This is a genomic window from Mucilaginibacter sp. A3364, assembly GCF_059690715.1.
Map to the genome: position 1 here is coordinate 2,420,436 of NZ_JCAWED010000001.1, position 57,671 is coordinate 2,478,106.

A 57,671-nucleotide genomic window follows, 5' to 3' on the forward strand; every position below is an offset into this window, starting at 1 on the left:
GCTGTCATTTCGACGAGGTACGAGGAGAAATCTTATACAAGCGCATGACTACGAGCATGATGTATAAGATTTCTCGCTAGCGCTCGAAATGACATCGTGGTGAAAGATGTAAACTACAAATTTAATTTCCCCTGGTAATAATCCAGGATCTTTGTCCTCACCATATAATCATACTTAGCGTTAATGAGGTTAACATTGGCGCGGTCCAGGTTACCTTTTACTACCAAAAATTCTACAGAATTTAGCGCGCCTGCGTTAAAACGGGTTTCGGCAATGCGGAAGGATTCGGTAAAGGCCGCCGACTGTTGTTGTAGTACCTGGTAACGCTCAAAAGCGGAGGTCATGTTAGCGTATGCCTGGTCGACATTTACTTTTAGTTGTACCTGGTTTGCCTGCTCGGCAAAACGTTGGGTTTGGAGGTTAATTTTAGCCAGAGTTATTTTGTTACGATTCTGGAAGTAGTTCAATATCGGGATACTCAAACCTATGCTGACATTGGTACGATAGTTATTACGGAACTGGTCGCTGTAGCTGATGTTTTGGTTGGCATAGTTAGCCTGCATCTCGTAAACGGTTTGCCGGCCACCCGGCGTTTGTATAAACTGATTCGTAGCTACCGCGCTCGAATCGCGAAAGATTGACCGCTGTGCCACGCTTGAATAGTTTGTGTTCAATCCGCCGGATAAAACCAGTGATGGATATAACGAGCCTTTAGCCGCGGCTACGCCCTTTTCGGCACTTTCGCGGCGTAGGGCACCCGCCTTGATAAGCGCGAAGTTTTCCATAGCGGTATTGTAAATTTGGTCGGCGCTTTGATTGTAGGCCTGCGTGCCGTCGGTTAACTGCCGCTGAAATTTGATATTGCTTTTATAGGTAACGTTCATCAGTTGCAACAGGTTAAGTTTGGCCAGTTGCAGCGTGTTGCGGGCATTGATCACGTTTAACTGGTCGGTAGCCAGCTGACCTTTCAGATCAAACATTTGGGCAGGTGATACCGCACCTTCCTTATCCAGCACTTCGGTACGTTCGGTTTGCTTTTGCGATACCTGGGCCTGCGTATTGGCCTGCGAAAGCTGATCTTCGGCACTTAATACCTGCAGGTAGCCCACGATTAAATTAAGCGTAAGGTTATTTTTTGCCTGCTCAAAATCCATTTCGCCGGCCTGGAATGCCAGTTTGGTTTGCTTGATGCTATTTTGCAGCTGCAAACCGCTTGACAGTATTAAACTGCTATTTAAGCCATAATTGGCAGAGGTAACGGGCTGGTTTACGTAACTATTGGTAAAGGGGTTAATGCTCCTACCCTCGCTAATGCTGTGGTCAACCGAACCATTTAGCGTTGGCAGCAAATTTTCGCGCGCCTGTTGCCAGTAAATGCGACTGGCTTCCATCTGGGCCTCGGTTTGTTTGATTACCAGGTTATTTTTAACGCCGATATCAATACATTGCTGCAGAGTTAAAACGGTATCGGTTATTTGCTGCGCGAAGGTAGTTTTTCCTGACATCAGCAACATTAGCACTAAAACAGCTACCCTGTTTATCTTTCTAAACATCTTAAACATTTTTTGATGATTCAACAGCACCATCCAACAGGTTAATAATGCGCGTACCGTATTCGGCGTTCTTCTCTGAGTGGGTAACCTGTATAATGGTCATGCCCTCTTCCTTATTCAGTTTCCTGAAAAGCTCCATGATCTCTTCTCCTTGCTTGGAGTTTAAGTTACCCGTAGGCTCATCCGCCAGTAACAACTTTGGCTTTACAATTAAAGCACGGGCTATGCCTACCAATTGCTGTTGCCCGCCGGATAACTGCGATGGGAACAGATCTTTTTTTCCTACTATCTGGAAACGATCCAACATATCGCCCACCAAAGCTTTACGCTCAGACGATTTGATATCGTGATATAAAAGCGGCGTTTCAATATTCTCATACACATTCAGCTCATCAATTAAATGATAAGCCTGGAAAACGAAACCAATGTTTTGCTTATACAATGCTGAGCGTTGTTTTTCTTTAAGTTGATGCACGGCCTGGTTCAAGAAATAGTGGTAACCATCCGAAGGTTCATCCAGCATACCGATGATATTTAACAGCGTTGATTTGCCCGAGCCCGATGGGCCCATGATGGATACAAATTCGCCTTCGTCAATATCCAGGCTGATGTTGTTAAGCACCGTAACCTTGTTGCCGCCGGTGTGATAGTATTTAGATATATTTTTGAGTGATAACATGTGGTATATGTAAATATGTTGTTTACGTATTGTTATACAGCAATACCATACCAAACAAATAAAGCATTGATTATAAGAATTTTAAGTTAAAAACAAGGCTAAAAACCTGTTCGCTAACGCAACAGCAAGTGTTCGGTTTTGATACAGTTTTTAAAGTCAATAGTCCATGGACATAGTCGATGGTTTTAACAACCTACCCTACTATGAACCATGGACTATGGTCTATCGACTATGGGCTCTCCTTATTCGCTCCGTAAACTTTTTATAGGATTGGCCATAGCCGCTTTGAAAGACTGAAAGCTGATGGTTACAAAAGCTATTACCAACGCTACCATAGCCGCAAGCGCAAATACCCACCAGTTTAAATCTATGCGGTAGGCAAATTTTTGCAGCCATATATTCATGCAGTAATAACCAATAGGTATCGCTATCAGCGCCGCTATAACAACCGGTTTCAGCATGTCTTTTGATAGCAGCAGCAATATGCTATTTACCGATGAACCCAAAACCTTGCGCACGCCTATCTCTTTGGTGCGTTTAGCGGCCGTGAACGATGCCAGGCCGAATAGCCCCAAACAAGCTATAAATATAGCCAAACCCGAAAATATGCTAAGTATGGTTTGCTGGCGCATATCGGCTCGGTATGCGGTGTCAAACTTATCATCCAAAAACTGGTATTCGAAAGGATATACCGGGGCCACTTTCTTGTATTCGGTTTGTATGGCGGCCAGTGTTGCCGGTATATTGCCTGCCTTTATTTTAACCATAATAACCCTTCTATCCGTGCCCGGTGATATCACAAGGCCATCCATGCTTTCTTTAAGCGACATGAAGTTAAAATCCTCAATCACACCCACAATTTTACGTTGCAGCGAGTCGCGCACCGGGTTTTTAACCCATTTACCTATGGCTTGCTGAGGCGTGAAGCCAAACTTCTGAGCAGCCGAACGGTTGATGATCACGGACTGGGCCGTATCTGTACCAAACTGTGCCGAAAAATCGCGACCGGCAATGATCTTCAAGCCAAGCGTTTTTACAAACTCAAAATCGGCAAATTCGGTGCGGGTTTTAATAATATCACGCTGCCCCTCAACTTCATGGCCTTGCACATCAAAAAAGCCGCCCGGCTCGCCTGATGCTGCTACTACAGATAGTACATTGCTATTATATTTCAGATCATCTCTAAACACTTTGCGCTGCCTGAAAATATCATTGTTATCTATTTTAATTACTACTATCTGCTCTTTATTATAGCCAAGCTGCTTGCTTTTTACGTAGTTCATTTGCTTCATGATAACGATGGTACCGATGATAAGTATCACCGATATGCCAAACTGTACCACTACTAACGATTGCCTTAAAAACACGCCACCCTTACCTAAGCGCAACTTTCCTTTTAACGATTGGATCGGCGAGAAAGCTGAAAGGAAAAACGCGGGATAACTGCCGGCCAAAAAGCCTACGACAAGCACCACACCTACTAAAAACAAATAAATAGGCCAGCTATTCCATGATACGGTCAGACTATAGCCCAAAAGCTCGTTGTAATAAGGCATCAGCAACAGCAGCAAACCCACAGAAAGCACGCATGATATCAGCGCCAGCAATACAGATTCGCCGATGAACTGCACTATTAAATGATCGCGCAAGGCGCCAAGCACTTTACGCAGGCCTACTTCTTTTGAACGCTCAACCGCGATGATGGTTGAGAGGTTCATGAAGTTAATACAGGCTATCAGCATTATTAATACGGCTATGGAAAGGAAGATGAATACCACTGATTTATCACCATGCCTAACATTGTCAAATGCCGACGAGCGTTCAAAATAAATATCGTTTAAAGGAGTTAGTGAGAGGTCAAAATGGGCACCCATGCGGGCCATATCCCTGCCCATATATTTTTGCATAAAGGCGGGGAATTGCTTTTCTAGCCTGGCCTTATCGGTATGTTCGTTTAACAAAACATAGGTAAACAGGCCGTTGTTTATCCAAACATTGAAACCGGGATTACTGGAGAAATTAGCTATCGGCATCACCATATCAAAATTCAGGTGCGAATTTGAGGGTACATTTTTAGCTATTCCAGTAACTTTTAGCTGCAGCTCTTTATCCATGGTAATTACCTTACCAATTGCGTTATCCACGCTACCAAAGTATTTTTCGGCGGTGTTAACGGTTAGCACTACGCTATTGGGTTTGGTTAATACATCGGCCGCATTACCCTTTACCAGTGGGAAGGTAAACAGGCTAAAAAAACCGGGATCGGTAGCGTAAATATCTTTCTCATTAAATGCTTTATCGCCAAAAGTTACCAGGGCATTCATGGGCGATACGCGTACGGCTTCCTTAATATCTGCAGGATAATCATTTAATAAAGCCGGCCCGTACGGGCCTGATAGGTAAGGCACCAACGGCTTTGTAGGATCATACCCACGCATAACACGGTAAATATTTTTGCCTTTAGTTTGAAACTTATCCACGCTAAACTCATTCATGATATACAGGAAAATCATGAGGCACACGGTAATGCCGATGGTTAAACCCAGGATATGAATAAGCGAGAAAGCTTTACGCTTGTAAAGGTTTCGCCAGGCTATTTTGATATAATTCTTAAGCATGATGTTGGTGATTTATGGAGATGAATTATTCGCTTCGTAAACTTTTAACGGGATTGGCCAGGGCTGCTTTAATGGCCTGGAAACTTATAGTGAGTAATGTAATGGCAACCGCGCCAAAAGCAGCCGCGATAAACACTGCCGGACCAATGGTTGTACGGTACTGGTATTTAACCAGCCAACCCTGCAACAGGTAATAAGCCACCGGCGAGGCGATGAGGCAGCTAATGAGCACCAGCATCACAAAATCGGTTGATAGTAATACCCAAACCTGCGTTATTGATGCACCGAGCACTTTGCGTATACCAATCTCTTTGGTGCGTTGCTCGGCTACATAAGCTGCCAACCCGAACAAGCCTAAGCATGATATAAATATGGCTAATGAGGCAAATACGCCCGCCAGTTTACCTACCAGTAACTCCAGGGCAAACTTATCGTTATAGGCATCATCCGCGAAGCGATAGCTAAACGGATAAGCCGGGTTATACTTATCAAATATTTGCTGTATGTGCTTAAGTGATGCCTGCACGTTAACGCCGGCTTTTAACTGATAGATGGTGTAGTTGCCACGATAATGGTGACTGAATATAGCTGCCTCTACCGGTGTATAAGGTGATTCCATCAGCGCGTTCTTTACCACGCCAATAATTTCGACACCGCTATCGGGGCCACCGTTCCACGCTAACTTTTGGCCTATAGGGTTTTTAAGTCCCATGCGTTGCACTGCTGCTTCGTTTACCAGTACTTTGTTGCTATCCTGCTCCCAGGTGCCGGTAAAGTCGTGCCCTTGCAAAATGTCCATGCCTACGGTTTTAAAATAGCCTTCGGATACGCGGACGGTAGCTATGTTTATACTTTCTTCATCAGCCGGTTTATTGGGCCAGTTTTTAACGGTGGTATGCTGATAAATATCGGTAACCGGGCCATGGGCGCGGGCCACGCTGTTCATTAAACCGGTTTGCAACAGATCGTTCTTTAGAGCATCATAATTTTTGTTCAGATCCTCGCTCATGTCTGTCATCACCACACGGTTAACATTATAACCTATGGGGCGTTCTTTAACATGCTGTATTTGCTGGTAGATAATAGCTGTGCTGATGATCAATGCCACCGAACAGCTAAATTGTGCCACCACCAAAACCTTGCGCGGCAAAGTAGCCGCCCGGCCAACCTGTATAGTGCTTTTTAAAACCTTAACCGGGTTAAATGATGACAGATAAAAAGCCGGCCTGCTACCCGCCAATAAACCGGTAAACAAAACATACCCAAGCATAATAGCCCAAAACACAGGGTTAGTGAAAGGTATGCTCACCAAACTGCCCGTAAGCGTGTTAAATGATGGCAGGGCCAACTGCACCATAATAACAGCCAATACAAACGACAGGAAAGCCATCAGTATAGATTCGGTTAAAAACTGAAGTACCAGGTCGCTTTTTAGCGAGCCCATGGCTTTGCGTACACCAACCTCGCGGGCACGTTTTTCTGAGCGGGCGGTACTCAGGTTCATAAAATTAATGCAGGCTATCAGCAATACCAAAGCGCCAATAATGCTGAACATGCGCACATAATCTATAAAACCACCTACTACAACGCCGTTTTCATAGGTGCCATACAGGTGCCATTGTGTTAGCGGCTGCATGATCACTTCGGGTTGCGAAGGGCGCATAATTTCGCCGTTGTTCAAAATGATAGGTTTTATTTTGGCTGAGATCTTGGCGTAGTCGACACCCGGTTTCAGCATTGCAAAGGTTTGGAAAGAATTATTCCCCCAGTTGGTGCGCGCCTTTTTTACCCAATCCTGCGTTTGATCATAAAAACTGAAAGGGATCAGATACTTAAATGTAAAGGATGAGTTTGAGGGAAGATCCTTAAGCACAGCAGTCACCTTTACGTTATGCACGTTATCTATCTTAACTATTTTCCCTATCGGATCAGCATCGTTAAAAAGTGCTTTAGCTGTTGATGCGGTTAACACAATAGAAAAAGGATCCTTTAAAGCCGAAGCAGCGTTACCGCCCAGCATCGGGAACTGAAACATCTTCAAAAAATCTGAACCAACAGCCGGGCCCTCCATAAATAACTTCTTATCGCCTACTACCAGGCCGTGAGAATCATCCCATCCGGCTTCGGCTATATATTCAAATTCGGGATAGTCTTTTTTCAGCACATCCGATATGGGAAGCGACAGGGAGTTTTGCGTATGCTTGCCCGCGTGCTTGCTGGTAAAATTAACTTTCACCTGGTACAGGCGGTCGGCATCGGGCAGGAAACGATCATACGAGTATTCGTTAAAAACCCATAAGCCTATCAACAAAGCAACCGCCATACCAACGGCAAGGCCAATAATATTCAATGCACTGTAGGCTTTGCTTTTAACTAAGTTTCGCCAGGCTATTTTTAAATAATTTTTTATCATAACAGGTAGATCTTGATGTACGATGTTATTCGCTTCGTAAACTTTTAACCGGGTTGGCTATTGCCGCTTTAATACTTTGAAAGCTGATGGTAAACAGCGCTATACAAACAGATAGCACCGCAACTAATACAAACACCCCGGCGCTAATATCAATACGGAAGGCGAAACCCTGCAGCCATTTGTTCATAGCGTACCAGGCCAATGGCCAGGCAAGCAGGTTGGCTATTACTACCAATTTTAAAAAATGTCCTGATAGCAGCAATACTATGTTTTGTACCGTTGCACCTAAAACTTTGCGCACGCCAATTTCTTTTATCCGCTTCTCGGCCGAATATGATGCCAGGCCAAATAAGCCGAGACACGATATCACGATAGCTAAACCGGCCAGCACGCTTACAATTTTGCTTACCTGGCTATCAGCTTTATAAACCTCGTTGAAATGGTCGTCCAGGAACTGGTACTCAAACGGGCGGTCGGGAAAGTTTTTTGTCCAGGTAGCTTTGATAAAGGCAAGTGCCTCGGTGGATTTATTACCATTTATCTTGACAGATAAGTTGCTGAAACCCCATTCATCCTGGTTAACCATAAACATGGTTTCAATTTTATGATGCAAGGAGTTAAAGTTGAAATTGTGCGATATGCCGGTAATGTAACCCAGCGAGTCGTTACCAAATTGTTGCCCGATTAATGAGGATAGCGGCGTGTTTTTTGGCTGATCTTTTAACAACTCATGCGCCAGTTCTTCGTTGATAATATATTCTCGGCCATTGGCTGATTTTTCGGAAGAAAAATCCTTCCCTTCCAACATTTTAATATTGAAAAGCTTGAGGTAATTATCATCAACAACTAACTGCGTTAGGGCAAGCTCCTTCTGTGGGCCGTTTTTAGGTTTATAAATTACCCCTGTTTGATCAAGGTGACTACCCAAAATATCCTGCGCAGCAGTAACACCTGTAATAAGCGAGTTGCTTAATAACTCATCGCGCAATACTTTGTATTTATCGCTGGTGTTGCCATCAAGCGGTACGGTAACCACCTGTTCACGCGTAAAACCGGGATCTTGCTTTTGCATAAAGCGTAGTTGTTTAACCACAAACACGGTAGCTATCATTAAAAACACCGCGCTGGTAAATTGGCCAACAACTAACACATTGCGGAAAGTGCCTTTGCTTTCGCCGCCATCCCGGCCGCCTTTAAGTACTTTTATAGGGTTGAACGAGGAAAGATAAATAGCCGGGTAGATACCCGATACCACACCCACCAACACTGTAAAACCAACCAATACCAAGGCCAGTAACGGGCTGTTCAGAAAGTTTAGCTGCAATTGCCTGCCACTTAAATTATTTACAAAAGGCAAAGCTGCCCAAACCAGTAACACAGCAAAACCGAGCGCAATAAGCGACAGCAATATCGTTTCGCCTAAAAACTGCACAGCCAATTCAGACTTACCCGCACCTATTGATTTACGCACACCAACCTCTTTAGCCCTTTCGGCCGATCGGGCGGTGGATAGGTTCATGAAATTAATGCAGGCTATGGTTAATACAATAAATGCGATGATAGCAAACAGGTTGGTTGATTTTTCGTCGAACTTCTGATAGTTAATATAGTCAAGCCCTATATCTGTGGCTTTGGCATGTACATCTTTCAAAGGCAGAAAAAACAACTCGTAAAACTTCGTGATATCTTTTCTTCCCGAATATTTTAGCATGTAGGCGGGTAGCTTACTTTCCAGGCTGCGGGCATCTACCCCATCAATCATTTCAACGTAAGTATCCAGCCAGTTACCGCCCCAACGGTTCATCCATGGTTTGTAAGTGCTGCTAAATGAGAAAGCAGCATCAAATTGCATTTGCGAGTTTTGGGGCACATCGGCCATTATACCGGTAACAGCAAAAGTTAAAGTATCATTACCATAGTGGGTAATAGTTTTACCCATCGGGTCGGCATCGCCAAATATTTTTTTGGCTGACGATTGGGTGAGGATGATGCTGTTGGGTTTCTCGAGCGCGGTTTTGCGGTCGCCTGCCAGCAATTTAAAATCAAATATTTGCAGAAAGGTTGAGTCGACCGCGTAGGCCTGGGGCAAAAACATTCTTTTATCGCCGTTTGTAACCTGGTATTTAGGGTTCCATTTTACACGGGTAAAGTTCTTTATCTGCGGAAACTCATTCTTCAACGTTGGCCCCATCGGGAACATAGACAGCCCCACCTTTTGCGATGATACCATGCCCGGGAAGGTTTGCACCTCGTTTAACCGGTAAATATTTTTAGTATGAAAATCATCAAAGCTCTTTTCATAAAAAACGAACAGCATAATAACAATGCAAGCGGCCATGCCTACGGCGAGCCCCGAAATGTTAAGCGCAGAAAAAACCTTGTTTTTCCAAATGTTGCGCCAGGCAGTTTTTAAATAATTTTTTATCATGCTGAGGTTGAGTTATTCGCTTTTTAAACTTTTAACAGGGTTTGCCAACGCGGCGCGGATGGTTTGAAAACTCAGGGTCACCAATGCTATTAAAACCATTAGCACGCCGCTGACCGCAAACACCCACCAACTGATGCTGGTTTTATAGGCATAGTTCTGCAGCCATTTATTCATGGCATACCAGGCTATCGGTAAGGCAATAACGAAGGCTATGAGTACCAGTTTCAACAGGTCTTTTGATAAAATGGAAACGATATTGGCTACCGATGCACCAAGCACTTTACGTATACCTATCTCTTTAACCCGCTGCCCTGTAGTATATATAACCAGGCCCAACAAGCCCAGGCAGCTTATAAATATGGCAAGCCCGGTAGCCCACTTCAGCAGGCTGGATGTTTGTTGCTCCTTTTCGTAAAATCCGGCTATTTGTTGATCAAAAAAATTAACTTCAAAATCTCTGTTTGGGTAAACGCTTTTGTAAGCAGTTTCAATTTTTGCGATGATTGCTTTCCAGGTAGTGCCGCCCGGTACCTGCGGTGCCAGCGCCATGTGCACCTCATAGCTATCATTGGTTGAGCCTGTAAACATTAAAGGTTTTATAGCCTGCCGTAACGATTGCTGGTGAAAATCGGCCATTACGCCTACAATAGGTATTTGGTTACGGCTCCATTCCAGATTCTTGCCAACGGCGTCGCGGGCATTTTTGAAGCCTAAAATATGGGCGTAGGTTTCGTTAATGATAGCTTCGCGGGGGGTGTCGCTTTGCATAACGTTGCGCCCGGCTGTTAACTTGATGTGATATAATTTAAGGTAAGCTGTATCGCCCATTTTAAACTGCACATCGGTTTGCACCTCTTTTTTACCGTCTTTGAAATTAACCTGGCCAGATGAGGTGCCGCCACTGGCCGGGGTATTGCTGGCTATGCTCATCATATCAATACCCGGTATTTTCTTTAGCTCGTTTATCAGTACGGGGCGTTTATCGCCGGTGCGATGAAACCATGGGGTACTAAAGTTAATAATGGCTTCTTTTTTAAAACCGAGGTCTTTATTAAGCGTGTAATACATTTGTTTGGCCACTATAAAAGTGCCCATTATAAATACTTGCGCTATCATAAACTGAAACACGGTTAACGATCTGCGCAGCCATGCCTTACGTGTTAAAGCGCTGTTAGCGTAGGCCTGGTCTTTAAGTACTTTTACAGGGTTATACCTTGACAATACCCAGGCCGGGTAAAAGCCTGATAACAGGCTCACCACAACAATCAATATCGCCAAAAACAATAGTACATGGGGCTGGTGCAGCAGGTCGAGTTTAAGTTCTTTAGGCACAAAATCAGCAAACGATTTTAGTATAACCGGGGCCAATAGTACCGATGCAAGTGTAGCCAGCAGGGTAACCAAAAAAGTTTCGGCCAAAAACTGACCTATCAATTGTTTTACCGAACTACCCAGCGTTTTACGAATACCAATCTCTTTAGCGCGCTGCGATGCCTGTGCGGTTGATAGGTTGATAAAATTAATACAGCCTAACAGCAATAAAAACGCGGCTATAACCAGTAAACCGTAAAGCGTGGCCCTGTTACCCATTTTGTAGGTGTAATTGCCATAGCGTTCATCAAAATGCAATTCGCTTAAAGGTTGCAGCACCCAGCTTGACTTAAAGCCACTGCGCTTTTCTATGTTCTTATCGTTTATTTTAGCCAGCTGCGCGTTAATTGATTGCGCGGTTGTGCCGGGCGTAAGCTTTACATATAGTTGGCACGAGCCGTTGGTCATTCCCCATATATCCCAACTGGTGGTTACGGCAAGGTTGCTGTGCGGTATGGTTGTAAGGGAGACGAAGTCCTGGAAAACGAAGTCGGTGTTTTGGGTAAGGTTGGCAACCACGCCGCTTACTATAGTGCGTACGCTGTCGTCATAAATAACCTGTTTGCCTATAACCTGGTTAGGTGTAAGGCCCGGGAAGTAAAGCTGTGCCCTTTTTTGGGTAAGCACAACCTGGTTCGGGTCCCTAAAGGATGTTTTCGGCGATCCGGCCAGCCACTGGTAGTCGATGAGTTTGAAGTAATTTTCATCGGCAAAAGTAACATCGATTTGTTTCTTCAACACCATTGGCTGCGCGCCATTATCACGCGGAACAGTGATTTTGGTATTGTAACCCATTACCTGGAAGGGGGCTACAATGCTAATACCTGTACCATTTTTGGCCAGTGCCGGGCCAACCGGTTGTGGCACGCCCGCGTTGTGATAAGGTTCGCCCGAATAGCTTAACACAGAAACTACACGATAAATGCGGTCGCCATCCTTCTCAAACTTATCAAAAGTAAAATCATGCTGAACGATGAGGTAGATCACCAAAGCTGCCGCGATGCCTACTGAAAGGCCTGCGATATTGATCAGCGAGAACACTTTATATCGCGTTAAGCTGCGCCAGGCGGTTTTAAAATAGTTTTTAAACATAGGGTGCCATTGTTTATGATTGATGATCTATTCGCTGCGTAAACTTTTTACCGGGTTTATCCACGCGGCTTTAATGGCTTGCCAGCTTACTGTTATTAAACATATGCCTACGCTAATAAGCATGGTAACTACAAATACCCATATGCTTAATGATGTATGATAAGTATATTTTGACAGCCATTGATCAAGATAATGCCAGCTTATTGCCGAGCCGATAATAAATGATATCAACACCAGCTTGATAAACTCCTGCGATAGCCTGAACCATAGGTTGCCTGTACTGGCCCCGAGTATTTTGCGTATGCCAATCTCTTTTTTGCGCTGCTCGGCCGAGAATGATGCCAGGCCAAATAAACCGAGGCATGATATCACAATGGCTAAGCATGTAAATGCTGCCGCCATGGTGCCCAATAGCTTTTCGGTTCTAAACTTCTGGGCAAATTTCTCGTCGATAAATTTATAACCGAACGGATATTCGGGATTATATTTTTTGTAGACGCCGGTTAAACGGGCCAGGCTGGTTGATGCCGATTGGTTAGGGTTAAGTTTTAAGCTTATGGCGCCTGTCCAGTCTTTCATAAAACCGATAATAGCAGGTTTTACAGGTTCGTACGGCGACCCCCATACAAAGTTTTTCACCACGCCAACTACGGTGCGGTGTGCGCCCTGCCACCTTACCTGCGCGCCAACGGGTTGTTTTAAACGCATCATGGCAACAGCGGCTTCGTTTAATATAATGGATGTAGAATCGGCCGGGCGATCAGTTGCAAAATCGCGCCCTTGCGCAAGCACCAGGCCATAAGTACTCAGAAAGTGATAGCCGGTTGCTATTTGGTCGATGGGTATTTTTTCTTCGCCGGGGCGTTGGCCGGGCCAGGTTACGCCCCAGGTGCTGCTTCCGTAATCCGTAATAGCGCCTGATGACATCACGCCATCGGCAATAGCGCCGGCGTTAATCGCATCTAAACGGAAGGCATCAAACTTGCTCATATCCGCCAGGCTGCCGTCAACCTCTAAGGCGATTACGCCTTTACTGTCATACCCTACCGGGCGATCTTTAATATAGTTAAGCTGCTTATAAATAAACAGGCTTGAAAGTATCAAACAAATGGCAAATGTAAACTGCACTACTACCAGCACCTGGCGTGGCCTTACGGTGGTTTTGGTGGTAATAAGCTGTCCCTTTAACACTTTAACCGGGTTAAACGACGACAGGAACAAAGCCGGGTAACTACCGGATACTAAACCCGTAAATACCGTTACGCCAATTGCGGCACCCCAGGCCCACAAGTTGTTTAACGGCAACTGCAGCTTGAGGTTAATAATGTCGTTAAACACCGGCAGTAACATGGCCATTAAAACAATTGACAAGGCAAAAGCCAGGAAAGCCATCAACAACGATTCGCCCATAAACTGCTGAATAATAGCAAACCTGCGTGCACCTATTGCTTTACGCACACCTACCTCGCGGGCGCGGCGTTCTGAACGGGCCGTGCTTAGGTTCATAAAGTTGATGCAGGCAATGATCAAAATGCCTATTGCGAGGCCTAAAAACAGGCGCACGTATTCAATTGGGCCGCCCACCAGTTTACCCAGTTTAAAATTGTTATACAAATGCAGGCTCGAAAATTTATAGAGAAACATTTGGTTCTCTTTATTGGTCGGATCGTACTTAGCTACAATGTGTTTTAGCTTGGCATTTACCTTATCCAGCGAAGCATCGGGTTTCAACATTACAAATGTGCCAAAAGAATAGTTACCCCATGATGAGGTTTTTAGCCAGGGTTGCATAGCCTCGAAGGTGTTCCACGAGATAAGCATTTTAAATTTGAATGATGAATTTAGCGGATGATCTTTTATTATAGCCGCTACTTTAACAGGGGTTTTATTATCATACTTAATTACTTTACCTATTGCATCTTCGTTACCAAACAAGGCTTTGGCACCCGATTCGGTTAGCACTACTGATGATAACTCTGATAAAGCGCTGCGCTTATCACCCTTCACAAAATCAAAACTAAATATATTGAGGATGCCTTCGTCAGCAGCCATCATAGGCAGTTTGACAGCGTTATTGTTGTAATTTACCAAAACATCATAACCACCATTATTACGTGCAACTTCTTCAATTTCGGGGTAATCTTTTTTAAGGGCCGGGGCCAGTGGTACAGGAGTTGATGAACTTGTAAATACCTCACCCTCGCTTGGCTGATTGCGCAGTACTTTATAAATGCGCTCGTCATTAGCATGATATTTATCAAAACTAAACTCATTGTAAACGTACAGCAGCAATAAAAAGCTAATGGCCATACCTATGGCCAGGCCGCCAATATTTATTAAGCTGTAAAGCTTTGCTCTTAACAGGTTTCGCCACGCGGTTTTGAGGTAATTCTTGATCATGTAAGGCTATTTTGTTACAGCGTATAACAACAATATCATACCAAACATTAATACATTGATTTTCAATGCATTAAAAAATAAAAACCGAACACCGGTGTTCGCCATTGGAACAGCAGGTGTTCGGTTTTGATACAGTTGCTTTAACGTCCATAGTCCATGGACATAAAAGTCAATAGTCCATGGACCATAGTCGATAGATAACAAACCTACCCTACTATGAACCATGGACTATCGTCTATTGTCTATCGACTATTACTAATTAAAAGCCAGCATAATGCTACCGCTTCCGGCGCGGGCCTCTACGGGTACGCCACCTCCGTTAAGAGTGCCATCCATATCACGTTCTGTTTTGCTGCCGCTAAAGTTTTGCAGCCCTGTAGAGCTAATGCGATTTGAGTGCAGTTTAAGGTTAAGGCCTTGTCCGGCAGGCAAGGTTAAACCAATGCCGCCGCCCGAGTTGCCTAATTTAACATACTTGCCTAATTTGGTTATTTTAGCCGTTATGCTACCACCACTGGTTGAAGCATCAAGGCTGCCTGCTATGTTTTGTAAATTAATGCTGCCACCGCTGGTGTGTACAATAGTTTCGGCGGTGATGTTGTTACCCATGATAGAGCCGCCGCTGGTTGAAGCATTAACCGTACCCTGCAAATTGTTTAAAGCCAATGAACCGCCCGAAGTGCGCAATTGCAAATTGCCTTTACAACCTTCGGCATGTATGCTGCCGCCGCTGGTGCTTAGGTTTAGCTGATCACTTGAATTAGTTACGCGTATGCTGCCGCCTGAAGTTTTGCCTTGTATATCGCCGCTTAGCTGGTCGAGATTCAGGCTGCCGCCACTGGTTGAAAAATCCTGCTTGCCTTTTAAATTACGCAGGGCAATACTACCGCCGCTGGTGTGCAGATCGGTAGTAATGTTAGGACTAACAAATATCCTGAATGATATGCTCAAGCCTTTTTTCCAGTTCATAGAATTGCTTTTCTGCTTCGCGACAGCATTTATCACGCCGCCTTCAACGCCTACGTTTAACTCATAATCGGCATCTAAACGCTTTTGTATTTCTTCTTTAGAAATGTTGTCATTCCCGTTTGACGACCTGATATATACCTCCACCCGGTTCTCGCCGCTGGTTTGGCCGGTAACCGTAAGACTGCCTCCTGAAGTGCGGGCAACCAGTTTCTGTACATTCGTACCGCTCAACGACTTGGTCATGTACGGCGTTTCGTTTTGCGCTTTTACAGCTGTAAAAGCAACAGATAACATGAATAAGGCTACTAATTTTTTCATGGTAATATTGTTTAGTGTATTTATTGGTTCAAATTATTATTCGCTGCGCAGGCTTTTTACCGGGTTGGTTAAGGCTGCTACACTTGCCCTATAGCCTACCGTTACGGCGGCTATAATAAAGGTAGCTAAAATAGCCATTACAAATATGCCCGGACCAATAGGTATCCGGTATTCAAAATCTTTAAGGTAATTGTGCATGGCCCACCAGGCCAGCGGCGCGGCTATTAAAAACGCGATGATGAGCAAGCGGCAAAACTCTTTACCAAACAGCCACAACACATTAAATATGCCTGCACCTAATACTTTACGTACACCGATTTCCTTGGTCTTACGCACCGCCATGAACGATACCAGGCCATACAAACCTAAACAGCCTATAAAAATGGCTATCATGGCAAAGCCTTGTATCAGCGTTGAGGTGATCTTGTCCATTTCGTAAAACTTGGCTACGTTATCATCCATAAACTGGTATGAGTACAACTCCTCCGGAAAGTTTTCGTTCCATATCTTTTCAATAGACGTCATTGTTGCCTTCGCGTTGCGCATATTTATTTTTATGCCGATGTTATCGTACTGGTTTACGTCTGGCATCATCAATATTGGCGAAATTTCTGAGTGGAAAGAGTAGTTATAAAAATCCTTAGCAACACCTACAATTACACCCTTTACACCGCGACCATTTGCTGCCACAGTTTTACCGATCAGGTCTTGTGGTTTAAGGTTTAGTTTCTTGGCAAAGGTTTCGTTCACCACAAACTCACTTACACTATCTGCCGGGAAGAAATTTCTGCCGGCAACCAGTTTCAGGTTAAAGGTCGACAGGTAATTGGCATCGGCATATTTCATGTTCACGCTCCAGTGCTCATCCTCTGCGCGGTTATCAAATTGCAAGCCGGTGCTATTGTTTGAGTTTGCCGCAGGTGGGCGCCAGCAAAAAGTAAGCTTCTCCACACCCGGGAGCTCTTTAATGCGTGTGCCCAGGGTTTGCATTTTCATTTTATCGGCCGGAGGGATGGGCACTATTACAGTTCCATCCTTATCAAAACCCAGATCTGTACTTTGCGAATATTTTAACTGTGCCACCACGATGATGGTACCAATGATGAGCACCTGCGATATAGAAAACTGCACCACAACCAATACCCTGCGCAGTGAAAAACCACCCACATGCTTTTGCGACAGTTTGCTTTTAATAGCCTCAATAGGCTGAAACCTGGCCAGCACCAACCCAGGGTATGATCCCGAAAGGAAAACAACTATTACGGTAATTGCAACTATAAATGCACTTAACACCAACCAATTGAAACTCATTTGCGATTGGAACAGATTGTTCAACGCCGGCAAACCAATTTCGGCTACGCCAACTGCTAACAATACAGATATCAGCGTGATGATAGCTGTCTCAGCAATAAACTGCCAAAACAGCTGGCGCGGTAAACTGCCCAGCACTTTGCGTATGCCCACTTCTTTAGCGCGGTTAAGCGCCTGCGCGGTTGCCAGGTTAACAAAGTTTACACAAGCGGTAATGATGAGAAACAGGCCGATAAAGAACAGTGCCCACAGATATTTGGTATCGGTATAACCGCCCAGCTCGGGGTTAAAGTGAATGTCATTAAGTGGCTGTAACTTAAACCGCCATATCTTGGCATCCCTACCCTCAAAATGTTGTTTTACCAGTTTACCCATTGCAGCATCAGTTTGTTTAAGGCTTACACCCGGTTTTAGCAAAGTAAATGCTTCGCTGCCGCTGTAAACGCCGCCCCAGTTGCTTTCGCGGCCCTTATCGGTGTACTCGTCCATGTTGGCGTATGATAAAAGGATCTCCTGTTTACGATCAGTATTGGCGGGCAGGTTTTTTAGAATACCGGTTATCGTAAAATTCACCTTATTATCCAGGCGGAAAACTTTGCCTATCGCATTTTCTTTGCCAAAATACTTTTCGGCCATTTTCTCTGTAATAAGCGCTTCATTAGGCTTGGCCAATAGGTTTTTCTTGCTGCCTTTTATTACGGGGAAGTTCAGGATATCAAAATACTCCGGCTCGGTAAAAGCAACCCCGTTTTCTTCCCTAAACTTTTTAACGTTTTCTCCATTCAGCGTGATCAGGTTGTTGCGGAAGTTGATCACGCGGGCCGTTTTTTCGGCCAGCGTAAAGTTGTCTCTGAAAGCCTTACCCAAAGGTTGCGGCACCCCTGCCGACCGGCCAACGCCATCGTCATGCCATTCGGTGTACATTTTAAAAATGCGGTCGGGGTTTTTATGGAAGTTATCAAAGCTCAGGTGATAGCTTATCAGCGTAAAAATGAGTATGGCGCAGGCTATGCCCAGGGCTAAACCGGTAACACTGATCAACGCGTAAGCTTTGTTTCGCTTCAGGTTTCGCCAGGCTATTTTGAAATAATTTTTTATCATGGTTTAGAGTTTTTCTGTTTAGGTGCTGATGATATTTTATTCGCTTCGCAAACTTTTTACCGGATTGGCTAGCGCGGCTTTTACCGCCTTATAACCCACCGTTGCCCAGGCCACTATTACGGATGCCGTTACCGCCATAATAAATACGCCGGCAGTTAGCGGTATCCTGAACACAAAGTTTTGCAGCCAACTGTTCATCATATAATAAGCCACCGGTGTAGCTATTAAAAATGATAAACTAATCAGCAGCATAAACTCCTTAGAGAACAGGTAAACTATACTGCCTATTGATGCACCCAACACCTTGCGCACACCAACTTCCTTAGTGCGCTGCACCACCATAAACGATACCAGGCCATATAAGCCAAGGCATGAAATAAATATGGCTATGCCCGCAAATATTTTATACACCAGTGCCAGTTGGTTTTCCTGCTGATAAAAATCGGCTATGTTCTCATCCAGGAAATACCCGTTGTAAGCATATTCGGTATAAGCTTTTTCCCATTTATGTTGCACGGTGGCCACGGTTGCTTTAAAATTGTTGGTATTAAATTTAACCGCCACTACGCCCTGCTGCCTTTTGCCCGGCAGTATAATTACCGGTTTTACTGCCTCGCGCAGCGTGTTGGTTTTAAAATCTTCTATTACACCTACAACCTGGCGCCATTTGCCGCCGCCCAGTTTTACATCTTTGCCTATCACCTCGTTCACATTTTGTATGCCCAGTTTATTTACAAAGGTTTTGTTTACCACTATTTTGGTAGTGGTATCGGTAGCGGGATAAGGGCCGCCGGCCATAAAGCGCAGGCCAAAAGTTTTAAAGTAATCGGCATCGGCAAATTTCAGGCTGGTTTGATAACCCTTATCAGATGCTGCATGATCATAAAAAAAGTTGGTAGACCAGTTATTTTGAGAAGACGGCTGATCGGACATAAAGGTTACAGCCTTAATGTTAGGATTTTGCAACAAATCCTGCTTAAAGCTCTCGGCCTTTGCCAAACTTATACTATCTGTACTGCCCGGCACAACCAAAATGGCCTCCTTATTAAAGCCCAGGTCGGCCGAGTTTACAAAATTCATTTGCCTAACGGCTACAATAGTACCGATGATCAACAATTGCGAAATACCGAACTGCGCCACTACCAAAACTCTGCGCAAAGGAACGCCACCAACCGACGCCGCGGTAATTTTATTCTTAATAGCCAATACCGGCCTGAAGCCTGAAACCACTAGCGCGGGGTAAATTCCTGATATTAACACTACAGCCAAAGCGGTCACCAACAAAAATGCAATGGTTGCCGGGGTTATCAGCTTAATGTTGTCTGGCACACTGGCAATATTTTTAAGGTAAGGCAGGGCCAAATAAGCTATCGCAATAGCTAATACCAACGCAAATACTACAATAAGCCCGGTTTCGCCCAGAGATTGTTTGATCAATTGTACCCGGCTGCTGCCTAAAACCTTGCGTATACCAACTTCTTTTGACCGTCCTACCGATTGCGCTGTGGACAGGTTAATGAAGTTGATAGAAGCCATTAAAATGATCAATACTGCTATTAAAGATAGCGTACGAATGGTTGCTTTAGTAGTGGTATGATCGCCCAGGGTAGTACCAAAACGGGTGTCAAAATGCAGATCGGCCAGGGGGTGCAAAAAGTGTTTAATTATATCGGCCTTTTTTTGTGTATAATGTTTATTGCTGAATATTTTAAGCTGCGCGTTTACCTGATCTACCGATTGGCCCGGCGCAGGCATCATAAATATCTGGTGGTTGCTGCTGTTATTGCCCCACGAATCCTCTAAATAATACGAAGCCAAATTAGGTTTCAAACTGCCATAACCAATTAATACTTTAAGTTGTATATCGCTATTGGCAGGTGTATCTTCTAAAATACCAGCCACTTTTAGGTTTATCAGGTTATCTACCTTAATAGTTTTACCCAAAGCATTCTTCCAGTCGCCAAAATATTTGGTGGCGGTGCTTTTGTCAAGCACGGCATTACTCGGTTCGGCCAAAACACTGGGGTCGCCGGCCAGCCACTCGTACTTAAATATTTTAAAAAACTGGGGCTGCATAAACAACAAGCCCAGGCCTTCCACAAACTTTTTATCGTCATTACCATTATTGGCCGGCACAGTTACCTGGCCGCCATAGTTGGTTTGCAGGGTAGCAAATGTAGCGCCGGGGAAATCAACCGCCAAAGCATCCGACATAGGGAACGGGATACCATCGCTGTATTGTGTAACGCCGCCGCGGTTCTGCACGTTAACAATGCGGTAAATATTATTGTAATTGGGCTGCGACTTGTTAAAGCTCAGCTCAAAATTTACCACCACAAATATTAACAGGCAGGCAGCTACACCAATGGCCAAACCGGCTATATTAATAGTTGAGTAGGCTTTATGGCGAACAATATTGCGCCAGGCTATTTTAAAGTAGTTTTTGATCATGGCAGGTTTGTGTTATTGCCTGTGGCCCCTTTATTACAAAGGGGCCCGGGGCTAATTAACTTAAGTATGATTGATCTAGGGTGGAATGCTTATTATATCATGATATTTTCCATCACCGTCTGCCCGTCTAACAAACGGATGATGCGATGGCTGTAGCGGGCATCGTGCTCGCTGTGCGTTACCATGATGATGGTGGTACCTTGCTCGTTCAAGTCGGTTAACAGTTCCATTACCTCGTTGCCGTTGCTACTGTCCAGGTTACCGGTAGGCTCATCCGCCAGTATCAGTTTAGGGTTATTAACCACCGCGCGGGCCACGGCCACACGCTGTTGCTGACCGCCCGATAATTGCTGCGGATAGTGATTACGGCGGTGCATGATCTGCATTTTATCCAACACCTTTTCTACACGTGCCACACGCTCCGAAGCAGGTACACCGGTATAGATCAGCGGTAGCTCCACGTTTTCAAACACGGTAAGCTCGTCTATAAGGTTAAAGCTTTGAAACACAAAGCCAATGTTATGCTTGCGCAGATCAGCACGTTTGCGTTCGTTAAAATCGGCCACTTCAATACCGTTAAACAGGTAGCTGCCACCATCCGGATCGTCCAGCAATCCCAAAATGTTTAACAAGGTTGATTTACCGCAACCCGATGGGCCCATTATGGCCACAAACTCACCTTCTTTAACTTCAATAGATAGTTTGTTCAACGCAATGGTTTCCACCTCTTCGGTGCGATAGTACTTTTGCAGGTCAGTTATTTTTATCATGTTGCCTCCCGCCCAAAAGGGCTATATTTTTTTAAATTGTGATCAGTATTTTAATTTCGTCTTTTTAATTCTTCAAAACCAGCTCCTGTATATCCCCAAAGGTCTCGTAGCTTGAGGTTATTACCTTGTCGCCCGGTTTTAAGCCTTGCAGCACTTCGTAATAATCAGTGTTCTGGCGGCCTAGTTGCAGGTCAACCTTATAAGCCGTTTTGCCGCTTTCGCTCAGTTTGAAAATCCAGTTACCACCGGTTTGCTGGTAAAAGCCTCCTTTAGGTAATAAAACCTGGCGGCTTTCATCGCTCAACGCCAATAGTATTTGCAGGGTTTGGCCGCGGCGTATACCGGTAGGCGCCTGGCCTACAAACTCCATATCCACCTGAAATTTGTTATTAGTCACTTGTGTAAATACCTTCTTTATTTTAAGCGTGTAGCTTTTTCCGGCAAAGTCAAACGTACCGGTAAGGCCGGTATATACTTGCGACAGGTAATGTTCATCCACATCAACACGTACTTTAAAGCCCGATAAAACGTCAACCTGGCCCAGGCGCTGTCCTTTGCTTTTGTTTTGTCCTATCTCGGCATCAAGCGAGGTTAACTGTCCGTCAACAGGAGCACGTACTACCAGGTCGCCTACTTTTTTGCGCATTACGGCCAGGGCATTTTGCGTACGATCGTATGATTGCTTCGCCTGCTCCTGCTCCAACCTGGTCGAAGCGCTATCTTGCTTTAAGATCTGGCTGGTTAATTTTTTGCGTTTAACCTGGTACTCATAGGCAATTTGCGATTGCCTGAACTCTTGCGAGCCGATAGCTTTTTTCTCAAAAAGGCCCTTGTTCAGCTTATATAAACGCTCGGCTTCATTATAGGCATTATCCACATCGGCCATTTGGTTTAGTTTGTTTACCGTGTTTTGTTGTGCCGCGTTGCGGGATATTTGCATCTGCGTTAACAGGTTAAATACCGAAGTTTCCTGGGTGGCAAGGCTTAGCTCAAGATCGGTGTTAGATAGTTTCATGATCGGGTCGCCGGCTTTCATAGTGGTACCATCTTCAACAAAAACCTTTTCAACACGACCACCTTCAACGGCATCTAAATAAATAGTGGTAATGGGCATTACGCTACCGTTAACCGGTATAGTAACCTGGAAAGGGCCCTTGGTAATTTCGCTTACGGTCAGGCGTTCGGTATCAACATCCAGTTTACTTTTACCCGATGTAAAGTAGATGCTGGCGGTAATTAATATAACCAACCCTGCAATGCCGCCTATGGTTAACAGGCGTTTGGTATTCCATTTTTTCTTTTCTATTTTTCTGTCCACTACGGTAAATTATGATCGTTTATGTACGGTACAATACAAAACAACGTGCCACAATATAAGTAACTGTAAATCAAAGCCATGTGCAATAAATTATAAAAAATAGCGTACGCTTCTGAAACAGCAGGTGTACGGTTATGATACAGTTGTTTTTAGCTTAAAATACGCAAAATTTTGTATTACAGCACTTTACGCCGTTTGGTGATATTATTGAGTATTTGGCAGCAAGATATCTGTTATATTTAATTGATTTTTTAACCTATCATAATGCAACTAAAAAAAGCTACCGTTTTAATTGTTGACGACGACCTGGACGTGCTGACCGCTGTAAAGCTATTATTGAAAACCGAAGTACAGGAAGTTATTACCGAAAAAAATCCGGAAAACCTGAACAGCATATTACTGCGCAATAACGTGGATATTATTTTGCTGGATATGAACTTTAATAGTGCCATTAATACCGGCAACGAAGGTATTTATTGGCTGCGCAAGATCAAGGAATGGAAGCCCAATGTTATTGTAATTATGATTACGGCTTACGGCGATATTGACCTGGCCGTACGCTCGTTAAAAGAAGGCGCAGCTGATTTTATTGTAAAACCATGGCACAACGTTAAGCTTACCGAAGTAATAACCGACCTGCTGGATAAAAAAGACGGCGAGAAAACACCCAAGTCCTCATCAGCTAAAAACAATGGCACTACTACCCAACTGCTAGGCGACGCGCCGGTGATGCAGGATATATTTTTAAAGGTGAACAAAATTGCCCCCACCGATGCCAATATTTTAATACTGGGCGAAAACGGTACGGGTAAGGATCTGATTGCAAAAGCCATTCACGAGCGTTCGTTACGTGCCAATAAACCATTTGTAAAGGTGGATGTAGGTGCTTTGACGGAAACCCTGTTTGAAAGCGAGCTATTCGGCCATAAAAAAGGGGCTTTTACCGATGCACGCGAGGACCGTGCCGGGCGTTTCGAGGAGGCTAACGGCGGTACTTTGTTTTTAGATGAGATAGGCAATATTTCGTTAAGGCAGCAGGCTAAGTTACTAACCGTGTTACAAAACCGCCACGTAACCCGCCTTGGCAGCAACAAACCTACCGAGATTGATATACGCCTGATATGCGCCACCAACCTGCCTTTGCAGGAGCTGGCGAATGATGACAGGTTTAGAAAGGACTTGATCTATCGTATCAACACCGTGGAAGTTACCATGCCGCCATTGCGTAAACGCAATACAGATATTGTGTTGTTGGCTAAACACTTCGCGGGCATTTATGCCACCAAGTACCTGAAACCGGCCATTACATTTGACGACAGCGCCCTGCAAAAACTAAACAGCTACCACTACCCCGGCAACGTGCGCGAGCTGCAATACACCATGGAGCGTGCCATCATCATGGCCGACAGCAACGTGCTTACTGCAGCCGACTTGATATTTTCATCCATAGAAACCACCGCCGCCGAGCCGGAACCTTTAGACGATATGCCGCTAAGCATGGTAGAAAAAAACACCATTTTAAGGGTGATTGAGAAACATAACGGCAACATAACCCGCGCCGCCAAAGAGTTGGGCCTTACCCGTACCGCCCTGTACCGCAGATTAAGCAAGTATGATATTTAAAGGCTACGAACTGCGCACACTGTTGCGTACCATTGTTTTATTTATATGCCTGCTGGGCGTAAGCTTTATTATTGTGCGCGGCGAATATGTGTTTTTGCTGATAGGTATTCCTCTGGTTGTTTATGTAATCATAGATTTCCTGCGTTTCCAGAAAAAGGCGCAGTACGAGGTGGAGCAATTTGCCGAATCAGTACATTACCGGGATTTTTCGCGGCATTTTGATGTCGGCCGTGCCCCTACCGAGCTAAAACCATTGCGCAAAGGTTTTAACGATATTAACAGCACTTTTAAAGAGATAAGCCGCGAACGCGAAACACAATACCAGTATTTGCAGAAAATATTGGAACTGGTAGATACCGGCATCATATCGTACGATCAGGAGAACGGCGAAATTGGCTGGATGAACGAATCTTTTAAACGCATTTTTGATATCCCCTATCTTAAAACCATCCACTCCCTGCAAAAACGCGATGAGGCTTTGTATGCTGCCGCGATGAGTATTAAAACCGGCGATAGCAAGGTGGTATCCATATCGCGCAATAAGCAGGTTTTTAAAATATTACTTACCGTAAGCGCCATGCGTAGCGATGGTAAGATCTATAAACTCATGGCTTTCCAAAACATTAGCGAGGCCTTGGACGAAACCGAATCAAAAGCCTGGCAAAAGCTGTTGAACGTAATGACGCACGAGATCATGAACTCGGTAGCGCCTATTTCTTCACTGGCGGATACCTTAAAAAATCGCTTGCAAACTTACAGTCGCGAGAAAAGCGGCAGTGCCGATTTTGAGGACCTGGAGCTAGGTATTGATACCATTAAACGTCGCAGCGAGGGCCTGCTTAAATTCACCGAAAGCTACCGTAACCTGAACAAGATCACCAAGCTCGACCTGAAAAAAGTGCTGGTGCGCGATATGTTTGAGAACCTGAACAGCCTCATGTCGCCAACGCTGGAGAAGAAGAACATTGAATTGAACGTAGTGTTGCGCGATATGCAAATGGCCGTGCAGATAGACCTTAACCTGGTAGAGCAGGTAATGATCAACCTGCTGGTTAACGCCATTGAAGCGGTTAAAGACCGCGCGGAACCGGCCATAACCCTAAGTTCAGAACTATCTGCCAACGGCAAAACCCTGATCAAAATAGCGGATAACGGCACCGGCATACCAGCTGATCTGGTGGATAAGATCTTCATCCCCTTCTTCAGTACACGCAAAACCGGCAGCGGTATTGGCCTGAGTTTGTGTAAGCAAATTATGATGCTGCACGAGGGGAATATCCAGGTGCAATCGGTAGAGAATGAGGGCTCGGTTTTTATTTTGACGTTTTAGTTAAAGGCCGGCTATTTTGATACCGGCATCTTTAATGGTTTGCAAAATATTTTCCTGTATCTGCAGCTTGGCATCCTGGAAACCGTGGGCATTTACCCAAACATTGATGCCGATACTGTAGGTATCTTTATCCAGCGCGGCTACGCCGATGCGGCGCTCCGGTTCTTTCAGGCAATCTGTAGAGCGGTCAATAGCCTCCGAGATGGCGGCTTTAACCTCCTTAATATCAACAGCGTTCGGAAACTTCATTTCGATATCCAGCCGGCGGTTACCCTCGCGACTAATATTCACAATGATCTCGTTAGATAGTTTGCTGTTGGGCACAATAACTGTACGGTTATCAAAGGTGCGCACCGTAGTGTAAAATATCTGGATGGAAATAACCGTCCCCTCCTGCGATTGGGTAATAATATTGTCGCCCACCACAAAAGGTTTCAGCAGTAGTATCATGATCCCGCTGGCAAAGTTTTGCAACGTGCCGGATAGCGCCAAACCTGCCGCCACACCAAAAGCACCGACAATGGCGGTAAGCACAGTAATTTTGATACCTACGATCTGCATCACCGACAGAATAAGCAGTATGCGCAGTATCACGCCTACCATACTCAGCAAAAAGTCTTTTACGGTGGCATTAACTTCTTTAGCGTGCAGGGCGGAACGTACCCAATTCAGTATGAGTTTGATGAGCCAAAAGCCCACTATCAAAACTACAATGCCCGAAAGAACGGTTAGCCCTGACTCAATAACCCAGGCCGAGGCATCTTTATAAATCTTTTCAAAATCCATAATAACATACTCCTATTCCGGGTCGCCACGATAGGCGGCCTCTATGGGGGCAATCTCCATCTTTTTCATTTTCATGAAAGCCTTCATCACCCGTTCTGTTTTGGCCTTTTCGGGGTCCTGCATCATCTTATCCAAAATGATTGGGACCACTTGCCATGAGACGCCAAACTGATCTTTCAGCCAGCCGCATTCCTGGTAGGCCGGGTCGCCGCCTTCTTTCAGGTTTTCCCAGTAGTAATCTATCTCGTCCTGGGTTTCGCATCTAACTATAAATGAAGTAGCCGGGCTAAATTTGAAATCCGGACCACCATTTAAAGCGGTGAAACGCTGTCCTTCTATCTCAAACTCCACAGTCAGTACCGAACCATCGGGTTTATGGTGTTTTTCCGAACCCTCCTGGCCGTAATAGGTGGTAGCCGTAATGCGCGAATCTTTAAAAATACCGGTATAAAAATCTGCGGCAGCTTTTGCCTCGGTATCAAACCATAAACAAGGGGTTATTTTTAGCGACAGTGCCATATCTTCTTTTTTAATAAAACCTTCCTATTAAAAAGTATGGCGCAGCAAATTGTTTGCGCAAATTTTTAATCATCGCGCAGCAAAGCCTGAAAATGTAGGAAAATTGGAGACTATTTTTTACCGCCGGCCATCAACACTTCCAGCTCGTAACCCTGGAACAAGCCGCTGTCGATAACACCGGTAATGGCTTTAATATCGCGTTCCATACCAGCGTGGATGCTGTTAAAACGTGCGTCAAAAATAAAGTTGCCGTTCTCGGTAATTACGGGGCCATCTTTACCGGTCGCGGGGCGTAATTCCAAATCAATGGCACCTAATTCCAGCAAAGCGCTTTCTACGTAACTGATAGCATCCGGGAATACCTCAACCGGCACCGGGAACTTTTCGCCTAGTGTTTTCACCAGCTTGCTATCATCAATAATAATGTAGTTTTTAGCGCTTGAGGCGATGAGTAACTTCTCTTTAAATAAAGCACCGCCACGGCCTTTAATGAGCCAGTTGTTGGGGTCAACCTCGTCGGCGCCATCAAACAGCCAATCGGGTTTATCATTGCTGATATTGCTGATCGGGAGGCCTAAAGCAGCGCAGGTTAAGCGAATTTCTAAGGAAGTTGGGATCAGTTTAACGTTTAGCTTTTCGGCTTTCACACGTTCGCCAATAGCTAATAAAGCCAGCAAGGCGGTTGAACCTGAGCCTACGCCAATTACGTCGCCGTTTTTAACCTTTTGGGCTATTTGATCGGCTACTTCCTGTTTCGATTCGCGGTTGCTGATGTTGCTGCTCCACGATGTATTGGCTAATAATTGGCTGTTCCAGTTCATTGATGACGATGGTTAGAGGGCCTAAAATTAGCAATATTATTAACCATTGCCAACTCGCCCTGCTTCATCGGCCGCGCCGCCTGTACTGCGTTTGGCAGCTTTGTAAGCCTTACCAAAACGGTAGGTGAACGAGAGCGTGAACACACGCGTATCCCGGCGTAAAATAAAATACTCGGTGGCGTTAGGGAACGTAGTGAAACCCTCCATAGCTTGCGTGTAAAACAGATCGCGCGCGCTAAACTTGAGCGTACCCATTTTTTTCAATACCGGGCGGGATAAACCTACCGACATTTGCCCCGTTGGGTATAACAATTCCTGCACATCATTACGTGCCCGCGTGGTGTAAAAGCCCGAAAGCTCGGCGGTATATATTTTGCCGATAGTGAACTGGTTATTGGCATTCAGGTTAAGCTGGTTAATATCCGAAGTAAAATTGTTGCCGTTGATACCTTTGAGTTGCTTGTAATTATAGTTAGCCTGCGCGGTCAAGTTCCACCAGCTAACCGGGGCTAACTGCACCGTAGCCGCTACGCCAAAATTGTGCGTTTGGCCCACGTTGCCCTGCGTATACAACAAAATACCTTTAGCCGCATCATTTAAAAACAACTGCGAAAAATAGTTACGGATGTTGCTGTAACTAACTGTTGTAGTTAACCAGGTTTTGTACTGATGACTCAGCTCAAAATTCCAGGTGTATTGTGGTAATATGTAGGCATTCCCGGTTTGGTAGGTGTATTTGTTAATGATGAAATAAAACGGGTTAAGCACCTGGAAAGCCGGGCGGTCAATCCGACGGCCAATGCTCAGGCTCAATCCGTTTAAACTATCCAGTTGGTAGCTGATGTAGCCGCTTGGGAAAAACTGGCCGTAGTTGCGCGAGAATGAGGTGTCGCGCTGCTCAGCGTTGCCCAATTGGTGGGCGTTGTAGTTGGTGTGCTCATAACGCAAACCCGCCTGCATGCTCAACTTTTCGCCCTTTTTCTCGTACGATGTGTAAGCCGCGTTTATGCTCTCTTTATAAATAAAATGATTGGTTTTGCCATTATCAACCTGCCAGTTTCCCCCTAAAAAATTCTCATATAAAGCGCTGTTATCGGTTTTGGTATGGGTTGATTTTAAGCCTAGTTGCCAGGTTTCATTTTTGCTTGGACGAAGGGTATAATCGGCTTTGCCGGATGCGATGTTGATGGTGGTTGGTATACCGGCGCGGTATTGTTCGGTATAACCGCCGGCAGCCATTAAATGATTGGTAAAATCCTGGTCGCTGTTGATATTGTAGTGCAGGTAATCCAGGTCCACAGCCAGATCCTGCGTAGCAGAAACCGCCGAACGCAAATTCAAATTCACATTCCCGTTGCGGAAGCTATTAGCGCTTTTATTATCAGTAAATATGGCCGAGTCTACCCCACCTCCCTGGTTTAACCAGGTTGCCGTGGCTGTACTGCCGCCTTTACGGTTAACTGCTGTACCACCCAGTACCAGGCCGATGGTAGTTTTAGGTGTTACGTAATAATCAATCCCCGTTTTAAGGTTATTGTTCAGGAAATTGCCTTTAAAGTATGAAGGTTGATCGAGCGTTGAGGTTGTATTTCCAGCCGCGTCCAAATACTTTCGCGACGCGTAAATATCCGTCAGGTACTCTACATAGTTCAGGCTGTAGTTAAAAAAGGTATTGATATTGCCACTGCGATAGTTAAGCAACAGGTTATTGTTGTTTTTTGGATAAACGCCCTGCGCCAGCGAAGTAGTGAATGTACCGTTAAAGCCTTTCTGCGTGTTCTTTTTGGTTTTGATGTTGATGATACCCGCATTGCCTGCTGCATCATATTTAGCCGATGGGTTTGTGATCAGTTCAATTTGCGACACCTGCGACGAATTCATGCTGCTTAGCATGTTATTCAGATCGGCGCCTGATAGGTAGGTTGGCTTATCATCTATCATCACCATAACCCCGTTTTTGCCCTGCATGGCAATCCCGCCGTTCCTGTCTACCTGTATACCCGGCGAACGCTCCAGCACTTCCAACACCGTTAAACCAACATTACTTGGCGTGGCATCAACATTTAGCGTGGTTTTGCCGGCCTGGTGCAGCATAATAGGCGTTTTGCCTACAATACTTACTTCACTCAGTTCTTTCCCTTCGGGGATGATAGTAAGCGTTTCGGCAGTTTTGGTGGAAGGGAATGTGTAAGGGGCATTTATTTGTGGCTTGTAGCCGGTGTAGGTTATAGCGAAAGCATACGTGCCTGCCGGGATCTTTTCAAAACGCGCTACGCCTTTACTATCAGTTATGGCAGTTTTTACCGGCTTTTCATCGCGCAGCAACTTAATGGTGGCACCGTCAACAGGTTGGGCCTTTTCGTTAACAACGGTAATTACAAATAAAGGGGTTTCGGTTGCCGACTGGCCATAGGCCACCGCAAAAACCAACTGCAACAGCAGTAAGCAAAAAGATCGTTTAATATGCATTGTTACATAAGACGCTCTTTTTGCTCATGCGTTACAGAGAATTATTTTACATATGTTCGGCAGCCATTACTTCCTCCGGTTTTACCGGGGATTGCGCGGCTCGCCTACCTATCATTTTACTTACGCGGAACATTAAAATGATACCTATTATGGATACTACAACTATAGTGTATCCCACAATATCATAATGCTCCAACGGACTAAACTTAGTTTTCTGCACCACGATCATGCCCGAAACGGCGGCTGCCACCCCACCTGCTATTTGTTGCAGCGACGAGTTGATACTCATAAACGCGCCCCTATCGGCAGCATCGGGTATGGCGCTGGTTAAGGCTATTGATGGTACCATACGGCCCATGATACCCATCATCATGGTGATGTTGAATATAATAACCGCCCAAAATGGGATAAATGATTGATTGGTGTAAATAACCACCACGGTCATCAACCATATAGACGCGATAGCGAATAACTTGGCTTTATTTACCTTATCACTCAGTTTACCCATTAGCGGCATGATCACCAGTGAACATACACCCGATATCATGAACAGGATTGGTAAACGCTCATTTGATACGCCGAGGTTATTAATAGCAAAGGCACTACCAAAAGGCATCATCATAAAACCACCGATAGATAGCAATGCAGTCGCGGTAAATCCTATCCGGTAATCCTTTTTAGCTACGGTAGCCAGTAAGTGCTCCACCGGCGAGCGGTCGCGCTGTAGGGCCAGGTGGTCTGTAACTGGGTTCATTTTAGCCAGTATTACCAACGCTATAATAATGGCTAGTCCGGCGGTCATCAGGAAAGGTGCTTCCCACCCCCATAGGTTGGCCAGCCATAAGCTGATAGGCACACCCAAAACCTGGCTGGCGCCAAAGCCCATTTGTAAAAAGCCCATCACCCGGCCGCGTTGCTGCAAGCCAAACAAATCGGTAACTATAGCCATGGATATAGAACCAATAACCCCGCCAAATAAGCCGGTAACTATACGTGCTACCAACAAAAAAGTGTAAGTATGCGCTAAACCACAGGCCACGGTACCTATAATAAAACCGGTGTAAAAAAACAACAATAGCTTTTTACGATCGTATTTATCGGCAAAGCCCGCGGTTAATAAGCCCGATATACCTGCGCTAAATGCATAGCCTGATACGGCGATGCCAAATTTTGATGGTGTTAGGCTAAGATCTTTCATCAGCATATCGCCCAGTGGCGACATGATCATAAAATCCAGGATGACGCTGAACTGGGTCATCGCCAGTAAAAAAATAACTAATTTTTGATACCCCGTAAAGGGGGTTGAGGTTGAGTCTTTCATTTGTATTGTGGGTGCTTGTTTGTTTGTGTTAAATAAGCTCGCAGCATTCGTAGCCGCGCGCAGTCATTAATTGTATTATGGTTTGATGTTTCAGCTTTTCGGATATAACGCGCAGTACTTTATCGCAATCTTCACTATCCAGGTTCCAGTTGTCGGCACCCAGTTCTTTCAGCATGGCGCACAGCGCTTCGCGGTCTTCGGGGGTGTTGATATTGGTTTTAAAAAGCAGTATGTGATCTAAATTTTCCATATGTTGTTATTTAGAGATCGGCAATTATTTATTCATTTTTAAGGGCCTTGATAACCAGGTCGAAGGTTTGCCAAAGCATCTCCTCGGTAGCGGCAAAAGGCTTCCCGCTAAAACTTTTTCCTTCATGGTGGAAACGTACTAACGAGTAAAGTGGCGCATACGCTACACTCCAAAATACTTCCACCGGCATTGCCTTTATTTCGCCCCGCGCAAAAACATTGCACGAGAAGGCTGAGATCTGTGTTTTAAAGGTTTCCATCACATTACCCATAAACTGTTCATGGTATGATGAGCTGCGCAACTGTTCAAAAAACTGCGTTACCGTTGGGTTATTCATGCTATGGTTGAACCTGTTTTGCCATTGCACGCGCAACCCCTCTTCAAAAGACGATTCAGGATTAAAATTATTGAGCATTGTTTCCGCCATTTTTGCCCCTTCCTCTGTAGCTATCTTCATGATCAGGTCGTCCTTATCCTTAAAATAGATATAAAGTGTGGCCACAGATATATTGCATAACTTGGCTAACTTATTCATGCTAAAGCCTTCCATGCCATATTTCACCATGGCTTCCATTGCTTTTTGCTTTACCAGTTGTTCTTTTTCTAAATCTCGTTTACGCATTGGTACAAATATAAATGAATGTTCATTCATTTATGAAATTTAATTTTATTTAATCGTTAATTATTACCCCGCACGTCATTACGAGCGAGGAACGAGCGTAGTAATCCCCTATAGAAAGGTTACTACGCGCTCGGGGATAACTACGCTCGCTATGAAGTGTGAGGCGGTAATATGGTGTATACGATTCTCCTCGTCCTCGTCGAAATAACAGTTTTTTTCAAAAATCAGGGTGCGCCACTTTATATCAGGCTATTGAAAGCTAAATTTCAGCTAACTGATAATCAAATAATTAAGAAATAAGAAAGGTGCGCCGCATTGCGCCGCTTTTTCTTATAAATATCTAATAATAAAATAGTTACAAAAAACAGGTGCGCCAAGTGCGCCACTTTAAAAGTGGCGCACCCCTACTCCTACTATCTATTATAATAAGGGTTGTACTCTAAAACAAATCAGCAGTTCGTCCTATTAATTTTAAACCATAGCTGATCAAAGATGAAAAGACTTTACTGCACCCTCAACAGTACCACCCCACTGCTTATTATTCCTGATATAATTGCGCATGCTGATGACCATCTTATAGTAAGCCAAACCTATCATGTGTTTTTAAACGTCGGCGATGATAGTAATCAACATTTGCTTAAAGAAAACAACGTACCGGCAGACTTTAGCCACCCACATTACTATGGTAAGATCATATTTGAGCAACCGGGCAAGGTGTTTACCTACCTTGACGCCGACCTGCACTTAACCCGAAGTGAGATAGAGGAAGTAATTGACTGTATTACCCATCTTCGCGATAATCCGCACCTATGGCAAACGGGCGGTTTGTAAGTTGCCATCCCACAAAAAAGCCCCCGCTTAAACAAGCGAGGGCCCTTGGGTTTATAGCAAAAAACTGATCAGGCGTTCATGTAGTATTGCGGATCGATGGCAATGCCCATCAGCTCGTTATAGTGCTGGTTAAGCATCTTGTTCCACCAAAAGCAATACCTGCGCGGGAAGACGATCTTCTCGGTGTGTTCGCGCTTCAGTAGGTTTTCCATAGCTAACAGCTTGTACATTACCTTGCGGGAATGGTCAACCACCGCATGCGAGCGTTGGCTGTAGCCGTATATCTTGTTAATATCGCGGTTGGTTCTGCCTTGCAGAATGTGTTCAAATATTTCGATGTGCAGTTTTGAGAATTTCTTGGTTTTCAAAAATGGTCTGCTGGTTTCGGCTAATGTGTATGTATTTTGTTGCATGATCTTAAAAGTCTTGTTGTAAATACCTTGTTAATTATCCTTATTCCAATTTCAATACGGTGAATTCTGTACGGCGGTTTAACTGACGGCCTTCAGGATTATCCTTACCATCAGGTAATGAGTTTGGCGCTATAGGTTTGGTTTTACCATAACCTTTGGCGAAGATGCGCTCGGTTTCTATACCCTTGCCGATGATATAATCCACGCATGATTGCGCCCTATCCTGGGATAGTTTTTGGTTATAAGCATCGCTACCGATGGAATCGGTATGAGCCGATAGTTCTATCTTGATCTTAGGGTTATCTTTTAACAGTGTTACCAGTTCATTCAACGTAGTTTCAGATTCCGGTCTTAAGCTGGCACTGGCAAAGTCGTACAATATGTTTTTGATAACGATTGGCTTATTCACCTCAAACGGCTGTAAGCAAATATCCGGACCAACCAAGGTATCGCCTTTCATAGCGCCTTTGGCAGGCACTGGTACTACTTTGGTAAAGTAGCCCGATTTTTCTAATGACAAGATATGCGGACGGGTGGTAGTAACGCTGAATGAGTATTTACCATCTTTACCGGTGATCTGCTCGCGCACTACTTGCTTGGTTATCGAGTCGATAAAGCTCACTTTGGCGCCTACCAGTACCTTTTTGTTATCGCAGTCTATCACCAGGCCGCTAAACTCGTGGCGCTTGTCGAACATCTCGAACACTTCCAGGCAGCAGTCCGACTCACGATCTGATGTGATATAATATTTGTTCTTAACACTGGCATCCGGATAATAGTACAGGTCATCCTTAGCCGAGTTCATCGGGAAGCCCATGTTTATCGGGGTACCCCAGTAGTCAATATGGTCTATGGCTTCAAAGTAGTCAAAGCCGCCTAAACCGGTGAAGCCTTTTGAGCTGTATACTAAACGCTTATCAGCATCGCTAAAATAGGCGGCCTGCTCGTCGGCTGAGGTATTGATGGTTTTACCTAGGTTCTTAGAGCTGGTAGGCATGCCTTTGCTATCCAGATCGGCCACCCAGATATCGTCGCCACCCTGGCCGCCAGGTTTGTTTGAGGTGAAGAACATACGGCGACCATCCTGTGTTATGAATGGCTGGATAGACTTGAAACCATCCACGTTGATATTGCCGTTCAGTTTTACAGGTGTTGCCCATGTGCCGCCTACCCATTCGGCCACGTAGATCTGGTGGGTTTCTTTAGCACCTTCTTTGTACCAGCGGGTCATGTACATCCGTTTGCCGGTTGGATCGAATGATGGGGTACCGTACTCAATATCTACTTTGCCACCATCTTTCTTAAACTCTATCATTTCGGGTTTAACCGTACCGCCATCGGTAAGGGTATAGATGCGACTCAGGCGTTCCTTTTTATCCTTGATCATACGTGATGACGTGAAGTAGTAATTGGCATCTCGTTTCACGATAGAATAATTTGAACCGTCCGAGTTCCAGGCATCGCGCAGTTTGTTTACGCTGATGAAAGCCGGGTACATTTGTTGGTCTTTAGCGAAGCGACAGTTGGCTATTTCCTTTTTAGCTAACTCCAATAAAGCAGGCTGAGCAGTATAGCTTGCAGTAAACTGTTCTAACTGTTTGATCGCTTCATCATAGTGCTGATTGGCGCGTAGACATACACCGTACCATAAACGCGCTATCGGGAACTTGCCCTCAAAATTTTGGTTAAGCACGCGGTAGTACCATGGCTCGGCCTCCAAATAATTCTCATAGTTGCGGTACGATTCGCCCAGCATGAAAGAGATTTCGGCGTCGTCGGTCTTTTTAGGTGGCTTGCGGCTCTTCATCTCCGAACGGTAAGGCAGGGCTACCGCCGAGTCAATGGTGATACCGGCTGCGGCCTTACGATAGAAGTAGGCTGCTTCGTAATAATCTTTGTTTTTAAAGGCTTTATCGCCCAGTTCTTTAAACGACACAACGAGCTGCTGGGCACCTGCGCTTGCGGCTAGTAGCAATATGGTTAGTGAGAGTAGTAGCTTTTTCATACAGGGTAATGTTTATGTATTTAAAGACGTGGACAGATTGGTTCGGGTTCGTTGATACGTTTTTTGAATACGTAGCTGATAGAAAGCTCAATACCACCCAACGAGTTGGTGGCCCGGTTAAGCGATGAGGTATTAAAATCGTAGCTGGCGCCGATGATCAAATTCTTTACGTGGTAACCTACGTTGGCAATTGCCGCATCCTGGAAACGGTACATGGCACCCGCTATCAAACCGTTATCATTTAACAATTTGATCTCTGAATAAGCACCTATGGCCTTCTCCTGTGCTTTTTGTTGTTGGATGAAGATGGCATGAGGCGTTATATCAAAAAAATCTGCGGCATGGATACGCACACCAGCCTGAAAGGTATAACGCAATGGCAGCTTGGCATCAATTCCTGCTGCCGCGAACGGATCCTTAGGGCGGGATAAGTGGCCCACGCTAAACCCACCGAAGATGTTGGTTTTCCTATCGGGCGTACCATCATAGTAAAACACACCGGCGCCGGCATCAAATACGGTAGCGGTAGTATTCATGAAAGCCTCGTTTGGTGGCAGGCTTGGGTTGTAACCCATGGTTGGGTCGTACTGGTTACCTAGTTGCAGCTTGCTTGGGTCGAAGCTTCGGTTTATCACACCGGCCTGCAAGCCGAAGTGTACGCGGTGGTTACCATCCTCAGATACTTTGATACCGTAACCAAAATTCGCGTAAGCCGAAAAATAGTTAAAACCCACATCGCCCGATGCCTGGTTCAATACGTTGATGCCGGCACCGGCATTATCCATCGGCCTGAAATCGGCCGATATAGCGGTGGTTTTGTAGGCGTTGCTTAGCGCTGCATACTGGTTTTTATAGTTGGCATTTACCCGGCCATCCCCGTTGGTTACCCCGGTCAGTGCCGGGTTTAACCAAAGTGGGTAAGCATAGTATTGTGAGAAATGCGGGTCTATCTGCGCTTTTAGTTCGGTGGTAATAGCTCCTTGAAGTATTACCATTAATATGATCAGTTTTTTCATTTAAGTAGAGTTACAGTTCCTTTTTTGGTAACGGTTTGGCCATCGTTCATTGTAGCCTCAACATAATACACATATACACCTACCGGCTGCATGCGGCCCTTAAAGGTGCCATCCCAACCATCAGACAGCGAGTTTCCGCGGAACATCAACTCACCCCATTGGTTGTACACAAACAGCCTTGCGGTTTTGATATTGGTACCATACACGTACAGGATATCGTTTTTACCGTCGGCATTCGGCGTAAAGGCATTCGGCACATAAATGGCGTTGCCCATTGGGTTGGTGCTTGTGCCGGTAACCGCAGTTGAGTTGGCACCCGGCTGGCAAGCATTAACCGCGCGAACGATAAGTGTTACGCTTTGGTTAGGCTGTAAACCTGTCACTGTATAGGTGGTGGCGGTTATGCCGGTTGTAAACGTAGCACCATTATCAAGGCTTACGTCATAAGTAAGCGCGCCGGCTATGGTGTTCCAGGTAAATGTTACCGATGATACCGTAGTTGTGCCAACGGTAACCGATGGAGCAGGCAATTGCTGTAGTATAGTTACCGTTGCAGGTACAATAGTTGATGTACAACTGTTGCTATTGGTAGCCTGAACATAGTAAGTAGTATTAGCACTTAAAGCAGGCGTGGTAAAGCTGTTGCCGGTGGCTACTAAAGTAGTCGCTGTGGCATCGCTGTACCAGCGGATGGTAGTACCCGGGTCAACATTGGTTACAGTTAAAGTAGCCGTGCCGTTAGGGCAAATGCTGGTATTAGCAGCGCTTAACGTTGGTGCCGGAGGCAACGGTACAATAGTAACCACTACCGGTGCACGCATAGCGCTGGCGCAACCAATGCTGTTCACAGCCTCGGCATAGAAGGTAGTGGTGGCGTTAAGCGCAGTTGAAGTAAAGCTATTACCAGTACCCACTGCTGTGCCACCTGCCGATACAGTGTACCAGTTATAAGTATAACCGGCCTGCGGATTAGCGATAGTCAACGTAACCGTAGCACCTGTACAAGAATTGATTGCATTACCGTTGGCCACAACCGGAGTAGGCGGCGGCGTTTGGGTAGTTACCTGTACCTGTACCAGGTTGCCGCTTGTACAGCCTGTTGTATTAGCCGATGCTACGTAGAAGTTAGTTGTAGCAGTTATAGCACCGGTAATATAAGTTGTACCGGTAAATAACAGAGTAGTGCGTGAAGGCGAATCGTACCAGTTATAAACCACGCCTGCTACCGGTGAGGTGATGCTTAACGTAGCGCCGGTACCGAAGCAAACGGTAACGTTATTAGCGTTAACTGTCGGATCGGCAGGTATTGGGTTAACGGTTACCGTAACCGCAGTACGGGTTGACGAGCTACAGTTGCCCGCGCCCGATGCTTCTACATAATAAGTAGTGTTAGCGGTTAAAGCAGGAGTTTTAAACTGGGTACCGGTGTACAACAATGTACCGTTGGTAGCCGCGGTGAACCACCTGTAAACTAAACCTGCTTGCGGGTTACTGATAGTAAGCGTAGCCGAACCACCCGCGCAAACGCTCAGGCTGCCCGCAGATGCATCAACAACCGGCGGGTTAGGTACCGGGTTAACGGTAATATCTGTACGGGTACGGGTAGCACTGGTACAACCCTGGCTGTTAGCAGCCTCAACAAAGTATGAGGTGTTAGCTGTAATGTTAACAATATTAAATACAGTACCGCTATATACTAAAGTACCGCCTGTTTGCGCGCTATACCAGTTGTAAGTGATACCTGCAACAGGATTAACCACGCTCAGCGTTAAGCTACCACCCGAACAAGTTTGCGTAGCGGTAGCACTTAGTGTTGGCGCGGTAATTACGCCACCTACAGTTACGTTGACGGCTGTACGGCCGCCGTTATTGCCGCAGCTGGTAGTTGTGTTAACAGCCTCAACATAGTAAATAGTGTTAGCGCTGATGTTGCCTGTAGTGTAAGTAGCACCATTACCAACCGCTGTACCGCCGGTTGCTACAGTATACCAGTTATAAGTAACACCGGCTTCCGGGTTGAGTACTTGAAGTACCGCTGGCGAACCTGTACATACCTGGACGTTTGACGATTGTACGCCCGGTTTTGATGGCCTTTGATTAACCGTTACAGTTGCAGTAGCACGTGATGGGCTTGTGCAGGTACCGTTAGCTATTTCGGCATAATAAGTTGCATTTGCAATTGGAGCTACCTGGTAGTTTGCGCCGGTAAACAATAGATTACCCCCTGTTGGCGCATCGTACCATTTAACGGTAGCTCCATTTGCATTTGATACAGATAGTATGACGTTATCTCCGGCACATATCTGGTAAGTATTTTGTGTTAACGTAGGCACATCAGGTGATTGTGTAACGTTAGCGGTAGCTGCCACCCTGTTAGGGTTAATACAGCCATTTGAAGTACGGCTGCTTTCCACATAAACAGTTGTAGTAGCAGTTAAAGGTCCTGTTGTATAGCTTGTACCGGTAAACAATAATGTACCGCCCACAGGTGCGCTGTACCAACGGTAAGTTAAGTTAGCGCGTGGGTTACTCACGGTAAATGTAGCGGTGTTGTTTGAACAGATGTTGACCGTATTGGTAGCTACCACTGGTGCTTCAACCTGTTTGCTGGCGTAATAAATATTAGCCTGGCTCAATACAGATGCACCTAAACTACGTAGTCTGATCTCCACCCTATCATAAGCTGCACCCGGCGCGAAGCGGATCAGGGCTGCTTGTCCGCCTTGTAATAGTTGGATGCGGATCAAATTGCTGGTTAAGTTGATGCGATCGCCGTTATAGGTAGCACCGTTAAACGATGCGATCTGTAATTGATCCAGAACACCTACGGACAACAGTGGTACCGGCAAACTGATCTTCACAGTAACCGTATCACCAAACTGACCCGGGTCAGCAAAAATGAGGCGTTGTGCTACGTATGAGTTTAACACTGCCAATGGCAGGTTTAACTGCGTAAAGTTGGTGGTATCGGTATCAACCGAATTGTTTGGTGTTGATACAGAACATAGCAAACAGGCTAAGCCACTATTCACGTCGGTTGATTGCGTTGATGCAAAATCGCACGATGTAGAGAATATTGGGTTAACGGTAATAGTTATCGAAGTACGTGTAGGGCTGGTACAACCGGTTGCGGTTAAACTGGCTTCTACATAATAAGTAGTGTTTGATGTTAATACCGGGGTAGTGTAAACAGCGCCGGTAAATATTGGCGTACCACCTGATGAAGCAGTATACCATTTAAATACTGCACCCGGAGTAGTAGATGTAGCAGTGATCTGCGCGGTTTGACCTGATGAGATCTGGCCACCCGGAGGCACAACTGCCAATACCGGTGCAACCGGAGTTGGGTTAACAACCACATCAACTTTTGCGCGGCTTGGGCTGGTACAAGTACCTGCCGCGGCTTCTACATAATAACTTGCATTGGCAGTAAGTGCCGGCGTGGTGTATTGCGCGCCTGTAAATACCGGCGTACCACCTGTAGCGGTAGTATACCAGTTAAAGGTTACACCCGGTTGGGTTGATGAAGCGGTCAACACAGCCGGCGAACCTGAACAGGTTTGAACAGTAGCAGCCGCTACGTTTGGCACTACCGGTGTGGTAGTCACATTCGCAGTAACCTGGGTACGGCTGGTGCTTGGGCACGCGCCTGTACCAATGGCTTCAACATAGAAGCTGGTGGTTGCGGTTAATGGATCGCTTACATAAGTAGCGCCGGTAAATACCGGGGTACCGCCTGTTGGCGCGGTATACCAGGCAAAGGTAACACCACTAACAGCAGTAGCGGTAAATGTTGCCGGCTGACCAGAACATACGGTAGTATTCGGCACCGCCACAACCGGAGCAACCGGAGTTGGTGTAACCGTTACAACTACAGGTGTACGTGTAGGCTGGGCGCAACTGCTGCCTGTGCGGCTGGCTTCTGCATAATAAGTTGTGGTACCGGTTAACACCGGTGTGGTAAACACAGCACCTGTAAATATAGGCGTACCACCTGTTGCCGATGTGTACCATTTAACGGTGACATGGCTAGGTACAGTAGCGGTTAAAGTAGTTTGCGATCCCTGGCAGGCAGTAACCGATGGCGCGGCTATAACCGGCGCAGGTACTTCCTGGTAAGCGGCATAAATGTTTAGCGCGTTCAGTAGGTTAGCAACTACCGAGTTCAGGCGGATCTCCACCCTGTCAAAATCAGCGTTAGCTTTAAATGCTACGCGGAAACGGCTGGTACCACTCAGCAGGTTAATGTTCAACAGTGAACCATTTACATCGAAGCGATCATTATTATAGGTAGCACCATTATAAGTGGCCAGGCTTATCTGCGACAGCACACCTACACTGGCCAAAGTACCCGGGATACCCAATTCAACAACTACGCTATCGCCCACCCTGCCGGTGTTGGCAAAACGCAGGGTTTGTTGTGCATAATTGCCCAGTAAACTAACCGGAACGCTGATCTGCGCGAAAGTATTTCTATCGGCATCAACAGAGCCGGTTGGATTGTTAACCGCGCAACCAAGGCAAAGCAGCCCGCTGGTAGCTACTGTTTGATCAATAGCCGCGTCGCATGGTACAGGGTTATTAGCAGTTGAGTTTACGGTTACAACACCGCTTGCTCTTGTTGCAGATACTGCGCCTGTTGCTGTAACTACAGCTTCGGCATAATAAGTTGTATTGGCAAAAATGGCCGGTGTATTATAAGTAGCACCGGTATAAATTATAGTACCACCAGTTGGTTGTGTATACCAGTTAAATACCGAGCCCGGCGTAGTAGACGAAGCTGTTAAGCTGGCCGATGTGCCTGCGTTAACCGCTTGCGTTGGCGGCGTAACAGTAACATCAGGAATAACCACCGCGTTAACGATCACATCAACCTTAGTACGCGTTGGCGATACGCAGGTACCTGCAGATGCCTCGGCATAATAGCTTTTGGCCGCGTTAAGCGGAGGTGTGGTAAAGGTAGTACCGGTATAAGCTAATGTACCGCCGGTAGGTGCATCGTACCAACGAATGGTAGCGCCGTTTACCGAAGTAGCTGTAAAGCTGGCGGTTTGTCCCGCAAAAATTGTACGGCTTGTTGGCGCGACAGATGGCGCGGCCGGAGGATCGTTCACCAAAATAGTGATTGGATAACGTACCGGGCTAACGCAGCCGTTGCGGGTATATTCTACATAATAAGTTGTATTAGCATTTAACGGGCCGGTAGTGTAAGTAGTACCTGTTTGTACAGATGCACCGCCGGTTGGCGTGGTGAACCAGGCATAAGTACCATTACCCGGACCGGTGATAGTCAACGTGGCGGGTGAACCTTTACAAATCTCCGGATTCGCGTTAGCAAAAGTTACGCGTGGGTATTGTTGTATAGCGTAATAAATATTCAGCGAGCTTAACAACGTAGCTACGCCCGAATTAAGGCGAATAGCTATCCTGTCGTAAGCGCCTGTGGCCGGGATATAAACAGCGTATCGGTTACTGCCTCCACTTAACAGGCGTAATTTAATGGCAGCATTATCTAAAGTATAGGTAGGTAATGCGGTAACACCATTATATAAGGTTACACCAATGCTGCTCAGCAAACCAACATCCGCCAGGTTAACCGACGATTGGAATACCAGTTTAATAGTATCGCCCGCAAAGCCTGCTTGCTGGAATTGCAATTGCTGCTCGGCCCAGCCACCAGCTAATCCGATAGGGACGTTTATGGTTGATGCGGTGGTCGTATCAGCATCAGTAGCCAGCGGACCATTATTTATAGCGCAGCCCAAACATAAAACACCACTTGTGCTGCTGGCCTGCACATTGGCAAACGTACAAGGCGAGTTATTATTAATTGTAACGTTAATAGTTATCGCGGTGCGATTAGTAGAGATACAGCCACTGGCGTTCACTGCGTTCACATAGTAAGTGGTAGTTGTGAACAAAGCCGGTGTAGTAAAATTTGCACCGGTATGTATCGGCGTATTTGCTGTCGCGGATGTGAACCAGTTGTAAGTGATACCGGTTTGGGCGTTGCTTACCGTGATCGTAGCAGTTTGGCCGGCACTTACGGTGGTGGCATTAGCCATCAATGTCGGATCAGCAGGTTTTGGTTGTACGGTGATAACACTTTGACCACGTGCACTGCTTACACAACCTGTGGCGTTGACGGCTTCGGCATAATAAGTAGTGTTGGCATGTAAAACCGGGGTGGTAAATGTAGTGCCGGTATAAACTGGCGTACCACCGGTAGCGGTGGTGTACCAGTTATAGGTAAAGCCCGCGGTTGGCGAAGCGATAGAAAGCACCGTTACATCGCCATCGCAAATAGTAGCCGATGAAGGCGAGATAACCGGCAATGCAGGCAGCGGACTAACAGTAGCCGTAACCGCGGTGCGGGTTGTGCTTGGACAGGTACCGCCGGTAACAGCCTCGGCATAATAGGTAGCGTCGGCATTTAATGGGCCGGTGTTGAAGCTGTTGCCGGTAAATATTGGTGTACCACCTGTAGCGGCAGTGTACCAGTTAACCGTAACACCTGCAACCGCATTAGCAGTAAACGTAGCCGGCTGACCGGGACAAACCGTTATAGCGGCGGTAGGTACTACCGGTGCCGCAGGTATAGGATTTATGGTAACAGTAACCGCAGTCCTTTCGCTTTCATTGGTACATCCCGCCCTGCTGGCAGATACATAGTAAGTAGTAGTATTTGCTAGAACCGGTGTGGTATAACTGGCACCTGTAAAGAACGCGGTACCGCCTGTAGCAGCGGCATACCATTTAAAGGTAGTGTTTGGTACCGGCGTGGCAGTTAAAATAGCTGTACTGCCTGCGCATAACTGCACGTTGCTAACTACAGCGTTATTATAGTTAATAACAGGTTTTGGCAGCACACGCTCTGTTTCATATATATTCAATGATGATAGTACGCTGGCTATGCCACCGCCCAGGCTAACTTGTATTCTGTCGAATATTTTGGTTGGCGCAAACGTTACAGTGAATTTCTGGATGCCGCCACTTAAATCAAGCAGGCGCAGGTTTAATAAACCGGTGTTGATGGTTTGGCCATCGTTATTAGGTGAATTACCGTTTAAAGTAGATACCGTAATATTATTTAATACAGTAGCTGCAATTAAAGCCTGCGGTACACCCATGGTAACACGTACCGAATCGCCCACTACAGATAGTTGTTGATATACTAAGGTTTGTTGAGCGAAGGCGCCCACCGCGCCGATACCGGCGTTCAGGGTTGATGCCGTGTTCAGGTTACCGTCCATAGCGTTTTGCGGGTTTGTAACGCCACCCACATTTACGCCAAGATTTAACAACCCGGCCGATATACCGTTGATCTCTTCAACCGCCTGGTTACAGGCAATAGCATCGGGGCCAAAATAAAACGCGTCATATAAATATATACTGCTTAAGGCCCCCAGCAGTCCGCCGTTAAGCGTTACCCTTACCCTATCGTATAGTTGCGTGGGTGTAAAGGTTAGCAGCACCTGGTTGTTATTACTAACCAGCGACGCCAGTGTCGACGCCGTGAGCGGCGTGCCAATGGCGGTGTTGCCATTGTAGGCCTGAACAGTGATGCCGCCCAGCGCCGTAACATCGAGCAAATTATCGCCACTTCCTAACTTTACCGAGACGGGCGTGTTCGCCGGCACTTTGGCGGCAGCAGGGAAAATTACCTCCTGCCAAGTTTGTGCTCCAATGCCCAGGGTGACATTAATTTGTGAACGAGTTTGTGAATTTCCGTCGGCAGCATTGGCCGGATCGGTTACGATACAGTTTACACACAGTAAACCTGCCGAACCTGTACGCTGGCTGGTTGCACTAAGACGTTGTGCATAGGAGTATATTGTGCTTAAACACAATAATAACATCAGCGAGCCGTAACGATAAAGAGTAGATTTTATTTTCATGCAGATGCGTTTTTAATGGCATCTAAAATTACGTACGGTCCTGTCAGGACGATTACTACACTTTGTTCATTTACCGGCCGGGCTGATCGAGGCTAACCACTATTGTTTGTTTTGTTCATTTCCGTTCATTTAAATTTTTAATTTATACGGTTTGTGGCCTTAACGGTTGATTAAAACGGGGTTTTATTGTAAAAAAATCAATAGACTGTTATTTTTTTTTACAATCTTGAATGAAACAAGAGCAACCAATTAACTGTAATTTTTAATGACCAACAAATGATACCAGGGCTAAAACCCTGTAGTTTTATGATATTGCAATATTTAATTGTAAGATAAAAAATTTATTTAATACGGAAATTTTTTATACTTTTGCGTCAATTCCCTAATAAAAAAAAATGAAAATAGACTATTTGGTAACGCGGTTACACGTGAGGATTTTGGGTGGTGTGAGGTTGAGTAAAAGCTGTCAAATACGTTGTTTAACGCAATTAGCATAGCTGTTCATTTCTGTTCACAGTTATTTTTTTTATGCAGATACATTTAATTTTAAACAGATAGAAGTGGTTTTTATTGTGTTTAGTGCATTTAAAGCCCTTTTTTCGCAACCCAGCATCGCCCCGTGCTAGTGCCGTTACAAAATTTCATTTTTTTGAAAAGCTATGCTATCACACCATTTTAACTTGTTGAAAAAACTCGTTCTTGACAAGTCTGATCTAATAAATTTCACTTCGGCCGATTGTAAGATAGTTAGCGCATTGATCTTTCAAAAGACCAAAAAACGAATAAGCGAAACTACGCTTAAACGTGTATACGGTTTCGCGCACAGCAAATTCAAACCTTCACAGTTTACCGTTGATGCCCTGGCACAGTACTGTGGCTATACCAATTGGATGGCATTCTTAAACGAGTACGAAACACAAAACGGCTCGGGCAAAACCGCCGACTGGCTTAACCTGAGTAACGATGCTACCAAGGTTACCAACTTCACCCTCCGTGCATTACAAAACCGTTCAGGCATTCCGTTCAAGAAAACCATTAAACGCAAGTTTGTGGATGAACACATGAACAGCTTCCTGGCTTCAGACTATATCGCTACTGCTTTAATAAGCCCTTCAGGTTATGGCAAAACCATCGCATTGTTACACTGGATAGAGGAGCGCATCGCCTACAATGCCGAAAACAATGTAAGCGATATCATCCTGTTCTTTAGTACACCTTCATTAATGTCGGTGCTATCCAGCGGGCAGGATATTCATACCTGGCTCCTATCCCTATTAGGTTACAATCGCACCGAAATACTGGATATGCTGCTTAACGGCAAAGAAAAAAAGCCGGGCAACTTTTTCCTGATCATTGATGGATTTGACGAGCATATGTTTAAAAACGATCAGTTTCAGTTGGTGCTTACGCAAATTGTGGATGTGCTGTCGTTGTACCAGTCTAGCGAATCATTTAAATTGATATTGACCATGCGATCTGATACCTGGATCAATAACAAACATCATTTAAATATTGATGAGAAAACATGGTTTAACGGCTTCATTACCAACCACGATCATTTTAGCAACGTGCCCTTATTGAATGTGAACGAACTGCACGACTTGTGCTATACCATCAATCCGCTGGCTAATGTGGTTATAGGCCCCGAGGCCATTGATCTGTTGAGCAACCCTCTTTACTTCCAGATCTATTACAAGCTTAACAAAAACAACTTCTCGCTTAATAACATCACCGGCTTATACCGTTATGATATTATTTCGGCGTTCATTCTTGATAAAATTTACCTGGATAAATACTCTTCCGAAAAAATACTGCTGCTGTTTGACCTGGTGAACATGATGAACCTGAAAGATGGTATCTATCATATCAACAAGATTAAGGCAGATGTAGTATTAACTAAATACAACCACGCCTACCATGAGCTACTGAGCCTTGAGTTTTTATCGGAGTTTAATAAAAGCGTAGATCTGCAGCACAATACCTATATCGAGTTTGGCAACCATGACTTTTTAGAATACATAGTAGCTCAAAAACTACTGGCGGATAACGATAACCGCTTTAACCTGGCGTTGATACAAAACGCCGACCAATTGGTTAATGCCGACCTGAAGCTGAATGTTATTAAATGGTTTTTAATATATGCTATTAAAACCGACCAGCAATATAACCTTAACCACCTGGTAAAAGCAGAACTATCGCTCAACAAAAAAGCCGAGCTTATTGTATTTATGGGCGATATTTTTGAGAAAGAATATAACTCGGCAGTTTATGGCAACAACAGCAAGCACCAATTCAGGTTCAATATTGATAACGAACTGTTCAGTTATTTCTTCGGACTGGAGTTTGTATCTGCGGAATACGAAAAGACGCTTCAAACCCTGCTTAAGTTCGATCTCACAAACGATAAAAAATTACTATTAAAAGTTAGCCTGGCCATTATTAGTGTAACCAAGCTGGATATGAAGGCGCTGGATGCACATCTGGCCGATCTGCGTAAAATGCCGCAGGTTGATCTGTTCAGGTATCCTATCAGTCCGTTAAGTTGTTTGGATACTGTATTTCATTACCTTAAATATGGCATTATTAAAAAGGATGCCCTGGCTGAGATCACCAAGTTTTGCTTTAACCCGCCTACCGGCGGCGATGCACTGAAGCATAATATTGCCAACGATATAATGTACATCCTGGCCGGCTACACCTTGCAAATAGCCCAAAAGCCACGCAAGTTGTTGCGCTATGTGCAGATACTGAACAATATTTACAAGGATTTCTCTGTGTACTCAACCGAGTATACTTTCTTCCTGAAAGCCTTGATAGCAGATACATACTTTGTGATGGATGACAAGAAAAACCTGATAGCTACCTACAAATCAATACTAAAGCTGGGTAATTATTATGATGATTCTTACACACCGTACATCACGCTGCATTATCATGCGGTAAAAATAAAAACGGCCATCATAAGCCAACAAATTGATGCTATAAACGCCGAGTATAAATGCTTTGCTTATATAGCCGATAAATACGGGTATAAACTGGCCAAGTTCTATATCATATCGTTATTGCTCAAAAAAAATCTGCTATCAACCACTACCGAGTTAACCCAGTTTTACAAGCAGTTAAACTATGAGCACTCAAAACTCATGATAGAATCAAGCGTTACCGAAATATTTGAGAAACTTAAATAGCTAAACCGTTTTGGTTTTGGTATTTATAAAGCTGAGTATTTTGTGATGCAGTTCGTTCACATCAAAGGGTTTTGATATAAAGTCGTTCATTTTGTGATCAATGCACTTCTGTCGTTCCTCTTCAGTAGCATGAGCAGTTACTGCAATAATAGGTAAATCGGCTACCGGCCCATCCATATGCCTGATGATGGTGGTTGCTTCATAGCCATTTAGCTCGGGCATATCCAGATCCATCAATACTACATCGTAGGTATTATTACGTACCTTTTCAATAACCATATGGCCGTTTACAGCTACATCAACATTAAAGCCCCGCTTTTGCAAAACGCGGGTTATCAATAACTGGTTCAGGTCATTATCATCTGCAATTAACACACTGGCAAAAAAAGCCTTGGTATTAAGCAGGCCGGGTTTGTTGTATGCAGGCGTTTCGGCATTGGCATTTACCGGCCCGGTTTTGCTAAATGGTAATATAAACGCAAAATCAGATCCGTTTGGCGAACTGTTTTTAATAAATATATCGCCCCCTAATAATGCTGTAAGCTGCCTTGAAATGCTCAGGCCCAGGCCAATGCCGCCAAAAGTTTTACTTTTGCCCACCTGCTCAAAGCTTTCGAATATTTTAGCCTGCTTTTCAAGCGGCACGCCAATGCCGGTATCCTGTACGCTAAACTCAACCCAGGCCGTATTTTCATCTTGCTTAATCAATGATACTTCGATAAAAACCGAGCCTATAAAGGTATACTTAATGGCATTGGTTATCAGGTTTATTAAAACCTGCCCCATGCGCATTTCATCGCCATACAAAACATCGGGTATCTTATCATCAACCCGGTAATTAATAACCAGCGATTTTTTATTGGCTTCGTTTTTACTCATGGAGATGGCAGTATGCACCACCTGCTGTATGCTGAACGCGCGCTGGTCAACCGTAACCTTGCCGGCCTCGATGCGCGACATATCCAGAATATTGTTCAACAACACCTGCAAAAACTCGCCCGATTTAATAATGGCCTGTATATATTCCTCCTGCTCCTGCGTCATATCCGACTCTTCCAGCAAATGCGCGAAACCCACGATAGCGTTCATCGGTGTGCGTATTTCATGGCTCATGTTGGCAATGAACAACTGCTTCACTTTCTCGGATGCTTCCGCACGGTTCTTCTGCTTTTTGGCGCGGGTTTCGGCCTCTTTCAAATCGGCTATGGTATGCTGCATTTTATCCGTCATTTGGTTAAACGCAGTGGCCAGCACGCCTATCTCATCACGCGAGAACACTTTAACCCGGGTATCAAACAGCTCTTTTGATACTTTTTCGGCACCGGTAATGATCTCTCTAAGCCCTTTTTCAATACCACGGCTAATAGATATCGCTATTACTATACCGGTTATCTCCACGGTAAGCGCCAGCCCGATCAATATGCCTAGTATCAATTTTTCAAACCAGCGCGAGCCTTCGCCCAGGGTGTATGAAAACCCGTCCTCGGATGGGGTGATCTGCGTATTTATTTGTTCGATGTATGCAAGAGCCTGTTTGGTTTCGGCATCGGTTATTTTGCCTGATTGGATCTTTTTATGTAGTTCTTCGCCTGCCGGGATGAGCTTCATCAACGAGGCTTCGGCCTGTTGCCAGTAGTATATGGTGCGGGCTATATAATCAATTTTATTAAAGCGCAGCATGAGTTTGATCATGCCGTCGATATCGTCCGGGTGATTTCTTCCCTCCAGGAAACCTTGACGGGCCATTTCCAGGTCGGGTTCGGGTTTTTCAAGGGCTTTACGGGCTTTGCCATCGCCCAGCGGAACTTTTAAAAACTGTTGATAGGCCCGGTAATCTTTCTCATCATGGGTATAGGCATACAACCGCAAATTAGAAACGGCGTCCTTCTGCGCTTTTGACCACAGCCCCTCCCCACCCACAAATGAACGGACTGCCGACAAACTGGATATGGCAAAGCCCAGTGTGAACAGTTCCATCAATATCAGCAAAGCCATAATTCCGATAGTGAAATACAGCTTCCTGGATATGGGTATGTCTTTAAACCACTTTTCTAAAAAAAATGATCTCATAGTTATTAGGGGATGAGGGATTAAACTTATAAAAATAAAATAATACTCTATTCATTTTTTGTTCATAGCTAACAACCTGTAGTGGTGTTGTTCACAGTTGTGCAGGCCTGTGCACAGCGTTCATTTACATACATAGCCCACCAAACCAAACTGAACCCGAATGGCTAAAAAAGGCACTATTTGCTGTGGTAAATTTGGGAGACAATGAAAATGCCGTGCATAAAAGCATAAAATGAACGGCCACTCATTTACCCCCTAAATAGCGTAAACAATGCCCATAATACCTAAGCTAAAAGGCCTTTTGTGCCTGTTGATTGTATTCATAATTGCATCCCCGGGCGGGGATGTTTTTGGGCAATGTAATATCCCTGTTCGATCATTCGCTACAGTACAACGCACTGATGTTGCCGGAGCATTCACTTCGGTAAGCAACGCTGCCAATGCTGTTAGCGGCGATATGGTCAGTCATTCTACCCTTAACAGCGGCGTAGCAGGTACAGCAAAGCAATTTCTTGATTTTGGCACTACGCAAACCGCCGGTACTCCGGTAACTGTTAAACTATCTTTCCCGGCAGGTTTACTTTCAGTTTTTGGCGGCGTAAAGGTGCAACCTTATACCAACCTGCATAACTTTTTTGGCTGGACTGCCGATGCCGCCGGCAAAGCCTATGAAGATGCCACACTCTTGGGCCTGCTTAACGGCGCAGGTACTATGGAAATAACCATTATACCGCAGGATGCGGGCGGTACACCTGTACCCTACACCGGTGTTTGGGTTGAACTATCGGGCCTGGGCGTGGCACAAAGTGTTGATGTTTACGGTGCTTTTATCAATACAACGGGCAGCACATCGGTTGCTTGTAATACACCGATTGATGTGCTTTCGGGTATTCGTACCACCGTTGTTGGCGGTATAGCAACAGCGACAGGCACCGTTACCAACGAATGGAGCGCCATAGACAACGACCCTACCCTTGCCACCTACGCCGAAATGCAGGTTGGCGCCCAGCTATTGAGCCAGGTTTTTCATACCACTATATTCAACACCCAGTCGCAACTGGGCGATAAGGTTAAACTGGTACTGCAGAAACCCGGCGGCGGTTTGCTTGACCTTAGCCTGATAACTGATTTTACCATACAGCTTTACAATGGCACAACGCCGGTAGGTACCGGGGTCAAAGCAAGTTCGGGTTTGCTGTCGCTTAGTTTGTTGCCCGGCAGCACGGCCGGTAATGAAAAATACGAGCTGATCTTATCGCCCCCGGCCGCATATGGCGTATTTGACCGTGTAGAAGTACAGGTAGGCGGTTTAGCTACTGCGGGATTAGTTCCCGGTCTACGCATTTACGATGTCAAAAAATTAATAGCTGATCCAACTACGAACATCGACGGCGCAGCAGCCACTGCAACTACCATATGCGAGGGTAACACATCTACGCTGGCCGTTAACAACACACAAACTTGTACTACATATAAATGGTACGATGCGGCTACCAATGGCACATTATTGCATACCGGTACATCGTACACACCAACAGCGGCAAGCTTAAGCACTTCAAGCCCTAATATTTATTATGTAGAGGCTAGTCGCGATGGTTGCACCGAAGTAACAACACGCACACCTGTAACTATCAACGTAAACCCAAGGCCAACTGTCGCCCCCGGCACCGCAGTACCTGTTTGCACAGGTGTTACCGCCACCACTGTGCCGTACACAAGTACACAAACTCCTACTACGTACAGCATAACCTGGGATAGCACCGCTGCATCTGCGGGGTTTACCAACGTTAACAATGCCGCGCTACCGGCCAGCAATATCAATATAACCATGCCTGCAGCAGCCTCCGCAGGCACTTATAACGGAACATTAACTGTAAAAAATGCCAACGGCTGCGTGAGTACAGATACGCCTGTAAGCGTAAAGATTGACGCACGCCCGGCACAACCTACCATAGCATTAACAAATTAAAATCAAATAACACCATGAAACAGAGCCCTTTTATCATCAAATTGCTTCTTGGCCTTTTCCTTTTATTAGGCGCAAGTAAAGCCCGTGCACAAGTTGCCGCATTAGCCGACTTAAACCCAGCAACGCTTGCCGCGTACTGTACCGGCGACCAGGTAAAACTTACCGCAGCCTCGCCCGGAGCGGCCAGCTACATCTGGAAACGTTATGAAGGTACCAATACCGCAGGCACCGCTACTACCCTTGCCGGCACTACAGCCAATTTGGTTGATGTACCACCGGCTGTAGGTTATTACACCTATACATCAACATCGGTAAATACCGAGGGTTGCGAGTCGGCTACAGCGTCTGATCCGGCTATTGTGTATGTATTGCCTGGTATAACAGCTGCTATTGTATCAAACACCCCGGCAACTACACAGTATTGTACCAACGCGGTGCCTGCAAGTTTAACGCTTACAGCAACCGGCGGCGAGGCAACCACCGTTACAGAGAACTTTACTTACGTGTACCAATGGTATAAAAACGGCGTGGCTATTACCGGCGCAACAGGCCAAACCTATACCTTAAACAGTACTGACGACAGCGCGGTAGGTACAGGCATTGCTTACACCGTACAAATTAACTACCCTGCAGCTTTAAAAACCTGTAGCGCGGCAACATCAAACGCTATCAACTTTAACGTAATAGCATTGCCAACCAAACCAACTATTACTATCACCCCATAATTAATGCTACTAAAGGGCCACATATTATTTAGCCTTTCTGCTTTTATGGTTTTATTAACGTATTGCCTGACGGGAAGCGCCAAAACCGGCGCCCCGTTGGCCAATGCCGACCAAACCATAAATATAGTAGAAGGCAAATCGGTTACACTGCGCGCCGATCAGGCCGGAGGTGTGACCTATCAGTGGCTAAAGGATGGCGTTCCTATTACCGGTGGTACACAGCGCACATTAGTAGTTAACACTACAGGCGCTTACCAGGTACAAACCATTAATATGGGTAGTTGCGCGTCCGAATTATCAGATCGGGTTGTGGTCAATGTAATACCGGCAACTTCAACTGCCGACATGGTAATCGGCATTACCGCCAATCAGCCATCAAAAAACGCGGGCGAACCCATTGTATATACCATCACCGTTATCAATAACGGCCCAACAACAGCTACCGGCATCAATGTTACAGATGTTATGCCACCTGATGTAAAATTTGGCCAGATGACGCCTACACCAACGGGTACGGCAAATTATAACAATGTTGACCAGAATATAAAATGGACCATCGGCCAACTGCAACCGGGAGAATCGGCTACACTTACGTTTACCGTTACCCCATTAAAACCGGGCGACGTGACCAACACGGCCACTGTTACAGCGGCGCAGCCAGATGCCAATATGGATAACAATACGGCTACTGTGTTGGTAACCTCTTCAGGTTTAACTATACCAAACGTGTTTACGCCTAACGGCGATGGTGTGAACGACGCGTTCTTCATTCCGGGTTTATCCGCCTACCCTGCCAACGAGTTTACGGTGATGAATCGCTGGGGCGCTACCGTATTCCAGAAAAAGAATTATCAGAGCGACTGGACCGGAAGCGGTTTGAACGAAGGCACCTACTTCTACATCCTGCGCATACAATCCCCTTCGGGTAAATGGGATTCATACAAGGGCTACATTACTTTACTGCGAACAAAAAAATAATACGGCCATGAAAAAGTTAATTTTAATTGGTGTTATCATCCTAAAAACACTTGCCGCACAGGCACAACAGGATACACAGGTAAGTCAGTATATTTTTAACGGGATATATATTAACCCGGCATACGCGGGGCATAAGGAGGAGATCTACGTACAATCGTACTACCGATCGCAATGGGTAGGTGTAACCGGGGCACCGCAAAGTTTTTCGCTTGCAGCGGATGGTGCTATTAAAGAAAAGAATATGGGTTTGGGCTTAACTCTGAGCAGCGACCGCGTGGGTGCTCAAAATAACTTTTCAGCGTACATCAATTACGCCTATCGCATACGCATTGGCGAAAACGAAAATTCACGGCTTTCATTTGGTATAGCAGGCGGCATTACCCAGTTGGGAATTGACGGCTCGCGCCTGAATGCTATACAAGGTAATGATCAGGCCATACCTGTCGCTTCGCAAAGCACCGCTATACCCGATGCTAATTTCGGTATCTATTACTCTAACGAACGTTACTTCCTGGGCCTGTCAACCACTAACTTCCTGGCAAGGTTCGTTAAAAAAGATAATCCTGATAACCTGCTGGTACCTATCCCCCAGCCTCATATTTATTTAACAGGTGGCGCGCTCTTTAATTTGGACGATTACAGCGGTGTAAAATTGAAACCTATCTTCCTGATCAAAGACGATGTAAAAGGCCCTACGACGATGGATATTGACGCCTTCCTGCTATTTAATGAACGTATGTCTGTCGGCGCGTTTTACCGTTCAGTCATTAAATTATATAACAAACCAAACCTGCAAACTAACCTAAGCACCCGTAACGCTTTTGGCGGTGTGATCGAGTTTTTTGCCACGCCTTCTATACGCATTGGCTATTCTTACGATCATTCACTAAGCGGACTTGGCTTTTATAATAACGGCAGCCACGAACTTTCGGTTGGCTTTTACCTGAGCAAACCTAACAACGGCGACTACATCGGCAACCGTTGCTATAAGTTTTAACAACGTCATTTCCCGTACTTAACAATAGCTTTATAATTATTTATCATTTAACTTTGCACCATGGGTAAGTTTACGGTGCCTGATAAAGTGCTGTACGTTTGTACAGGCAGCAAGTGCAGCAAAAGGGGCGGAAAAGAGATGTATAAACTGGCAAAATCATACGCCAAACATCACAAAGACGAAGAGATAGAGGTTATAGAAACAGAATGCACAGACCGTTGCAAATTTGCGCCAATCTGTGCATTACAGCCAGGTAATACCTGGTTAAAAGAATATCATCCTAAAGAAGTATTAAAACTTCTGGGTTTTTGATATTAAGCTTCGCTATCGTATTTAATACCGCCAACGTGCTTGTCAATCTGCCATCTGCCGGTACCTTCTTCGCCAATAACTTCGAATAATTCCAGGGCACGACGTGCTTTGTATTCCTCTTCACGTTGTTCTTTCAGGAACCAGTTTAAAAACTCCATGGTCACAAAATCCTGAACTTTAAGGCAACGACCGTAAATGTTGTTGATAGATTGGGTAACAGAGATCTCCTGATCCAAAGCTTCTTCAAAAACTTCGCGGAAAGAGTTAAATTCCTGTTTAATATCGTTTACATCCGGAGATATAGCGTTACCGCCCATATCTAAAATGTATTTGAAGAATTTCAGCTGGTGTTCTCTCTCCTCTTCAGCTTGTTTAAAAAAGTAGTCAGAAGAATAGTCATAACCATTACGGTTACACCATGATGCCATTGACAAATATATTGATGAAGAATATGCTTCCTTTTTTACCTGCTGGTTCAGCAGTTGCTCAATTTCAGTTGAAATAAGCGATTTAATACGGATTAGATCTTTCATGATGCAAATAATTTAAACAGGATAAACCTGTAGCGAGTAATTATAGTACAAACATAGTGCTATAAAATGCCGACCGTATAAAATAAGTGCAATATGAAATCAGTCTAAATCACGCCCGGTAAGCGGTATAGCCTGTCGTAGATGATGTTATTGAGTTCTAACATCGTAAAAGTACCTTCTAAAATTTCTTTCAGGGCGATGATCTGTACCAGGGTTAGTACGTAGGTATGATCGCAGGCACAAATGAAGATGATCTCTACATCGGCCGTTTTGTCGCTTTTAAGCAGCACCTGCTCTATGTCAACATTGTAAACAGCTTTGCGTAGTTTTAACAGGCAGCGGTAGTCAAACTTGGCCAGTTTACCGGCAAAATCAACATACCAGCAACGCTCGGCATCATGTTGGTAGATAGCGCCGCGGGTGGTGCTAAATACTTCGTTCATGGTGGCTATTTGGGCGTTAACTATTGTCTGCATCTTCGGTAACAAAAATGCCGTTTATTTATAATTAATCCAAATAAAATTTCAATTTATTATTGCGCTGATGTACAACAAGTTACCACACAGTACGTCATTACGAGTGAGGAACGAACGTAGTAATCCCCTTCAGACTGGTCGCACGCATACTCATCGCTCGGGGATAGCTACACTTCGTTCGCTATGACGTGGAGAGCGGTCGAGTCGTAACCGTGCTCCCTCCTATCCAACATATCATATTTATTCCCCATCTTTAAACACATGAAAAAATATTACCTGCTCGTTTTTCTGTTCGCCTTCGGCCTCGCTTTATCGGCCATAAACCCGCATGATTATTTTACCTGGGTGCTTGAAGTTTTCCCGGCGGTGATAGGACTCGCCGTATTACTGTTTACGTTCAAAAGCTTCCGTTTCACTTACCTAACTTACGTAATGATACTGGTGCATTGCTATATATTGTTTATTGGCGGACATTACACCTACGCTCAAGTACCCTTGTTTGAGTGGATAAAAGACACCGTCCACCAAACCCGTAACAACTACGATAAAATAGGCCACTTTATGCAGGGCTTTGTACCGGCCATGATCATCCGCGAGCTGTTTGTACGCAAGCAGGTGGTGCTTAAAAAAAGCTGGTTATCCTTTTTAACTGTATGCGTTTGCATGGCTATAAGTGCTGCCTATGAGTTTTTGGAATGGGGCGTTTCGCTCGTTTCCGGTGAATCCGGCGATTCATTCCTGGGTACGCAGGGTTATATTTGGGATACGCAGTCGGATATGTTGTACGCCACTATTGGTGCTATTTGCATGGTAGCGCTTTTTAGTAAAATACAGAATAAGAATATCGCTACGCTAAACGGCTAAGCCTACAGTTTCTCAAAAATAGCATCAATAATAGCCGCCGTATTATCCGGATAGTTTACCTTGATGGGTTTGCCATTATCCAACCAATCCTGGATAGTTTCGTGGTGCTTGCTTTTTAAACTTTTTATAACAGGCACACCCATTTCTTTCAGCGCCGCTGCATTTAACTGCTGCTCGTATTGGTTTTTCATGGGGATAACCAATAACTTTTTCTGCATAAATAAAGCTTCGGCAGGAGTTTCAAAACCGGCACCGCAAAGTATGCCGGCGCTTTCGGCCATGCTTTTAATAAAGTCTTTATTGTTAATGGGCTGTATCAGCACGTTTTTATGCTGATGAACTTTTTTATTATGCTTTGAAAACACGTCCCATTGGATGTGCTTAAACTCGGTAAGGTGTTTAATTAATCGCTTATCATCATAAGCCGGCAAATAAACGGTATAATGGCCACGGTTAGTTATTTCCTGCTCGCGCACTTGCTGGCGGATCACCGGGGTGTTTATGTTTTTATCAAATGATTTAAAATGGAAGCCGTATTGCGAAGTTACCGGCGCGTAGTTTTTCAATATCAGGCGACCGATAGCGTCAGATTCAGATGGCTTTGGCGCTTTTTCGTGCAGCACTGCAGCCTGGTGACTTAACCCTATACAAGGCTTATCTTTTAAATAACATGCCCAGGCAGATACCGGCTCGAAATCATTGATCACCACATCATATTTATCAATAGGTAGCTCCTTAATCTCGTTAATAAACCTGCGAAACTTTGATTTGAAAAATGATTTCCACAGATCAACCCCACCCGACTTACCGAAAATGAAACCGAAACCATAGCATTTATACTTTATCGGGAATGGTACGCTCAG

At 45.1% G+C, this 57,671-nt stretch carries 37 protein-coding genes (1 of these 37 only partly in view); 10 read left to right on the plus strand and 27 right to left on the minus strand.

Annotated features, from left to right (window positions below):
* Positions 1-113 precede the first annotated feature (113 nt).
* The 12 genes from AC59JT_RS10875 to AC59JT_RS10930 form a co-directional block, all read right to left on the minus strand.
* Positions 114-1,553, minus strand: coding sequence for a TolC family protein (locus AC59JT_RS10875; protein ID WP_497398647.1), 1,440 nt, complete (start codon positions 1,551-1,553; stop codon positions 114-116).
* A 1-nt stretch (position 1,554) separates the two neighbouring features.
* On the minus strand, positions 1,555-2,232 hold the full coding sequence (locus AC59JT_RS10880; RefSeq protein WP_497398649.1) for an ABC transporter ATP-binding protein: 678 nt from the start codon (positions 2,230-2,232) through the stop codon (positions 1,555-1,557).
* Between the two features lie 242 nt (positions 2,233-2,474).
* The gene (locus AC59JT_RS10885) at positions 2,475-4,850 is read right to left on the minus strand and encodes an ABC transporter permease (RefSeq protein ID WP_497398651.1); all 2,376 of its coding nucleotides are present in this window, start codon (positions 4,848-4,850) and stop codon (positions 2,475-2,477) included.
* 25 nt (positions 4,851-4,875) lie between these two features.
* The gene (locus AC59JT_RS10890) at positions 4,876-7,263 is read right to left on the minus strand and encodes an ABC transporter permease (protein WP_497398653.1); all 2,388 of its coding nucleotides are present in this window, start codon (positions 7,261-7,263) and stop codon (positions 4,876-4,878) included.
* A 25-nt stretch (positions 7,264-7,288) separates the two neighbouring features.
* A complete protein-coding gene (locus AC59JT_RS10895; RefSeq protein WP_497398655.1) occupies positions 7,289-9,691 on the minus strand; it encodes an ABC transporter permease in 2,403 nt (800 codons plus the stop codon).
* A gap of 12 nt (positions 9,692-9,703) precedes the next feature.
* On the minus strand, positions 9,704-12,154 hold the full coding sequence (locus AC59JT_RS10900) for an FtsX-like permease family protein (protein WP_497398657.1): 2,451 nt from the start codon (positions 12,152-12,154) through the stop codon (positions 9,704-9,706).
* 27 nt (positions 12,155-12,181) lie between these two features.
* Positions 12,182-14,554 carry an ABC transporter permease gene (locus AC59JT_RS10905; protein WP_497398659.1) on the minus strand — a complete coding sequence of 791 codons (2,373 nt, stop codon included), beginning with the start codon at positions 14,552-14,554 and terminating at the stop codon, positions 12,182-12,184.
* 255 nt (positions 14,555-14,809) lie between these two features.
* A complete protein-coding gene (locus AC59JT_RS10910; RefSeq protein ID WP_497398661.1) occupies positions 14,810-15,841 on the minus strand; it encodes a DUF4097 family beta strand repeat-containing protein in 1,032 nt (343 codons plus the stop codon).
* A 36-nt stretch (positions 15,842-15,877) separates the two neighbouring features.
* Positions 15,878-18,253, minus strand: coding sequence for an ABC transporter permease (locus tag AC59JT_RS10915; RefSeq protein ID WP_497398663.1), 2,376 nt, complete (start codon positions 18,251-18,253; stop codon positions 15,878-15,880).
* Positions 18,254-18,289: 36 nt separating this feature from the next.
* A complete protein-coding gene (locus AC59JT_RS10920) occupies positions 18,290-20,704 on the minus strand; it encodes an ABC transporter permease (protein ID WP_497398664.1) in 2,415 nt (804 codons plus the stop codon).
* Between the two features lie 92 nt (positions 20,705-20,796).
* Positions 20,797-21,474, minus strand: a complete 678-nt coding sequence (locus AC59JT_RS10925; protein WP_497398666.1) for an ABC transporter ATP-binding protein — start codon at positions 21,472-21,474, stop codon at positions 20,797-20,799.
* 64 nt (positions 21,475-21,538) lie between these two features.
* Positions 21,539-22,792, minus strand: a complete 1,254-nt coding sequence (locus tag AC59JT_RS10930; RefSeq protein ID WP_497398668.1) for an efflux RND transporter periplasmic adaptor subunit — start codon at positions 22,790-22,792, stop codon at positions 21,539-21,541.
* A 264-nt stretch (positions 22,793-23,056) separates the two neighbouring features.
* Between AC59JT_RS10930 and AC59JT_RS10935 the strand changes: the two genes are divergently transcribed.
* Both AC59JT_RS10935 and AC59JT_RS10940 read left to right on the plus strand, forming a co-directional pair.
* Complete coding sequence (locus AC59JT_RS10935; RefSeq protein WP_497398670.1) at positions 23,057-24,415, plus strand: sigma-54-dependent transcriptional regulator; 1,359 nt, start codon at positions 23,057-23,059, stop codon at positions 24,413-24,415.
* Positions 24,405-25,745, plus strand: a complete 1,341-nt coding sequence (locus AC59JT_RS10940; RefSeq protein WP_497398672.1) for a sensor histidine kinase — start codon at positions 24,405-24,407, stop codon at positions 25,743-25,745. The genes AC59JT_RS10935 and AC59JT_RS10940 overlap by 11 nt, the downstream gene beginning before the upstream one ends.
* Here AC59JT_RS10940 and AC59JT_RS10945 read toward each other — a convergent pair whose 3' ends face one another.
* The 7 genes from AC59JT_RS10945 to AC59JT_RS10975 form a co-directional block, all read right to left on the minus strand.
* Entirely contained in the window at positions 25,746-26,531 is a 786-nt protein-coding gene (locus AC59JT_RS10945) for a mechanosensitive ion channel family protein (RefSeq protein WP_497398674.1), read from the minus strand.
* A gap of 12 nt (positions 26,532-26,543) precedes the next feature.
* Positions 26,544-27,050 carry a VOC family protein gene (locus AC59JT_RS10950; protein ID WP_497398676.1) on the minus strand — a complete coding sequence of 169 codons (507 nt, stop codon included), beginning with the start codon at positions 27,048-27,050 and terminating at the stop codon, positions 26,544-26,546.
* Between the two features lie 110 nt (positions 27,051-27,160).
* Positions 27,161-27,871, minus strand: a complete 711-nt coding sequence (gene rpiA, locus AC59JT_RS10955; RefSeq protein ID WP_497398678.1) for a ribose 5-phosphate isomerase A — start codon at positions 27,869-27,871, stop codon at positions 27,161-27,163.
* Positions 27,872-27,910: 39 nt separating this feature from the next.
* Complete coding sequence (locus AC59JT_RS10960) at positions 27,911-30,340, minus strand: outer membrane beta-barrel protein (protein ID WP_497398680.1); 2,430 nt, start codon at positions 30,338-30,340, stop codon at positions 27,911-27,913.
* Between the two features lie 46 nt (positions 30,341-30,386).
* The gene (locus AC59JT_RS10965; protein ID WP_497398681.1) at positions 30,387-31,661 is read right to left on the minus strand and encodes an MFS transporter; all 1,275 of its coding nucleotides are present in this window, start codon (positions 31,659-31,661) and stop codon (positions 30,387-30,389) included.
* Positions 31,662-31,689: 28 nt separating this feature from the next.
* A complete protein-coding gene (locus tag AC59JT_RS10970; RefSeq protein ID WP_497398683.1) occupies positions 31,690-31,911 on the minus strand; it encodes a hypothetical protein in 222 nt (73 codons plus the stop codon).
* Between the two features lie 28 nt (positions 31,912-31,939).
* Entirely contained in the window at positions 31,940-32,533 is a 594-nt protein-coding gene (locus AC59JT_RS10975; RefSeq protein WP_497398685.1) for a TetR/AcrR family transcriptional regulator, read from the minus strand.
* A gap of 492 nt (positions 32,534-33,025) precedes the next feature.
* Between AC59JT_RS10975 and AC59JT_RS10980 the strand changes: the two genes are divergently transcribed.
* Positions 33,026-33,364, plus strand: a complete 339-nt coding sequence (locus AC59JT_RS10980; RefSeq protein WP_497398687.1) for a hypothetical protein — start codon at positions 33,026-33,028, stop codon at positions 33,362-33,364.
* A 68-nt stretch (positions 33,365-33,432) separates the two neighbouring features.
* On the opposite strand, the gene AC59JT_RS10985 is transcribed toward AC59JT_RS10980, so the two are convergent.
* The 4 genes from AC59JT_RS10985 to AC59JT_RS11000 are packed head-to-tail and all read right to left on the minus strand — an operon-like array spanning position 33,433 to position 44,696.
* A complete protein-coding gene (locus AC59JT_RS10985) occupies positions 33,433-33,777 on the minus strand; it encodes a hypothetical protein (protein ID WP_497398689.1) in 345 nt (114 codons plus the stop codon).
* Positions 33,778-33,817: 40 nt separating this feature from the next.
* Positions 33,818-35,782, minus strand: coding sequence for an OmpA family protein (locus tag AC59JT_RS10990; protein ID WP_497398691.1), 1,965 nt, complete (start codon positions 35,780-35,782; stop codon positions 33,818-33,820).
* Positions 35,783-35,802: 20 nt separating this feature from the next.
* Entirely contained in the window at positions 35,803-36,798 is a 996-nt protein-coding gene (locus AC59JT_RS10995; RefSeq protein ID WP_497398693.1) for a PorP/SprF family type IX secretion system membrane protein, read from the minus strand.
* Entirely contained in the window at positions 36,795-44,696 is a 7,902-nt protein-coding gene (locus tag AC59JT_RS11000; RefSeq protein ID WP_497398695.1) for an Ig-like domain-containing protein, read from the minus strand. Before AC59JT_RS11000 ends, AC59JT_RS10995 begins: the two co-directional genes overlap by 4 nt.
* Before the next feature lie 683 nt (positions 44,697-45,379).
* On the opposite strand from AC59JT_RS11000, the gene AC59JT_RS11005 reads away from it, so the two are divergent.
* Positions 45,380-47,884 (plus strand): NACHT domain-containing protein, encoded by a 2,505-nt coding sequence (locus tag AC59JT_RS11005; RefSeq protein ID WP_497398697.1) that lies wholly within the window; start codon positions 45,380-45,382, stop codon positions 47,882-47,884.
* Here AC59JT_RS11005 and AC59JT_RS11010 read toward each other — a convergent pair whose 3' ends face one another.
* A complete protein-coding gene (locus AC59JT_RS11010; RefSeq protein ID WP_497398699.1) occupies positions 47,885-49,954 on the minus strand; it encodes a HAMP domain-containing hybrid sensor histidine kinase/response regulator in 2,070 nt (689 codons plus the stop codon).
* 271 nt (positions 49,955-50,225) lie between these two features.
* On the opposite strand from AC59JT_RS11010, the gene AC59JT_RS11015 reads away from it, so the two are divergent.
* From AC59JT_RS11015 to AC59JT_RS11035, 5 genes are read left to right on the plus strand one after another with little or no spacing between them, the layout of a single operon-like run.
* On the plus strand, positions 50,226-51,923 hold the full coding sequence (locus tag AC59JT_RS11015; protein ID WP_497398701.1) for an immunoglobulin domain-containing protein: 1,698 nt from the start codon (positions 50,226-50,228) through the stop codon (positions 51,921-51,923).
* Between the two features lie 14 nt (positions 51,924-51,937).
* Complete coding sequence (locus tag AC59JT_RS11020; RefSeq protein ID WP_497398703.1) at positions 51,938-52,648, plus strand: hypothetical protein; 711 nt, start codon at positions 51,938-51,940, stop codon at positions 52,646-52,648.
* A gap of 3 nt (positions 52,649-52,651) precedes the next feature.
* Positions 52,652-53,626, plus strand: a complete 975-nt coding sequence (locus AC59JT_RS11025; protein WP_497398705.1) for a T9SS type B sorting domain-containing protein — start codon at positions 52,652-52,654, stop codon at positions 53,624-53,626.
* Positions 53,627-53,633: 7 nt separating this feature from the next.
* Positions 53,634-54,623, plus strand: a complete 990-nt coding sequence (locus AC59JT_RS11030; RefSeq protein WP_497398707.1) for a PorP/SprF family type IX secretion system membrane protein — start codon at positions 53,634-53,636, stop codon at positions 54,621-54,623.
* Positions 54,624-54,683: 60 nt separating this feature from the next.
* Positions 54,684-54,935: a (2Fe-2S) ferredoxin domain-containing protein gene (locus AC59JT_RS11035; RefSeq protein WP_497398709.1), complete on the plus strand. Its 252-nt coding sequence runs from the start codon at positions 54,684-54,686 to the stop codon at positions 54,933-54,935.
* 2 nt (positions 54,936-54,937) lie between these two features.
* Here the strand turns inward: AC59JT_RS11035 and AC59JT_RS11040 are convergent, their stop codons facing one another.
* Together AC59JT_RS11040 and AC59JT_RS11045 are read right to left on the minus strand one after the other, a co-directional pair.
* Complete coding sequence (locus AC59JT_RS11040) at positions 54,938-55,468, minus strand: ferritin (RefSeq protein ID WP_497398711.1); 531 nt, start codon at positions 55,466-55,468, stop codon at positions 54,938-54,940.
* 104 nt (positions 55,469-55,572) lie between these two features.
* Positions 55,573-55,944, minus strand: a complete 372-nt coding sequence (locus AC59JT_RS11045; RefSeq protein WP_497398713.1) for a hypothetical protein — start codon at positions 55,942-55,944, stop codon at positions 55,573-55,575.
* Positions 55,945-56,205: 261 nt separating this feature from the next.
* Here AC59JT_RS11045 and AC59JT_RS11050 point away from each other — a divergent pair, with 261 nt between their 5' ends.
* Positions 56,206-56,808 (plus strand): DUF2238 domain-containing protein, encoded by a 603-nt coding sequence (locus tag AC59JT_RS11050; protein WP_497398715.1) that lies wholly within the window; start codon positions 56,206-56,208, stop codon positions 56,806-56,808.
* 2 nt (positions 56,809-56,810) lie between these two features.
* Here the strand turns inward: AC59JT_RS11050 and AC59JT_RS11055 are convergent, their stop codons facing one another.
* Positions 56,811-57,671 carry the 3' portion of a glycosyltransferase family protein gene (locus AC59JT_RS11055; protein ID WP_497398717.1) on the minus strand. 123 nt of this gene lie beyond the right edge of the window, so only the last 861 of its 984 coding nucleotides appear in the window; its start codon lies off the right edge, out of view — the gene reads right to left on this strand; the stop codon is at positions 56,811-56,813.

Bases quoted from the DNA above. Each gene is read 5' to 3' on its own strand.
- AC59JT_RS10875 (WP_497398647.1), bottom strand. From the start codon at position 1,553: ATGTTTAGAAAGATAAACAGGGTAGCTGTTTTAGTGCTAATGTTGCTG.
- AC59JT_RS10880 (WP_497398649.1), bottom strand. From the start codon at position 2,232: ATGTTATCACTCAAAAATATATCTAAATACTATCACACCGGCGGCAAC.
- AC59JT_RS10885 (WP_497398651.1), bottom strand. From the start codon at position 4,850: ATGCTTAAGAATTATATCAAAATAGCCTGGCGAAACCTTTACAAGCGT.
- AC59JT_RS10890 (WP_497398653.1), bottom strand. From the start codon at position 7,263: ATGATAAAAAATTATTTAAAAATAGCCTGGCGAAACTTAGTTAAAAGC.
- AC59JT_RS10895 (WP_497398655.1), bottom strand. From the start codon at position 9,691: ATGATAAAAAATTATTTAAAAACTGCCTGGCGCAACATTTGGAAAAAC.
- AC59JT_RS10900 (WP_497398657.1), bottom strand. From the start codon at position 12,154: ATGTTTAAAAACTATTTTAAAACCGCCTGGCGCAGCTTAACGCGATAT.
- AC59JT_RS10905 (WP_497398659.1), bottom strand. From the start codon at position 14,554: ATGATCAAGAATTACCTCAAAACCGCGTGGCGAAACCTGTTAAGAGCA.
- AC59JT_RS10910 (WP_497398661.1), bottom strand. From the start codon at position 15,841: ATGAAAAAATTAGTAGCCTTATTCATGTTATCTGTTGCTTTTACAGCT.
- AC59JT_RS10915 (WP_497398663.1), bottom strand. From the start codon at position 18,253: ATGATAAAAAATTATTTCAAAATAGCCTGGCGAAACCTGAAGCGAAAC.
- AC59JT_RS10920 (WP_497398664.1), bottom strand. From the start codon at position 20,704: ATGATCAAAAACTACTTTAAAATAGCCTGGCGCAATATTGTTCGCCAT.
- AC59JT_RS10925 (WP_497398666.1), bottom strand. From the start codon at position 21,474: ATGATAAAAATAACTGACCTGCAAAAGTACTATCGCACCGAAGAGGTG.
- AC59JT_RS10935 (WP_497398670.1), top strand. From the start codon at position 23,057: ATGCAACTAAAAAAAGCTACCGTTTTAATTGTTGACGACGACCTGGAC.
- AC59JT_RS10940 (WP_497398672.1), top strand. From the start codon at position 24,405: ATGATATTTAAAGGCTACGAACTGCGCACACTGTTGCGTACCATTGTT.
- AC59JT_RS10945 (WP_497398674.1), bottom strand. From the start codon at position 26,531: ATGGATTTTGAAAAGATTTATAAAGATGCCTCGGCCTGGGTTATTGAG.
- AC59JT_RS10950 (WP_497398676.1), bottom strand. From the start codon at position 27,050: ATGGCACTGTCGCTAAAAATAACCCCTTGTTTATGGTTTGATACCGAG.
- rpiA (WP_497398678.1), bottom strand. From the start codon at position 27,871: ATGAACTGGAACAGCCAATTATTAGCCAATACATCGTGGAGCAGCAAC.
- AC59JT_RS10960 (WP_497398680.1), bottom strand. From the start codon at position 30,340: ATGCATATTAAACGATCTTTTTGCTTACTGCTGTTGCAGTTGGTTTTT.
- AC59JT_RS10965 (WP_497398681.1), bottom strand. From the start codon at position 31,661: ATGAAAGACTCAACCTCAACCCCCTTTACGGGGTATCAAAAATTAGTT.
- AC59JT_RS10970 (WP_497398683.1), bottom strand. From the start codon at position 31,911: ATGGAAAATTTAGATCACATACTGCTTTTTAAAACCAATATCAACACC.
- AC59JT_RS10975 (WP_497398685.1), bottom strand. From the start codon at position 32,533: ATGCGTAAACGAGATTTAGAAAAAGAACAACTGGTAAAGCAAAAAGCA.
- AC59JT_RS10980 (WP_497398687.1), top strand. From the start codon at position 33,026: ATGAAAAGACTTTACTGCACCCTCAACAGTACCACCCCACTGCTTATT.
- AC59JT_RS10985 (WP_497398689.1), bottom strand. From the start codon at position 33,777: ATGCAACAAAATACATACACATTAGCCGAAACCAGCAGACCATTTTTG.
- AC59JT_RS10990 (WP_497398691.1), bottom strand. From the start codon at position 35,782: ATGAAAAAGCTACTACTCTCACTAACCATATTGCTACTAGCCGCAAGC.
- AC59JT_RS10995 (WP_497398693.1), bottom strand. From the start codon at position 36,798: ATGAAAAAACTGATCATATTAATGGTAATACTTCAAGGAGCTATTACC.
- AC59JT_RS11000 (WP_497398695.1), bottom strand. From the start codon at position 44,696: ATGAAAATAAAATCTACTCTTTATCGTTACGGCTCGCTGATGTTATTA.
- AC59JT_RS11010 (WP_497398699.1), bottom strand. From the start codon at position 49,954: ATGAGATCATTTTTTTTAGAAAAGTGGTTTAAAGACATACCCATATCC.
- AC59JT_RS11015 (WP_497398701.1), top strand. From the start codon at position 50,226: ATGCCCATAATACCTAAGCTAAAAGGCCTTTTGTGCCTGTTGATTGTA.
- AC59JT_RS11020 (WP_497398703.1), top strand. From the start codon at position 51,938: ATGAAACAGAGCCCTTTTATCATCAAATTGCTTCTTGGCCTTTTCCTT.
- AC59JT_RS11025 (WP_497398705.1), top strand. From the start codon at position 52,652: ATGCTACTAAAGGGCCACATATTATTTAGCCTTTCTGCTTTTATGGTT.
- AC59JT_RS11030 (WP_497398707.1), top strand. From the start codon at position 53,634: ATGAAAAAGTTAATTTTAATTGGTGTTATCATCCTAAAAACACTTGCC.
- AC59JT_RS11035 (WP_497398709.1), top strand. From the start codon at position 54,684: ATGGGTAAGTTTACGGTGCCTGATAAAGTGCTGTACGTTTGTACAGGC.
- AC59JT_RS11040 (WP_497398711.1), bottom strand. From the start codon at position 55,468: ATGAAAGATCTAATCCGTATTAAATCGCTTATTTCAACTGAAATTGAG.
- AC59JT_RS11045 (WP_497398713.1), bottom strand. From the start codon at position 55,944: ATGCAGACAATAGTTAACGCCCAAATAGCCACCATGAACGAAGTATTT.
- AC59JT_RS11050 (WP_497398715.1), top strand. From the start codon at position 56,206: ATGAAAAAATATTACCTGCTCGTTTTTCTGTTCGCCTTCGGCCTCGCT.